The sequence below is a fragment of the Paractinoplanes lichenicola genome (genome assembly GCF_016785085.1).
Classification (GTDB): domain Bacteria; phylum Actinomycetota; class Actinomycetes; order Mycobacteriales; family Micromonosporaceae; genus Actinoplanes; species Actinoplanes lichenicola.
The window spans coordinates 725033-780295 of record NZ_JAENHO010000004.1 but is presented as its reverse complement, the minus strand read 5'-3'; the positions used below and the strand labels follow the sequence as shown (position 1 = coordinate 780295).

59 protein-coding genes and 1 pseudogene (2 of these 60 only partly in view) are annotated in these 55263 nt (G+C 69.2%); 23 read left to right on the top strand and 37 right to left on the bottom strand.

The window, feature by feature from the left end:
• The 3 genes in view from JKJ07_RS17240 to JKJ07_RS17230 are tightly spaced (at most 33 nt apart) and all read right to left on the bottom strand, a layout consistent with a single transcriptional unit that may run on beyond the window.
• On the bottom strand, window positions 1–259 hold the beginning of the coding sequence (locus JKJ07_RS17240) for an LmbU family transcriptional regulator (RefSeq protein WP_236029020.1). It extends 452 nt beyond the left edge of the window; the window shows 259 of its 711 coding nt (coding positions 1–259); it begins with the start codon at window positions 257–259; its stop codon lies beyond the left edge, outside the window.
• Window positions 260–282: 23 nt separating this feature from the next.
• The gene (locus JKJ07_RS17235) at window positions 283–933 is read right to left on the bottom strand and encodes an FMN-binding negative transcriptional regulator (RefSeq protein ID WP_236029019.1); all 651 of its coding nucleotides are present in this window, start codon (window positions 931–933) and stop codon (window positions 283–285) included.
• A gap of 33 nt (window positions 934–966) precedes the next feature.
• Window positions 967–1182, bottom strand: coding sequence for an MbtH family protein (locus tag JKJ07_RS17230; protein WP_202992558.1), 216 nt, complete (start codon window positions 1180–1182; stop codon window positions 967–969).
• Between the two features lie 399 nt (window positions 1183–1581).
• Here JKJ07_RS17230 and JKJ07_RS17225 point away from each other — a divergent pair, with 399 nt between their 5' ends.
• From JKJ07_RS17225 to JKJ07_RS17190, 8 genes are all read left to right on the top strand, one after another.
• On the top strand, window positions 1582–2535 hold the full coding sequence (locus JKJ07_RS17225; protein ID WP_202992557.1) for an ATP-binding cassette domain-containing protein: 954 nt from the start codon (window positions 1582–1584) through the stop codon (window positions 2533–2535).
• Window positions 2532–3293, top strand: coding sequence for an ABC transporter permease (locus tag JKJ07_RS17220; protein ID WP_202992556.1), 762 nt, complete (start codon window positions 2532–2534; stop codon window positions 3291–3293). The genes JKJ07_RS17225 and JKJ07_RS17220 overlap by 4 nt, the downstream gene beginning before the upstream one ends.
• 147 nt (window positions 3294–3440) lie before the next feature.
• Window positions 3441–4670: a 3-hydroxyacyl-CoA dehydrogenase family protein gene (locus JKJ07_RS17215; protein WP_202992555.1), complete on the top strand. Its 1230-nt coding sequence runs from the start codon at window positions 3441–3443 to the stop codon at window positions 4668–4670.
• Window positions 4667–6019 carry a crotonyl-CoA carboxylase/reductase gene (gene ccrA, locus JKJ07_RS17210; RefSeq protein ID WP_202992554.1) on the top strand — a complete coding sequence of 451 codons (1353 nt, stop codon included), beginning with the start codon at window positions 4667–4669 and terminating at the stop codon, window positions 6017–6019. The genes JKJ07_RS17215 and ccrA overlap by 4 nt, the downstream gene beginning before the upstream one ends.
• Window positions 6016–6795: a thioesterase II family protein gene (locus JKJ07_RS17205; protein WP_202992553.1), complete on the top strand. Its 780-nt coding sequence runs from the start codon at window positions 6016–6018 to the stop codon at window positions 6793–6795. Before ccrA ends, JKJ07_RS17205 begins: the two co-directional genes overlap by 4 nt.
• Before the next feature lie 114 nt (window positions 6796–6909).
• Window positions 6910–7863, top strand: coding sequence for an ABC transporter ATP-binding protein (locus JKJ07_RS17200; protein WP_202992552.1), 954 nt, complete (start codon window positions 6910–6912; stop codon window positions 7861–7863).
• The gene (locus tag JKJ07_RS17195; protein WP_236029016.1) at window positions 7863–9545 is read left to right on the top strand and encodes an ABC transporter permease; all 1683 of its coding nucleotides are present in this window, start codon (window positions 7863–7865) and stop codon (window positions 9543–9545) included. Before JKJ07_RS17200 ends, JKJ07_RS17195 begins: the two co-directional genes overlap by 1 nt.
• A gap of 148 nt (window positions 9546–9693) precedes the next feature.
• On the top strand, window positions 9694–11721 hold the full coding sequence (locus JKJ07_RS17190; RefSeq protein WP_202992551.1) for a S9 family peptidase: 2028 nt from the start codon (window positions 9694–9696) through the stop codon (window positions 11719–11721).
• Window positions 11722–11728: 7 nt separating this feature from the next.
• On the opposite strand, the gene JKJ07_RS17185 is transcribed toward JKJ07_RS17190, so the two are convergent.
• The 10 genes from JKJ07_RS17185 to JKJ07_RS17145 form a co-directional block, all read right to left on the bottom strand.
• Window positions 11729–12304 carry a GNAT family N-acetyltransferase gene (locus JKJ07_RS17185; protein ID WP_202992550.1) on the bottom strand — a complete coding sequence of 192 codons (576 nt, stop codon included), beginning with the start codon at window positions 12302–12304 and terminating at the stop codon, window positions 11729–11731.
• Window positions 12305–12312: 8 nt separating this feature from the next.
• The gene (locus JKJ07_RS17180) at window positions 12313–13554 is read right to left on the bottom strand and encodes an MFS transporter (RefSeq protein ID WP_236029270.1); all 1242 of its coding nucleotides are present in this window, start codon (window positions 13552–13554) and stop codon (window positions 12313–12315) included.
• A 5-nt stretch (window positions 13555–13559) separates the two neighbouring features.
• Entirely contained in the window at window positions 13560–14309 is a 750-nt protein-coding gene (locus tag JKJ07_RS17175) for a TfuA-like protein (RefSeq protein WP_202992548.1), read from the bottom strand.
• Window positions 14303–15544, bottom strand: coding sequence for a YcaO-like family protein (locus JKJ07_RS17170; protein ID WP_202992547.1), 1242 nt, complete (start codon window positions 15542–15544; stop codon window positions 14303–14305). Before JKJ07_RS17170 ends, JKJ07_RS17175 begins: the two co-directional genes overlap by 7 nt.
• The gene (locus tag JKJ07_RS17165) at window positions 15537–16829 is read right to left on the bottom strand and encodes a TfuA-like protein (protein WP_202992546.1); all 1293 of its coding nucleotides are present in this window, start codon (window positions 16827–16829) and stop codon (window positions 15537–15539) included. The genes JKJ07_RS17170 and JKJ07_RS17165 overlap by 8 nt, the downstream gene beginning before the upstream one ends.
• Window positions 16826–18013, bottom strand: a complete 1188-nt coding sequence (locus JKJ07_RS17160; protein ID WP_202992545.1) for a YcaO-like family protein — start codon at window positions 18011–18013, stop codon at window positions 16826–16828. Before JKJ07_RS17160 ends, JKJ07_RS17165 begins: the two co-directional genes overlap by 4 nt.
• The gene (locus JKJ07_RS17155) at window positions 18010–18750 is read right to left on the bottom strand and encodes a hypothetical protein (protein WP_202992544.1); all 741 of its coding nucleotides are present in this window, start codon (window positions 18748–18750) and stop codon (window positions 18010–18012) included. The genes JKJ07_RS17160 and JKJ07_RS17155 overlap by 4 nt, the downstream gene beginning before the upstream one ends.
• Window positions 18747–19640, bottom strand: a complete 894-nt coding sequence (locus JKJ07_RS17150; RefSeq protein ID WP_202992543.1) for a JmjC domain-containing protein — start codon at window positions 19638–19640, stop codon at window positions 18747–18749. The genes JKJ07_RS17155 and JKJ07_RS17150 overlap by 4 nt, the downstream gene beginning before the upstream one ends.
• 87 nt (window positions 19641–19727) lie before the next feature.
• Window positions 19728–19856, bottom strand: a complete 129-nt coding sequence (locus JKJ07_RS51140; protein ID WP_268919164.1) for a hypothetical protein — start codon at window positions 19854–19856, stop codon at window positions 19728–19730.
• Between the two features lie 134 nt (window positions 19857–19990).
• Window positions 19991–20395, bottom strand: coding sequence for an MFS transporter (locus tag JKJ07_RS17145; protein WP_202992542.1), 405 nt, complete (start codon window positions 20393–20395; stop codon window positions 19991–19993).
• A 92-nt stretch (window positions 20396–20487) separates the two neighbouring features.
• Between JKJ07_RS17145 and JKJ07_RS49915 the strand changes: the two genes are divergently transcribed.
• Window positions 20488–21075: an Lrp/AsnC family transcriptional regulator gene (locus JKJ07_RS49915; RefSeq protein ID WP_307834300.1), complete on the top strand. Its 588-nt coding sequence runs from the start codon at window positions 20488–20490 to the stop codon at window positions 21073–21075.
• A 17-nt stretch (window positions 21076–21092) separates the two neighbouring features.
• Here the strand turns inward: JKJ07_RS49915 and JKJ07_RS17135 are convergent, their stop codons facing one another.
• On the bottom strand, window positions 21093–22142 hold the full coding sequence (locus JKJ07_RS17135; protein WP_202992541.1) for an aldo/keto reductase: 1050 nt from the start codon (window positions 22140–22142) through the stop codon (window positions 21093–21095).
• Between the two features lie 28 nt (window positions 22143–22170).
• Window positions 22171–22299: a MerR family transcriptional regulator gene (locus JKJ07_RS51135; RefSeq protein WP_268919163.1), complete on the bottom strand. Its 129-nt coding sequence runs from the start codon at window positions 22297–22299 to the stop codon at window positions 22171–22173.
• Window positions 22300–22567: 268 nt separating this feature from the next.
• Here JKJ07_RS51135 and JKJ07_RS17130 point away from each other — a divergent pair, with 268 nt between their 5' ends.
• Together JKJ07_RS17130 and JKJ07_RS17125 are read left to right on the top strand one after the other, a co-directional pair.
• The gene (locus JKJ07_RS17130; protein WP_307834299.1) at window positions 22568–24523 is read left to right on the top strand and encodes a SpoIIE family protein phosphatase; all 1956 of its coding nucleotides are present in this window, start codon (window positions 22568–22570) and stop codon (window positions 24521–24523) included.
• Window positions 24524–24619: 96 nt separating this feature from the next.
• Window positions 24620–25588 (top strand): helix-turn-helix transcriptional regulator, encoded by a 969-nt coding sequence (locus JKJ07_RS17125; protein WP_202992539.1) that lies wholly within the window; start codon window positions 24620–24622, stop codon window positions 25586–25588.
• A 49-nt stretch (window positions 25589–25637) separates the two neighbouring features.
• On the opposite strand, the gene JKJ07_RS17120 is transcribed toward JKJ07_RS17125, so the two are convergent.
• The 3 genes from JKJ07_RS17120 to JKJ07_RS49910 all read right to left on the bottom strand — a co-directional run bounded on the left by JKJ07_RS17120 (window position 25638) and on the right by JKJ07_RS49910 (window position 27465).
• Entirely contained in the window at window positions 25638–26144 is a 507-nt protein-coding gene (locus JKJ07_RS17120) for an STAS domain-containing protein (RefSeq protein WP_202992538.1), read from the bottom strand.
• Window positions 26145–26311: 167 nt separating this feature from the next.
• Window positions 26312–26962 (bottom strand): hypothetical protein, encoded by a 651-nt coding sequence (locus JKJ07_RS17115; protein ID WP_202992537.1) that lies wholly within the window; start codon window positions 26960–26962, stop codon window positions 26312–26314.
• Window positions 26959–27465 (bottom strand): SigE family RNA polymerase sigma factor, encoded by a 507-nt coding sequence (locus JKJ07_RS49910; protein ID WP_307834298.1) that lies wholly within the window; start codon window positions 27463–27465, stop codon window positions 26959–26961. Before JKJ07_RS49910 ends, JKJ07_RS17115 begins: the two co-directional genes overlap by 4 nt.
• 40 nt (window positions 27466–27505) lie before the next feature.
• On the opposite strand from JKJ07_RS49910, the gene JKJ07_RS49905 reads away from it, so the two are divergent.
• Window positions 27506–28072 carry an RAD23 family protein gene (locus tag JKJ07_RS49905; protein ID WP_236029014.1) on the top strand — a complete coding sequence of 189 codons (567 nt, stop codon included), beginning with the start codon at window positions 27506–27508 and terminating at the stop codon, window positions 28070–28072.
• Here JKJ07_RS49905 and JKJ07_RS17105 read toward each other — a convergent pair.
• Both JKJ07_RS17105 and budC read right to left on the bottom strand, forming a co-directional pair.
• The gene (locus JKJ07_RS17105; RefSeq protein ID WP_202992536.1) at window positions 27991–29262 is read right to left on the bottom strand and encodes an ester cyclase; all 1272 of its coding nucleotides are present in this window, start codon (window positions 29260–29262) and stop codon (window positions 27991–27993) included. The two genes, JKJ07_RS49905 and JKJ07_RS17105, sit on opposite strands and share 82 nt — an antisense overlap.
• Before the next feature lie 19 nt (window positions 29263–29281).
• Window positions 29282–30058, bottom strand: a complete 777-nt coding sequence (budC, locus tag JKJ07_RS17100) for a meso-2,3-butanediol dehydrogenase (RefSeq protein WP_202992535.1) — start codon at window positions 30056–30058, stop codon at window positions 29282–29284.
• Window positions 30059–30157: 99 nt separating this feature from the next.
• Between budC and JKJ07_RS17095 the strand changes: the two genes are divergently transcribed.
• Window positions 30158–31138: a helix-turn-helix transcriptional regulator gene (locus JKJ07_RS17095; RefSeq protein ID WP_202992534.1), complete on the top strand. Its 981-nt coding sequence runs from the start codon at window positions 30158–30160 to the stop codon at window positions 31136–31138.
• Window positions 31139–31628: 490 nt separating this feature from the next.
• Window positions 31629–31778, top strand: coding sequence for a hypothetical protein (locus tag JKJ07_RS17090; RefSeq protein ID WP_202992533.1), 150 nt, complete (start codon window positions 31629–31631; stop codon window positions 31776–31778).
• A gap of 20 nt (window positions 31779–31798) precedes the next feature.
• On the opposite strand, the gene JKJ07_RS17085 is transcribed toward JKJ07_RS17090, so the two are convergent.
• Both JKJ07_RS17085 and JKJ07_RS17080 read right to left on the bottom strand, forming a co-directional pair.
• Entirely contained in the window at window positions 31799–32974 is a 1176-nt protein-coding gene (locus tag JKJ07_RS17085) for a zinc-dependent alcohol dehydrogenase (RefSeq protein WP_202992532.1), read from the bottom strand.
• The gene (locus tag JKJ07_RS17080) at window positions 32971–33513 is read right to left on the bottom strand and encodes an SRPBCC family protein (RefSeq protein WP_202992531.1); all 543 of its coding nucleotides are present in this window, start codon (window positions 33511–33513) and stop codon (window positions 32971–32973) included. The genes JKJ07_RS17085 and JKJ07_RS17080 overlap by 4 nt, the downstream gene beginning before the upstream one ends.
• Window positions 33514–33738: 225 nt before the next feature.
• Between JKJ07_RS17080 and JKJ07_RS17075 the strand changes: the two genes are divergently transcribed.
• A complete protein-coding gene (locus tag JKJ07_RS17075; protein ID WP_202992530.1) occupies window positions 33739–35148 on the top strand; it encodes an FUSC family protein in 1410 nt (469 codons plus the stop codon).
• Window positions 35149–35239: 91 nt separating this feature from the next.
• Here the strand turns inward: JKJ07_RS17075 and JKJ07_RS17070 are convergent, their stop codons facing one another.
• The 3 genes from JKJ07_RS17070 to JKJ07_RS17060 form a co-directional block, all read right to left on the bottom strand.
• Window positions 35240–36340, bottom strand: coding sequence for a DUF2267 domain-containing protein (locus JKJ07_RS17070; protein WP_202992529.1), 1101 nt, complete (start codon window positions 36338–36340; stop codon window positions 35240–35242).
• Between the two features lie 124 nt (window positions 36341–36464).
• Window positions 36465–36728 carry an alpha/beta fold hydrolase gene (locus tag JKJ07_RS17065; RefSeq protein ID WP_202992528.1) on the bottom strand — a complete coding sequence of 88 codons (264 nt, stop codon included), beginning with the start codon at window positions 36726–36728 and terminating at the stop codon, window positions 36465–36467.
• Entirely contained in the window at window positions 36728–37765 is a 1038-nt protein-coding gene (locus JKJ07_RS17060; RefSeq protein ID WP_202992527.1) for an SDR family NAD(P)-dependent oxidoreductase, read from the bottom strand. The genes JKJ07_RS17065 and JKJ07_RS17060 overlap by 1 nt, the downstream gene beginning before the upstream one ends.
• Here JKJ07_RS17060 and JKJ07_RS52250 point away from each other — a divergent pair.
• A pseudogene (locus JKJ07_RS52250) lies at window positions 37743–38102 on the top strand (hypothetical protein); the annotation flags it as partial. The gene JKJ07_RS17060 and the pseudogene JKJ07_RS52250 sit on opposite strands and share 23 nt — an antisense overlap.
• A gap of 330 nt (window positions 38103–38432) precedes the next feature.
• On the opposite strand, the gene JKJ07_RS17050 reads toward JKJ07_RS52250, so the two are convergent.
• On the bottom strand, window positions 38433–39359 hold the full coding sequence (locus tag JKJ07_RS17050) for a hypothetical protein (RefSeq protein WP_202992525.1): 927 nt from the start codon (window positions 39357–39359) through the stop codon (window positions 38433–38435).
• A 538-nt stretch (window positions 39360–39897) separates the two neighbouring features.
• Between JKJ07_RS17050 and JKJ07_RS17045 the strand changes: the two genes are divergently transcribed.
• Window positions 39898–40374: a hypothetical protein gene (locus tag JKJ07_RS17045; protein WP_202992524.1), complete on the top strand. Its 477-nt coding sequence runs from the start codon at window positions 39898–39900 to the stop codon at window positions 40372–40374.
• A complete protein-coding gene (locus JKJ07_RS17040) occupies window positions 40371–41441 on the top strand; it encodes a tyrosine-type recombinase/integrase (protein ID WP_307834297.1) in 1071 nt (356 codons plus the stop codon). The genes JKJ07_RS17045 and JKJ07_RS17040 overlap by 4 nt, the downstream gene beginning before the upstream one ends.
• A 142-nt stretch (window positions 41442–41583) precedes the next feature.
• Here the strand turns inward: JKJ07_RS17040 and JKJ07_RS17035 are convergent, their stop codons facing one another.
• Together JKJ07_RS17035 and JKJ07_RS17030 are read right to left on the bottom strand one after the other, a co-directional pair.
• Window positions 41584–41790, bottom strand: coding sequence for a hypothetical protein (locus JKJ07_RS17035; RefSeq protein ID WP_202992523.1), 207 nt, complete (start codon window positions 41788–41790; stop codon window positions 41584–41586).
• A 365-nt stretch (window positions 41791–42155) separates the two neighbouring features.
• Complete coding sequence (locus JKJ07_RS17030; RefSeq protein ID WP_202992522.1) at window positions 42156–42674, bottom strand: hypothetical protein; 519 nt, start codon at window positions 42672–42674, stop codon at window positions 42156–42158.
• A gap of 1 nt (window position 42675) precedes the next feature.
• On the opposite strand from JKJ07_RS17030, the gene JKJ07_RS17025 reads away from it, so the two are divergent.
• The gene (locus JKJ07_RS17025; protein ID WP_202992521.1) at window positions 42676–43941 is read left to right on the top strand and encodes a hypothetical protein; all 1266 of its coding nucleotides are present in this window, start codon (window positions 42676–42678) and stop codon (window positions 43939–43941) included.
• A 190-nt stretch (window positions 43942–44131) separates the two neighbouring features.
• Here the strand turns inward: JKJ07_RS17025 and JKJ07_RS17020 are convergent, their stop codons facing one another.
• On the bottom strand, window positions 44132–44356 hold the full coding sequence (locus tag JKJ07_RS17020; RefSeq protein ID WP_202992520.1) for a hypothetical protein: 225 nt from the start codon (window positions 44354–44356) through the stop codon (window positions 44132–44134).
• On the opposite strand from JKJ07_RS17020, the gene JKJ07_RS17015 reads away from it, so the two are divergent.
• Window positions 44355–44699: a hypothetical protein gene (locus JKJ07_RS17015; protein ID WP_202992519.1), complete on the top strand. Its 345-nt coding sequence runs from the start codon at window positions 44355–44357 to the stop codon at window positions 44697–44699. The two genes, JKJ07_RS17020 and JKJ07_RS17015, sit on opposite strands and share 2 nt — an antisense overlap.
• A 497-nt stretch (window positions 44700–45196) precedes the next feature.
• Complete coding sequence (locus JKJ07_RS17010; protein ID WP_202992518.1) at window positions 45197–45979, top strand: transposase family protein; 783 nt, start codon at window positions 45197–45199, stop codon at window positions 45977–45979.
• A 114-nt stretch (window positions 45980–46093) separates the two neighbouring features.
• On the opposite strand, the gene JKJ07_RS17005 is transcribed toward JKJ07_RS17010, so the two are convergent.
• Window positions 46094–47215 (bottom strand): FAD-dependent oxidoreductase, encoded by a 1122-nt coding sequence (locus JKJ07_RS17005; RefSeq protein WP_202992517.1) that lies wholly within the window; start codon window positions 47213–47215, stop codon window positions 46094–46096.
• A gap of 87 nt (window positions 47216–47302) precedes the next feature.
• Between JKJ07_RS17005 and JKJ07_RS17000 the strand changes: the two genes are divergently transcribed.
• The gene (locus tag JKJ07_RS17000) at window positions 47303–48034 is read left to right on the top strand and encodes a TetR/AcrR family transcriptional regulator (protein WP_202992516.1); all 732 of its coding nucleotides are present in this window, start codon (window positions 47303–47305) and stop codon (window positions 48032–48034) included.
• Between the two features lie 44 nt (window positions 48035–48078).
• Here JKJ07_RS17000 and JKJ07_RS16995 read toward each other — a convergent pair whose 3' ends face one another.
• From JKJ07_RS16995 to JKJ07_RS16985, 3 genes are all read right to left on the bottom strand, one after another.
• Window positions 48079–48531, bottom strand: a complete 453-nt coding sequence (locus JKJ07_RS16995) for a nuclear transport factor 2 family protein (RefSeq protein WP_202992515.1) — start codon at window positions 48529–48531, stop codon at window positions 48079–48081.
• 146 nt (window positions 48532–48677) lie between these two features.
• Window positions 48678–49775 carry an alpha/beta hydrolase gene (locus JKJ07_RS16990; RefSeq protein WP_202992514.1) on the bottom strand — a complete coding sequence of 366 codons (1098 nt, stop codon included), beginning with the start codon at window positions 49773–49775 and terminating at the stop codon, window positions 48678–48680.
• Window positions 49776–50079: 304 nt separating this feature from the next.
• Entirely contained in the window at window positions 50080–50682 is a 603-nt protein-coding gene (locus tag JKJ07_RS16985) for a TetR/AcrR family transcriptional regulator (RefSeq protein ID WP_202992513.1), read from the bottom strand.
• Window positions 50683–50712: 30 nt separating this feature from the next.
• Here JKJ07_RS16985 and JKJ07_RS16980 point away from each other — a divergent pair, with 30 nt between their 5' ends.
• Window positions 50713–51876, top strand: coding sequence for an FAD-dependent monooxygenase (locus JKJ07_RS16980; RefSeq protein ID WP_307834296.1), 1164 nt, complete (start codon window positions 50713–50715; stop codon window positions 51874–51876).
• Between the two features lie 236 nt (window positions 51877–52112).
• On the opposite strand, the gene JKJ07_RS16975 is transcribed toward JKJ07_RS16980, so the two are convergent.
• The 4 genes from JKJ07_RS16975 to JKJ07_RS16965 form a co-directional block, all read right to left on the bottom strand.
• Window positions 52113–53888, bottom strand: a complete 1776-nt coding sequence (locus JKJ07_RS16975) for a sensor histidine kinase (RefSeq protein WP_307834295.1) — start codon at window positions 53886–53888, stop codon at window positions 52113–52115.
• Window positions 53885–54055 carry a helix-turn-helix domain-containing protein gene (locus JKJ07_RS51755; protein ID WP_236029012.1) on the bottom strand — a complete coding sequence of 57 codons (171 nt, stop codon included), beginning with the start codon at window positions 54053–54055 and terminating at the stop codon, window positions 53885–53887. Before JKJ07_RS51755 ends, JKJ07_RS16975 begins: the two co-directional genes overlap by 4 nt.
• Window positions 54040–54465: a response regulator gene (locus JKJ07_RS16970; protein WP_236029011.1), complete on the bottom strand. Its 426-nt coding sequence runs from the start codon at window positions 54463–54465 to the stop codon at window positions 54040–54042. The genes JKJ07_RS51755 and JKJ07_RS16970 overlap by 16 nt, the downstream gene beginning before the upstream one ends.
• A gap of 529 nt (window positions 54466–54994) precedes the next feature.
• A protein-coding gene (locus tag JKJ07_RS16965; protein ID WP_202992512.1) for a hypothetical protein crosses the window boundary here: on the bottom strand, window positions 54995–55263 show its end. It continues 301 nt past the right edge of the window; only the last 269 of its 570 coding nucleotides appear in the window; the start codon falls outside the window, past its right edge; its stop codon occupies window positions 54995–54997.

The following is a 55263-nucleotide window of genomic DNA, read 5'->3' as shown; positions in this document are numbered from 1 at the left end:
CCTCCCGGTACCGCCGCCAGCCGTAGGCGGCCTCACCGAAGACCAGCCAGTCCGCGAGCCACCAGGCCGACGAGTTCGCCAGCTCGCGCAGGCTCGTCCCGAGCTGCTCCCAGGACCGCTCCGACAGATTCTGCGGAAAGAGCATCCCCGACTTCAACACCGTCGCCTGTTGCCCGGCAAACGACACGACGACGTCGTTCTGTGTGAAGCCGTCGTTGCCGCCAACCGCTTTCTTCTGATTGTGGTCGATGGCTCGCAAGGATGTCCCCCCGTCCGACCGCCTCATTTTGCTTCGGTCAGCCTGTTCATGTACTCCGCCACTCCCCGGTGCGCACCGTCCGCTTCCTGGAAATGGCGGCACACCCGCTCACGGGCATCGCTCTTCTGTTCCTGGCTGAGTTTGAAAATGGACTCGGCGCAGGTGACGGTGAAGCGGAACGCGCCGACCCCCGGCAGGATCCGGAGAAAGTGACCAATTGATTCGGCCTGGTCCCAGCCGCCGCCGAATTCGGCCTCCAGGGTCGCGGACGTGGCACTCACCACCGACAGCGTCTCGTCGTGGGAGTCGATCGGCTCGACCACCCCGCGCAGTTGCACAGCGGTGTAGTTCCAGGTCGGCGCCGCCGGGCCGAACTCGTAGTGGGCCGGCGAGACGTAGCCGTTCGGGCCGCTGAAGCTGAGCACCGCCGGCATCCCGGAACGCATCGCCTTCCACTGGGGGTTGGCCCGGTTCATGTGCCCGGCCAGCGTGGAGCCGATCAGGCCGGCCGGATCCGCGGCGGGCTGCCGGGGGTCGGTGATGATCGGCAGGTGGGTACCGAAGGGCCCGTCCTCGTCGCCGCCGTTGGTCATCAGCAACGCGAGCGGATGGCGCCGGATCAATTCCGAGATCCACCGGGCATCCGGCTCTCGATACATGGCAGGCACAAACATGGTGTTCCGCTCCTGAGGCTAGGTCCGGCGAGGTCAGCTCTGCGCCATGGCCTCCCGCAGGCTGCGCGGGCGCAGGTCGGTCCAGTTCTGTTCGACGTAGGCGAGGCACTCGGCCTTGACGTCGGCGCCGAAGACGACCCGCCAGCCGGCCGGCACCTCGGCGAAGGCCGGCCACAAGGAGTGCTGGTCCTCGTCGTTGACCACGACGTAGAAGCTGCCGTTCTCGTCGTCGAAGGGGTTCGTGCTCACGTGCCACCGTCCTTGAAACGTCAGGGAATGACTCGGCATTTGTTTTCGCCCGGCTGTTACATTTGCTGCCGACGAATTGGCTGAATGCCAGAGTACGGTTTGATCGCCCACGTGAGTCAAGGCGATGGCCCCCCTTTCCGCAGGCCGCACACCCCGACCCGATCGCCGGAAATACCCCGTCGCAAGATCGCTTTCCCGAACCCCTATCGCCCACCCCTGACCCCTATACCGACTCGGACAGCATCGACATATCACTGAAAACCAATACGCTCGTCACAACGCACCATGCTGAAGCCACCATCACCAGAGAGGACGGTGCCCGATCAGCGACAGTGCAGCAATCAATCGGATGTCAGAATCGGATCGGCTGCGATCCGAGTCCGCAAGGATGGTGGAGAAGTGAGCATGTCAGCGATTTCCGTCTCGGGCCTGCGCAAGACGTATGGCGACAAGGTAGTGCTGGACGGCATCGACTTCGATGTCCCGGCCGGATCGATCTTTTCCCTGCTCGGCCCGAACGGCGCGGGCAAGACCACGACCGTGAACGTGCTGACCACGCTGCTGCGGGCCGACGCCGGGTCGGTGCGGATCGGCGGGCACGACGTGGCGACCGCGACCAAGCGAGTGCGCTCGCTCATCGGCGTCACCGGTCAGTTCGCCGCGGTGGACGAGCTGCTGTCGGCCCGGGAGAACCTGCAATTGATGGCCGACCTGAAGCGCCTTCGCCCGAGCGACCGGGTGATCACGGGGCTCCTCGAGCGGTTCGATCTCGTGGAGTCGGCGGACAAGATGACCGCCACCTACTCCGGCGGCATGCGTCGCAAGCTCGACCTGGCGATGACGCTGGTCGGCAACCCCGAGATCATCTTCCTGGACGAGCCGACGACGGGTCTCGACCCGCGCAGCCGGCGCACGATGTGGAGCATCGTCCGCGAGCTGGTCGCCGAGGGCACCACGATCTTCCTGACCACCCAGTACCTCGAAGAGGCCGACCAGCTGGCCGACCGGATCGCGGTGCTCAATCAAGGCAAGCTGGTCGCGCAGGGCACCCCGGAGGAGCTCAAGCGCCAGGTGCCCGGCGCTCACCTGCAGCTGCGCATCGGCGGTCTGAGCGACCTTCAGCTGGCGGCGCGCCTGCTGCCCGGCTCCACCAGCGACGACGACGAGCTGACGCTGCGCGTGCCGCACGACGGCGAGCCGCGGTCGCTGCTGGCCCTGCTGAACCGGCTCGACGAGCACGGCATCGACCTTGTGGAATTCTCCGTCCACACTCCCGACCTGGACGACGTGTTCCTTTCCCTGACCGACCAGAACATCACCAACAACCTGCGAGAGGAGGCGATCGCACGATGAGCGCCGTCGCGACGTCACTGGGCGACTCGGTCGTCATGCTGCGCCGGAATCTCAAGCACACCCTGCGCAACCCGACCACGGTCTTCAACGCGATCCTGTTCCCGATCGTCATCATGCTGATTTTCGTCAAGGTGTTCGGCGGCGCGTTCGACGTCGGCTCGAGCTACATCGACTACGTGACGCCGGGCCTGCTGGTGATGGCGGTCGGCTACGGGCTGAGCGCCACCGCTGTCTCCGTGAACTCCGACATGACCACGGGCGTCATCAACCGGCTCAAGGTCATGGACGTGTCCCGGGGTTCGGTGCTGACCGGTCACGTCGTCGTGACTGCCCTGCGCTGCCTGTTCGCCTGCGCGGCCATCATCGGGGTGGCGTTCGCGCTGGGCTTCCGCCCCTCCGCCGGCGCTCTCGACTGGCTCGGCGTGGTCGGTCTCGTCTCGCTGCTCGGCTTCGCGGCCGCTTGGCTCACGGTCGCACTGGGCCTGGCCGCCAAGTCCGTCGAGACGGCCGGTATCGCCACCGTCCCGCTCATCATGCTGCCGTTCCTGAGCAGCGCGTTCGTGCCCGCCGAGTCGATGGGCTTCGGCCTTCGTCAGTTCGCTGAGTACCAGCCGTTCACGCCGATCATCGAGACGCTGCGCGACCTGCTCTTCGGCACTCCCTCGACCGGCACCGCGATCGTCGCCATCGCCTGGTGCGTCGGGCTGGCGGTCGTCGGCTACGTGTGGTCGGTCTCCACCTTCAACAAGCGGGCCTGACCTTCAGGTCCACAATCCCCCGCCGCCTCGGCTGCTTCCCCCGCAGCCGAGGCGGCGGACTCTTGTGCCCCGCTCTCCTCTGAACCCCTAGCTGAGCAGGGAAAAGAGGGGTTCCGGGTGCGCACCGACCGCACCTAGCGTGGTTTCATGCACCATCAAACGGCGACGATTCTCGTGGTGGAACACCTGAACCGCGCGGCCGCCCACCACGATGACGGCCACGTGACACGCGACGACGTCGACACCGCGATGCGGCTCGGCTGCGGTCTTCCGTACGGTCCCCTCGCCCACCTCGACGAGCTCGGCATCGACGTCGCACTCGCGATCCTCGACGACGCCGGCGTCCGTCCCGCATCGATCCTCACCCGGATGGCCCGTGACGGCCGGCTCGGCCGTCACGTGGGTCACGGCTTCTATGACTACAACTCCCCGCAGGGCGCCCGGCCGAACTCCGGCAAGCTCCAAGAATCGCGCCCGCTACGCCGCCTCGGCGTCGTCGGGTCGGGCACGATGGCCCGCGGGATCGCCCAGGTCGGTGCCGTGGCCGGACTGCAGACCACAATGGTGGCCCGGACCGGCGAGCGGGCCGCGCTGGCCCGCGAGCAGATCGGCCGCTCGCTCCGCTCCGCGGTCACGCGCGGCCGCCTCGGCGAGCCGGAACGGGCGGCGGCCGAGCAGCGGCTGACCGCTTCGGCCGGCTACGCCGCCCTGGCCGATTGCGATGTCGTGGTCGAGGCCGTCGCGGAGGACACGGACCTCAAACGCCAGGTCTTCGCCGCGCTGGGCGCGGTCTGCCGGCCCGGCGCGGTCCTCGCCACCACCACCTCGAGCCTGTCCGTGGCCGCCTGCGCGGCCCCGGCCGGCCGGCCCGCCGACGTGCTCGGACTGCACTTCTTCAACCCGGCGCCGGCGATGCGGCTGGTCGAGATCGCCGCCACCGCGACCACCGGGGCGGGCGCGGTGATAACCGCGCAGGCGCTGGTCCGGCGGCTGGGCAAGGTTTCGGTGCGCAGCGCCGACCGGTGTGGGTTCATCGTCAATTATCTGCTCTTCAGCTACCTCAACGACGCGGTCGCCGCGCTCGAGCGGGGCGAGGTCGTGGCCGAGGAGCTGGACACCGCCATCCGCACCACGTTCGGTTACCCGATGGGCCCGTTCGCCCTGCTCGACACGATCGGGCTGGATGTGTCGCTGGCCATCCTGCGCCGGTTGCACGCCGAGTTCGGCGAGTCGTGCTTCGCCCCCGCACCGATCCTGGCCGAGCTGGTTGCCGCGGGGCAACTGGGTCGCAAGACCGGTAGCGGCTTCCTCACCTTGGCTCCCCAGTTCCGTCCAGAGCAGCAGCTGCTGGCCGCCGTCCCAGGAGGTACCTCGTGAACGCAGATTTCGCCGAGGCGGTGGTCGCTGCGCCTGACACGGCGGCCGTCGCCGCGCTACCGGTCCCGGAGTACTACCGGGCAGCCGTGCTCCTCGAAGACGATCAGCACATGTTCGACGACATCCCGATCGCCGACCGGGAACCGGCCAAGGCTCTGCACCTGCAGGACGTGCCGACGCCGGAACCGGGGCCGGGTGAGGCGCTCATCGCCGTGATGGCCAGCGCCGTCAACTACAACACGGTGTGGAGTGCGCTGTTCTCGCCGGTGCCCACGTTCGCCTTCCTGCGCCGGTACGCCCGCACCGGCGGGCTCGCCGCCCGGCACGCGCAGCCCTACCACGTCATCGGCTCGGACCTGGCCGGCATCGTGCTGCGCACCGGGCCGGGTGTGCAGCGCTGGAAGGCGGGCGACCGCGTGGTCGCCCACTGCCTCTCGGTGGAGCTGCAGCACCCCGAAGGCCACGATGACAGCATGCTCGACCCGGAGCAGCGCATCTGGGGCTTCGAGACGAACTTCGGCGGCCTCGCGGACCTGGCGCTGGTGAAGGCGAACCAGCTGATGCCGAAGGCCGGTCACCTGACGTGGGAGGAGGCCGCCTCCCCCGGCCTGGTCAACTCGACCGTCTACCGGCAGCTGGTGTCGCATCACGGCGCGAGCATGCGCCTCGGCGACAACGTGCTCATCTGGGGCGCCGCCGGCGGGCTCGGCTCGTTCGCGGTCCAGTACGCGCTGGCCAGCGGCGCGAACCCGATCTGCGTGGTCTCCAGCGCCGAGAAGGCCGAGGTGTGCCGGCGGATGGGCGCCGAGGCGGTCATCGACCGTGGCGCCGAGGACTACCGGTTCTGGAGCGACGACACCACCCAGAACCCGGCCGAGTGGCGCCGGTTCGGCCAGCGCATCCGGGAACTCACCGGCGGCGAGGACCCGGACATCGTCTTCGAGCACCCCGGCCGCGAGACGTTCGGCGCGTCCGTATACGTGGCCCGTCGCGGCGGCACGATCATCACCTGCGCCTCCACCAGCGGCTTCGAGCACCAGTACGACAACCGTCACCTGTGGATGAACCTCAAGCGCATCGTCGGCACGCACTTCGCCAACTATCGCGAGGCCTGGCAGGCCAACCGGCTCATCGTCCGCGGCCGCATCCATCCGACACTGTCGGTCACCTATCCCCTCGACGATGTCGGCCGCGCCGTCGACGACCTGCACCACAACCGGCACCAGGGCAAGGTGGGCGTGCTCTGCCTGGCGCCGGGCGAGGGCGGCGGCGTCGAGAACCCGCAGCTGCGGGAGCAGCACCTGGACGCGATCAACCGGTTCCGGCCGCAGGCGGGGAGGTCGGCGTGAACGGGCCCGACAAGCGCTGGTTGCGCCGCTACCACCCCGATTCGGCGAACGACGTCACCCTGGTGTGCCTGCCGCACGCCGGTGGCTCGGCCAGCTTCTTCTATCCGGTCTCGGCGGCGCTCGCCGGCTCCGTCGACGTCGTCGCCGTGCAGTACCCCGGGCGTCAGGACCGCCACGACGAGCCACAGGTCGGCAGCATCGCCGAACTCGCCTCGGCGGTGGCCGAACAGGTGACCGCGCTCGGCCCGCGACCGATCGCGCTGTTCGGGCACAGCATGGGCGCGCTCGTCGGCTACGAAGTCGCACGCCTGCTCGAGCGCACCGTCAACCCGCCCGTCCATCTGTTCGCCTCCGGCCGCCGGGCTCCGTCCACGAGCCGGCCGGCGGCGCCGATGATCCACCGGCTCGACGACGACGGGCTCGTCGCGCACGTCCAGCGACTCGACGGTGACGCCGGCGTGACCGCCGCGCTGGAGGATCCCGACGTACGCGCCATGGCGTTGCCCGCGCTGCGCGCCGACTACCGGGCCGTGGAGACCTACTCGGCCACCGCGGGCCGGCCGCTGTTCTGCCCGATCACGGTGCTTACCGGCCGGGACGACCCGGTGGTCAGTGCCGCCGAGGCGGACGCGTGGCGGATGCACACGGTCGGCACCTTCGAGTGCCTGACGTTCCCGGGCCGGCACTTCTTCGTGGCCACCTACCGCGACGCGATCCTGTCCGCGATCGAAGACCGCCTGTGCCTGGTACCGACCGGATCGGCCGGGGCCCCGTAACTCTCTCGGCCGACCCCAGAATCGGGCGTTGCGGCCTTCCCGCCGCATCGGGGATGAATACGCTGATATGAGACCAGCACGGCCCCCCACCCCCCTCGCACCGGAAGGTGACCCATGAGCGAGAACCCCGTAGAGGTCGTCGACCTCCACAAATCATTCGGTTCCGTCAAGGCGCTCGACGGCCTCCGGCTGACCGTCCGTCCCGGAGAGGTCGCCGGGTTCCTCGGCCCCAACGGCGCCGGGAAGTCGACCACGATCCGGGTGCTGCTCGGGCTGCAGCGCGCCGACTCCGGCACCGCCCGGCTCTTCGGTGGCGACGCCTGGCGCGACGCCGTATCGCTGCACCGCCGGCTCGCCTACGTACCCGGTGACGTGAGCCTGTGGCCGAATCTGACCGGCGGCGAGACGATCGACTACCTGACCAGGCTGCACGACTCCGCGGACGGCCGGTCGGAGCGCAGCAGGCGCAAGGCCGAACTGCTCGAGCGCTTCGAGCTCGACCCGACCAAGAAGGCGCGGACGTACTCCAAAGGCAACCGGCAGAAGGTGGCGCTCGTTGCCGCCTTCCTGATCGACCCCGAGCTGTACATCTTCGACGAGCCCACCTCGGGGCTGGACCCGCTGATGGAGGCGGTCTTCACCGAGCAGGTCCAGCAGGTCAAGAACGCCGGCAAGGCGGTGCTGCTCTCCTCGCACATCCTCAGCGAGGTGGAGAAGCTCTGCGACACGGTCACCATCATCCGCGGGGGACGTACGGTCGAGTCCGGCACGCTGGCCGAACTGCGGCACCTGACCCGCACCGCGGTCAGTGTCGTGGTCACCCGGAACCCCGCGGCGATCGCCGGGCTCCCCGGGGTCCACGACGTCACCGTCTCCGAAGGCGAGGGTGTGTCCACAGTCGACCTGTCCGTCGACAACGCCCGGATGGGCTCCGTCCTGACCGCGCTGGCTGACCTGGACGTACGCGGGCTCACCGCGACGCCGCCGTCGCTGGAGGAGCTGTTCAGGCGTCACTACGGCGGCAACGCGGCCGCCGACGAGTCCCGTCGCCTCGAGGTGGTGTCCTGATGAGCGCGCCGACCCTGAACGCCACCCGGCCGGTCCCGGCCGGCCGCACCATCCCCACCGCGAAACCGGCCGGAACCGCCGCACTGGCCGGCACCGGGTATCTGCTGCGCTTCATGCTGCGGCGCAACCGGGTCCGGCTGATCGCCTGGACGGGTTCCCTGGCACTGTTCTGCGGCTACTACGTGGTCGCGATCGGGGCTGTCTATCCCAACGCCGCCGACCGGCAGAACCGCGCCGCCTCGATCGGCAACGCCGGTGGCACCCTGCTGGCCGGGCCCGGCTACGGGCTCGAGGATTACACCGTCGGCCGGATGTTCGCCAACGAGATGTCGCTGTGGCTGATGGTGCTGCTGGCGACGATGAACATCTTGCTGATCGCGCGCAACACCCGTGCCGAGGAGTCGAGCGGGCGTCTCGAAATGGTCCGCGCCCTGCCCGTCGGGCGCCACGCGGGCAGCGTGGCCGCGTTCCTGGTCGTGGTGATCGCCGATGCCGCCTTCGTGCTGTTCGGCAGCCTGCTGATGATCGGCTCCGGGAAGCTCGCCGCGACCGACACGGTCGTTCTGCTGACCGGTGTCATGCTGACCGGGCTGGTCCTCGCCGGCATCACGACGGTGACCGGCCACCTGACCGTGCACAGCCGCGCGGCCTCCGGTCTCGCCTTCGCCGTCCTCGGCGGGGCGGTCCTGATCCGCGGCATCGGCGACATCCAGCAGGTCCACGGCAGCTGGCTGTCCTGGCTCTCCCCGATCGCCTGGGCCCAGCAGACCAGGCCGTACGCCGAAGTGCGGCTCTGGCCGCTGGGCCTGAGCCTGGCGGCGATCGCGATCACCCTGGCCGTGGGCGCGGTGCTGGCCACCCGGCGTGACCTCGGCGGGGCCCTCCTGCGCGGGCGGATCGGACCGGCCGCCGCCGCGCCGTCGCTGGCCACGCCGTTCGCCCTGGTCTTCCGGCAGCAGCGGAGCGCCCTGGTGTGGTGGCTGGTGGGGTGCGTGGCGATGTTCGGTCCGGCCGGGCTGTTCCTCGGCACCGACTCCGGCGCCTCGTTGCAGGACATCGCCACGCAGAACGAGCTCACCTCGACGATCTTCGGCGACGACCCGATCGCCGCGTTCCTGGCCATCATGATGCTGCACAACGCACTCGCGGTGGCGATCTTCACCACCGCGGCGGTGCTGCGGATCAAGCCGGAGGAGGACGAGGGCCGCCTCGGCCTCGGCCTGTCCCGGTCGACGTCGAGGACCGCCTGGCTGCTCGCGCACCTGTCGGTGGCCGGGATCGGCGCGCTCGTGCTGCTCTTCCTCGGTGGCGCTCTGCCGCTCTGGGTGGGATCGTCGCTCTCCGGCGGCCACACCGCGCTGCCGACCCTGCTGGCCAGTGCCGGGGCTTTCGCCCTCGGCGTCGCCGTGCTGATCACCTTCACCACCGCGCTCTACGCCTGGGCTCCCCGGCTGAGTCCCCTCGCCTGGGTTTTGTGCGCGTTGGTGGTGGTGGAGCGGTTCTTCGGCACGGTGCTGCACCTGCCGGCCGCGGTCAAGGTCCTTTCGCCGTTCTGGTGGGTGGGCGACTATCCGAAGGCCGACCTCGACCCGGTCCACCTGATCGCCCTCGGCACGGTCTCGGCCGTGCTGGCGGCCGTGGCCGTCACCGGTTTCCGGCGGCGTGACCTCGCCGCGGGCTGAGCCGCGACGTTCCCCGCCGGCCCGGCTTCGCGCCGGCCCGGCTTCGCGCCGGGCCGGCGTCGTCGCCCCTGCCGCGCCGGACCGGCGTCGTCACCCCTCCCGCGCCCCGCCGGCGTCGTCACCCCTGCCGAACCGAGGAAGTGCTCCGATGGCTGATGTGCACACCACCAACACGAACGCGACGTTCGACATCGCGGACGCCGGTGTGCTCGCCCCGTTCTTCCGCTGGGACCGCGTCCAGGCGCTGCACGTCACGCCGGACGCCGGCACGATGCTGCTGGAGACCCTGGAGTGGCACGCCAGTTCGGCCAGTCTGCAGCCGGTGTTCTGGACCGGGTCGCCCGGCGCCGCGCTGACCCGGGTGCCGCGGCTACGGGCGAGGTCGGCCGCCCTGCTGCCGGACGGCGACATCCTGTGCCTGCGGGTTCCCACCACATCCCCGAGCCGGGATGCGGGCCACACCGGTTCCAGCTTGTGGCTGCGCAGCGCGCGAACCGGCACCCTCACCGAGGTCGCCTGGGCGCCCGGCGGCATCCGCTCCTACGCCTGCTCCCCCGACGGCACCACGCTGCTGTACGCGGCCCCCATGCACCAGCAGGCCGACAGTCTCGAGGAAGACCTGTTGCTGCGGCTGTCGCGCCGCGCGCTCGGTCAGAGCGCCGTGCTGTACGACGGCACCCGGGTCCGGCCCGACGACCCGGACGGCGGCAGCCTGCCCGTACGCCTGCTGGTCTGTCCCGTTCCGGAACCGGAGACGACAGCCGAACCGCCGGTGCTGCTGCCGCCCGCGCCGGCCGGGGTGTTCACCGGCGAATTCGCCGTCAGCGACGGCGGGCAGGTGTTGGTGGCCGGGACCATCGATGACGAGTCCGCCACCGCGACGACGTTCCGGCTTTTCGTGACCCGGCGAGCCGGCGACGGCTACGGCCCCTGGGAACCGGTCCCCGGACCGCCCGGGCACGACCTGTCCCAGCCGGCGCTGACGGCGGACGGCCGGCGCCTGGCGTGCCGGTCCACCCTGATCGCCTCCCCGGATGTGCCGCCCGATCGTGGCCTGTGGGTCGCCGACCTGGACGCCGGCTCGTCCGGCAGAACGATCGACATCGCGGGACTCTGGCCGGAGACCGTGACCTGGTCACCGGAGGGCGACCAGGTGTACCTCACGGCCGACCGGACCGGTCATCGGCCGATTTTCGCGGTGCATCCGGAGACCGGCGGGCTGCGGCGGCTCACCGGCGACGGTTACCACAGCGACGTGCACGTCGCCGGCGGCCACGTCTACGCGCTGCGCAGCCACGTCTGCTCGCCACCCGCACCGATCCGGGCCGACACCACCGGCGGCGGGCCCGAAGACCTGTGGTCCCCGGTTCCCGAGCTTCCGGTGGCCGGCCGCCTGCTGGACGTGCGTACCGAGGCCGCCGACGGCACCGAGATCCGCGGCTGGCTGTGCCTGCCGGACACCCCCGCGGACAGCCCGCTGCTGGTCTGGATCCACGGCGGCCCGCTGTTCAGCTGGAACGCCTGGTCGTGGCGCTGGAACCCGTGGCTGGCCACGGCACGCGGCTACGCGGTACTGCTACCCGATCCGGCACTGTCCACCGGGTACGGCCGTGACTTCGTGGCCCGCGGCTGGGGCAACTGGTCCGGAGCGCCCTACGACGACGTTCTGCGGCTCACCGAGCGGGCGGCGGCCGAGCCGGACGTGGACGGCGCCCTCGCCGCGGTGATGGGGCCCTCGTTCGGCGGATACCTGACGAATCTGATCGCCACCCGCACCCGCCGGTTCGGCGCCGTGGTCAGTCACGCCGGCATCTGGGACATCCGCCAGGTGGCCGGGTCGAGCGACGTCGCCTGGCGCTACCTGCGGGAATACGGGTCCCCGGCCGGCGCCGGCGCCCGGCACCGGGCCGAGAACGCCCGGCCGCACGCGGCCGACATCGACGTGCCGATCCTGATCACCCACGGCGGCGGCGACTGGTTCGTGCCGCTGTCGGACGCCATCACCTTCTGGAACGACCTGCGCCGCCTGGGAAAGGACGCCAAGTTCCTGTTCTTCCCCACCGAAGGGCACGGGATCGTCCGCCCGGGCAACGTGCAGCTCTGGTTCCAGACGGTGTTCGCCTTCCTGGACGCCGCGCTGCACGGCAAGCCCTGGGAGCGCCCGCCCGGGCTGTGAGCTGATCTCACTGACGCCGGGCCGGCGCGGACCTGCGGACGCCGTCGTCCCAGGGTGCCAGTCGCTGGAAGACGATGTCGTCGCGCCAGCGCCCGTCGACATACACGTGCCCGTACGAGACGCCGGTCCGGCGGAAACCGTTCTTCTCCAGGACCCGGCAGGACCCCGCGTTCTCCTCCCGGGCGTACGCGTCGATGCGGTGCAGTGCGAGATCGCCGAAGGCCAGGTCGAGGCACCGGGCGACGGCCGCGGTCGCGACCCCGCGCCCGGCGGCCCGCCGGCTGACCCAGTAGCCGAGGAAGGCGCTCTGCAACGGCCCGCGGAGGATGTTGTTCAGGCTCACCCGGCCGACAACCCCGCCCTCGTACAGGATCACCGCGGCCCACATCCGGCCGGCATCGGTCTCCCGCAGTGCGGCGGCCACCGAGTCACGCTGCCCGGCCGGGGTGAAGAACTCGTCCGGTCGGTCCGGGTCCCAGCGGCGCAGGAACTCGCGGTCCTCGGTGTAGAGCTCGGCGAGGGTGGGAGCGTCCTCGACGCTCACCACCCGGATCGAGACGGCTTGCGCCGCAGGCGATGTCACACCGTCCATCATGCCCGGTGCGCCGACACCAGTTCCTCGTGCCTGTCCGGCTCGCTGCCGGCCAGCCGCCGGTGCGCCGCCTCGACGGCCGGGCCGGTCGCCAGGCCCGCCAGCAGCAGAATCCCGGCCAGCACCAGCCATCCGGTCAGGCCCCAGCCCAGGACCAGGGCGGTGCAGAATACCGGGCCGAGCATGGACTGGCCCGCGATCGACATGTTGAACGCACCCAGGTACTCCGCCTGCGCGTGTTCCGGGGCGAGTCCCACGCCGATCGCCCAGCGGCTGGCCGCCTGCACCATCTCCCCGACGGTGAGCGCCAGAGCCCCGGCCAGCAGCAGCGCCACCGACAGCCAGGCCCGGTCGCCCGCGGCCAGCCCGATCAGCGCGCAGCTGACCGCGAGCGCCACCGAGGCCCGCCAGGCGGCGCCGGACCCGTCCCGCAGCGTTTCCACCCCTCGCGTCATCCGCACCTGGAAGAGCACCGTGACGATGGTGTTGCCGATCAGGATCACACCGACGATCGCGGGCGGCGCCGCGGTCCGCGAGAGCACCCACAGCGGCAGGACGACCATCAGCAGCGTGATGTGCAGTGACAGGACACCGGTGATCGCGGTGGCGGTCAGGAACGGCACGTTGCGCAGCGCCCGCAGCCGCTTGACCCCGGGCTTGGGCGGGATCGGGTCGGCGGCCGGCAGTCGCATCGCCACCACCGCGCCCACCAGGAACGACGCCGCGTTGATCAATACGAACGCGTATTTGGCCGTGGCCCCGTCGAAGGTGAGCAGCAGGGTGGACAGGCCGGAGCCGACCGAGAAACCGACGTTGAACATGGTCCGCAGGACCGCCCGCACGCCGACCCGGTTGCCTTGCCCGGTCGCCGAGGAGATCAGGGCCTCCCGGGCCGGGCTCTTGCCGAAGTCGACGAAGCCCATAAAGGTGACCAGCGCGAAGAACGAGAGGAACCCGTCGACGAACACGTAACCCGCGTAACCGGCCGCCTGGACCAGACTGAGCAGGATGAACACCCGCCGGTGGCCGAACCGGTCGGCGACCGGGCCCATGGTCCCCATCGCCACCAGGCCGGCGACTCCGGCCGCCGAGATGCCGACGCTGACCTCACCGGCGGACAGCCCGACGAAGTGCTTGAAGTAGATGACGTTACTGGCGAGGAAGACGCCGGTGCCGATCGAGTCGATCAAGGTCATCACGGCCAGCACGCGCTCCGGGCCGGGACGCCGCCAGGCGGGCATCTCGCTCACGACGGTCCACCTCCTGTGGTCGTGGGGAATCGTCCGACGCTCCGGAGGCCGGATGGAGTGACGTCCGGTACGTCGCATTGCCGTACCAGCAGGTCCAGCACCTCCAAGGCGTCGAGGCGCTTACGGTCCCAGTCATCGAGGCGGTCCTCCTCCAGCTGGGGCAGCAGGACGTCCGCGGCGGCCGGGCGCAGCACCCGCTGCCAGCTGCGCCCCAGGGCTGAGGGGTACCGGCCGCGATAGCCGATGCCGCGCGCGGCGGTCAGGGCGTCGTTCGCCGCCGCCTGCTCGAGAACACCGGTCCGGACCGACTCGCTGAGCAGCCATCGCACGTTCACCAGCGGCACGGTGACCGGCTGGCCGGTGCCGGCGTCGAACAGGAGGGCCACCTCGGCGTCCGAGTCGGTCGTACCGTCGAGGTAGCGCTGCACCACCCAGCCGTAGCCGGTCATGCCCAGCGACCAGCACTCGGCGGCGCGCAGGGCGCCCATCGACGAGGCCCCGATCATCCGGCCCCCGCCCGCGAGGTAGGCGCGGATCTCGGTGACCGACACCGCCATGCGTTGCCCGAACTCGCCGTCCAGCAGCAGCACGCAGGTTGCCTCCGGCACCTCGGCGGCCAGCTTTTCGAGGTCGCCACGGATGATCGGCGGACGGATCCGCACCGGCACACCGGCCTCGTCGGCCCGCCGCTCGAACGTCGCGAGGTCGGCCGGACGCAGGGAGGGCCCCGAGTACACGACTAGCACGGCACTTCCTCGCTTCCGGTGTCGCGAAGTTCCGAGGCCCGCAGCGCCCGGGTCATCCGGGCGCCGCACCGGCGGGGGTCCACGTGGGTGAACTCGATCCCCGGCACGACCGCCTTGACCACCGAGAACGGCGAGTCGGGCGGGCTGAGCTCGGCGGTCAGCAGCAGGTCCAGCCCGCCGTCGACGAGCCGGCGCCGCACCGCGTCGAGGTCGCCCGCGGTCGAGCCGGTGCTCAGGTCCGGGATGTCGGCGAACGACAGCACCGGCCGGGGAAACCGGCTCCAGGCGTCGAAGATGTCCTTCATCGCGGCGTACGAGCTGTGCCGCCGGTAAGCCTGAGTGTCCAGGTCCTCGCGGGAACCGCCGATCACCGCGAGTCTCGATTGGGCCGCCTCCGTCAGCGCCCGGTGCACCGCCACGACCGGGTCCAGGCTGCATCCGGCCCCGCCGTTGATCAGCATGGCGTCCTGGGCGTGCGTGTCCTCGGCGGTGACGTAGAACGAGTACAGCCCGAAGCCGCTGTCGTACGCGAAGACCGACACGTCGATCGCGGCCCGCCGGAACCGCTCCACCAGGGCTTGAGCCGAATCCGGGAGGGTGTCGACGTCGACGCGCCAGCCCATCCGCAGCACCTCGGCGAACGCGGTGCAGTCGTGCTCGACGACCTCGTAGAGCGCGTGCAGCAGCGCCTCTTCCCGGCTGTTGCCGGAGGCCAGGCCGATGGTGTTGGAGCGCAGCATGCCGTGGTGGTCCGGGAACGGGGTGAACACCGACACGGCCGGCACCGCGACCGTGACGTCCCGGTGCAGCTCACGCATCGGATACCAGGCGAGCTCGAGGTCCGGCCGCCACTGGTGACCCCGGCGCAGGACCAGCCGGCGTGGGTCGAGCACCGGACCGGTGCGGCGCAACCGCTCGTACGTCTCGGTCACCGTCGCCCGGCCCGCCGGTTCGCAGTAGGTCCGTTCGATCGCCTCGAGCGCCGCCGACACCCAGGCGGCTTGCGCCGTGGTGCCCTTTCCACTGGTCACTGTGTTCAAGCCGGGGGCGGCGGACGGGCGGACGCTGTGATAGACGGGGATGCCGACCACGTCCAGCTCGGTGACATCGGCGATCCGCGTGACGCCGCAGCGTTCCATCCAGGATCGCGCCAGCCGCGCCGTCTCCGGGAGGCTGCGCGCACGGTGGCCGCTCACGACGACGTCGCCCGCCTCGGCGGCGAGGGTCTCAGTCACGGCTGCTCCCCACCGGTACGGCACGGGTTCCGACCATGGCGCGGGCCGCGGCCACGAACGGCCGGGCCTGCCTGCGGAACTGGTCCACGCCGGCGAACCCGCGATCGAGGACCTCGTTCTCGAAGTCCGGACATGCCCACACTGCCGCGAACGCGTCGTCGACGACCTCGCCGGACAGCTGGGTGGCCGAGTACGACGCGACCGTTTCGTGCGCCCGTTCGTCGAGCCGTAGGGCCTTCGCGCACGTGCTGGCGAGCATCCGCAGCTCCTTCTCGGTGAACAGTTCGACGGGCAGGCGCAGGTGCACGAGACGACCGGGTCGCAGCCGGAACGACCGGACCAGCAGCCGGGCCGCCAGTTCGTCCCCGGAGAGGGTCCGCAGTTCGTCAGGCGTGCAGAACCGGGCCGGCAGCTCCCGCCGATCGTCCGGCGCGGCCGGCCACAGGTCGGCGCCGGCGGCGATCCGCCGCACGTGTTCGAGCTGCCGTCGCGGCCAGTCGGGCAGGAACAGCTGCGCGAACGTGAGCAGCTGCCCCTCGGTGACGACGTCGTCGTACGGCGTGAAATCCAGCCGCCACTGCGCCTCGTAGCTGCTCGCCGGCAGGTCGCGGAGGTCCGGAGCGGGGCCTGCCGGTGCGCCACCGACGAGGGCCCGGATCGCGGACGCCGCATCGTGCTGTTTGACGTCGCCGGGCTCCGCCCGGTTGAGGGCGTCCAGCAGCAGGTCCATCTCGGCTCGCAAGCCGCCGTCGTCGGCCAGGCGCCGCAGGAGTCCACGGCTGCGCGCGGTGAAGTGAGCCTGTTGGCAGAGGCCGACGAGCCGGTCACCGGCGGACCGGGACAGCGCACCGGTCGCGCACAGCCAGTCGGTGGCGGCCAGGATGCTGACGATGGTGACCGTGAACGGCCGGTAGCCCTCCTCGGCGGGTCCATGGGTCAGCGCCACGTCCGCGTCGGACTCCAGACGACCGGTGGCGTACCACTGGAAGACGGTCCCGAAGCCTCGCATGCCGTACTCGCCGAGTTCCACGGCCCGCAACGCGCCCATGCTGGCGGCGCCACTGATCCGGACGCCCTGCCGGAGCGCCGCGATGATCTCCTTGTGCCGGATCGGGGCGTGCTGCTGATAGAGGCCGTCGATGATGAGGATGTCCGTGCCGGCGTCCGGCCGCAGCCGGAAAAGGTCGCCGTGCCGGATCGGCGGATGCCAGACGACCGCGTCCTCGACCGCCGGTCCCAGCGCGGCCGGCCGCGACGGGCCGGCGAAGACGTGCAGGCGGGTCATGACGTCACCGTCCCGGGTCGCGGCAGCACTGCGCGCTGGAACTTCTGCCATACGTCGAAGCGCAGGCCCGGCGCCACCACCTTGCCGACCGCCAGGGGCTCGCCCGGCGGTGTCAGATCGACGTGCAGCACCGGATACCCGGTGTGGTCCTCGACCGTCCGCGCGAGCCGGACCAGCTGGGTCTCGAAGGAATCCGCCGGCGGTACGGAGGTCCGCGCGGTGACGGCCGGCCACGCTCGCAGCCGGCCGGCCGCGGTGACCGGAGGCTGTTCGACCCGGCGGCGGTCACGGTAGGCGGTCAGCTCGATGTCGTCCCGGCTGCCGGAGATGACGGTCAGCCGGCTCTGCGCCGCCTCGGTCAACGCCCGCGACAACGCGATGCCGGGCACGGTATGACAGCCGGAACCGCTGTAGAGATCGGGCATGTCGTCGCTCCACAGATAGACGACGAACACACTGGTGCCGGGAAGTTCGGAGACGTCGACGATCTCCAGCCAGCAGCCCGCCCGGAGCAGCCGGTCGATCAGCTCCGCGCACACCGGGTCGTCGACGGAGCGGGGATCCACGTGCCGGCGCTCGGCCTGGGGCAGCAGCGGCAGCCGTGCCACGCAGTGCCGCTCGATCACCTCGAACAGTCCGTGCACCGCGGCCTCCGCCGTGGTGTTGCCGCTCGCGAGACCGTTGCTGGAGCTCACGAACCGCTTCGGCGCCCACCTCTGCTCGGCGATCCCGTCCAGGCCGATCAGCGGTGTGGGCAGCCAGGTGGTGCCGCCGTCGAGCACCAGGCCGGCAGGCGCCCACTGCAGGGTGGTCGAGCCGGTCACCGTGGAGGGACGGGCCAGGGAGAGCGAGCTCAGGTCGTACGGCAGGTCGAGCCGGGCGGCCGGTGCGGTGAGCGTCTCGGCCGGCCGGTACCGCTCGGCGACGGCGACCTCGATCGACTCCGCCACGGCCGAGACCTTGGCCAGCAACGGCGTGATGCCCTTGCCCTGGCTCGTCGTCATGGTGGCGGCGCCCGGCCGGACCGCGGCGTAGACCGGGATACCGAGGTGGTCCAGCCCGGTGAGGTCGGCGACCCGGGTGATGCCGAAACGGGTCATCCGCGCAGCGATCAGGGCCCAGGTCTCCTCCGGGCGCCGGGCCCGGGTCGTACCGGGAAGCAGGTGTCCGATCGTCGTCGTCACGACCGGGTCACCTCGCCGGCCCGCGCCAGAAAGGCTGACAGGTCATCGTGAAGGCGCTCGGCGGTGTCCGGCTGCGGGGCCGCCCGCTCCGTCAGGAACCGCTCGATCAGATCCCGCGCGACCTCGGCCGGTGTGATCTCCCGAACCGTGATGGTCAGCAGTCCGGCACCGGCGGCGCCGGCGCGGACCGTGCAAGCGTGCGTGTGCGGAAGGTACAGCACCTGACCGGTTTCGAGCGGGGTGGCCGTCTCGGCGCAGAACGCGGGGCCGGTCAGTGTGACGAGGAACCGCTGGACGTCCGGATCCGCCGCCCAGGCGATCTCGGCACCGGCCGGGACGAGCGCGGCGGTCGCCCGGATCGTGCCGTCGAGGCCGGCCGTCACCGACCGGACCAGCTCCCGCAGCCCGGCGTGCCACTGATCGGGTGCGTGCAACAGGATCGTGGCGCCGGCGGCGTACCGCCCGAGCACCAGCTCGGCGTCGGCCATCCCGACGACCTTGTTGCCCACCACGTCGCGTACGCGGGTGACGTCCGAGACGGGGACCGGGTTGCCACGGTCGAGCACGGAGAAGTAGTGGTGGGTCAGCAACCCGCAGTCGACGACGTCGAGAAGGTCGCCGGCGGTCGGCAGGGTGGCCCGGCCGTCCGGCCGGTCGCCGAGGTGCGGCGCTCGCTTCCAGTACCGGTCGAAGAAGGTTGCCGGGTCGGCGAACGCACCGGTCGTGTGCGAGGTCATGATGGGCGCTCCTGTCCCGGCCGCCTGGCCCGCATGTCGGAGAGAGCTTCGGTCACCAGGTCGTCCCCGGTGCCCCGGCTCAGCTGCGCATGCAGGGAGGCGGCCACGGCACGGACCTTGTCCCCGCGGGTCAGTTCCTGGTGTGTGGCCCGCAGCCGAGCGAATCCGTCGGCGTCCTGCCACGACGTCCGGGCCGCCCGCGCCAGCGCCGCCGGCTTGGGCTCCTCGAGCGTGAAGGTCACGTGCAGGGACCAGCCCCCGACCGCGGTCGCGGCATGCGGATAGGCGTGCGGCAGATACAGCACGTCGCCCGGCTCCAGCACCTCGACCCGGGGCGGGGTGAGGGTGTCCACGTCCAGCCCGGCGTCCTCGCGCACCACCGGTCCCGGATCGTAGAGCCGCCATTCCTTGCGACCCTCCAGCTGCACGACCAGAACGTGCGAGGCGTCCCGGTGCGGCGGCATCCCGGTTCTGTCCTCGGGGGTCAGAAACACGAATGCCTTCGACGCGACCGGCAGCACCGACTCGATCCCCCGCTGCTGCTCGCGAGTGCGCCTGTGCCAGTCCTCGAGCTGATTCAGTTTGAGGGTGGCGCCTCGTGCGAGGTGTTCGCGGACCTTGCGCCCGTCGGCCAGACCGGTCACCTCCCGGCCCTGCACGACGCGGGTCTCGGTGATCTCGGTGAGCGGAGTCCGCCGGCCGTCGTGCACGAGACCGAAGTACGGCCATCGCAACAGACCGCAGTCCAGAGCCGCTTCTATTTCGGCACGGGTCACGAAATCGCGGACGTCGACCGCTTTACGGAGGATGACAATCTTCTGCTCGCCGAAGAAGGCGGGAATTCCACCCGAAGCATCGGCCAGGATCCGCAACGAATTGTCGAGTGGCATTCGCTTCTTCTCCGATTCACGAAATCGGGTCACTCCTCGGACCGAACCCGCCGTCGGGGCCGACGGCGGGTTCGGTCGCGGCGAGGATCAGGCCTCGTTGATGTTCTCAGCCACGGCCGGGCTGGGGGTCTGCACGTCGAGCTCGCCCTCGAGCTCGGCCTCGTCGAGCAGGAGCTCCTCGTCGGTGGCCGCGAAGATGCCGAGATCCTGTTCCATTCGTACCTCCCAGTTGTGTTGGTCATTCAGAAACTACAGGCACATTCACGGGCATCGACACCCCTAATAACGCCTCCCCTATTCGTGCCGATCGGTGCTTTGCTGCTGCGACTCCCATTTCTTCGCTCCGGTGATCAGTCGGCGTGGGCGGAGAGTTCCGCCGGCTCCGGGGCCTGCGCCGCGTCCGGTGCGGCGGTGTGCTTGCGGACCAGGACGAGTACCAGGAGCGCGGCAGCGAGGGCGGTTGCGGAGGCCACCAGCAGGGTCGCGTTCAGCCCGTCGGCGAACCCGGCCGGCGAGCCCTGCCCGTCGGCGATCCGGTCGGTGAAGATCGTTCCGAAGATCGCGACGCCGAACGCGAGCCCGAGCTGGCGGAACGTGTTGAGCGCCCCGCCGGCCATGCCGCTGCGCTCGCGCGGCACCTCGGCCAGCACCGCCGAGGCGTTGGCGGGCAGCACGCAGCCGACGCCGAGGCCGGCCACGATCAGCCCGGGAATCAGGATCGCGCCGGTGCTGTCCGCGCCGATCCGGGCCTGCAACAGGTTGCCGGCGGCGATCAGGAGCCGTACGGGTACCGGCCTCGGCCGACCGGGAGAGCCTGCTGCTGCAGAAGCTGCCCCGGACCCCGCGGGTGACCTCGGTCAGCGCGCATTGCGTGGTCCACCAGTTCGTCGGCGGGGCGGTCGGCCCGGACCTGCACGGCGACGCGCTGACCGCCGAGCAGGTCGCCGCGCTGACCCCGGGCCGGGCGAGTCAGGGTGGCGACCGGACGGCGGCACGCCTCACCCCCGGGGACACGCCGCTGCTGGAGGCGCTCGCCTCGGACGGGCGGCTCAGCTACGCGGAACTGGCCGCCGCCACCGGCTGGCCGGAGTCGACCGCCCGCCGCCGGGTACAGGAGCTGTTCGAGTCCGGGTCGCTCTACACCGACGTGGAGCTCAAACCGGAGCCGTACGGGTTCCGCGCGCTGGTTCTGCTCTGGCTGGCGGTGAGCCCGTCCCGGCTGGCGGCGGTCGGCGCGGCGCTTCGCGAGCACGAGGAGATCGCCTTCGCCGCCGCCACCACCGGGCCGACGAACCTGCAGGCCATCGTGATCTGCCGCCACATGCCGGAGTTCTACCGCTACCTGACCGAGAAGCTGGGCGCACTGGACGGTGTGGAGCGGATCGAGTCGGAACCGCTGCTACGAAACATCAAACAGCTCGGAACAGTACGCTGACACGCGGACAGGCTCGATCAGGTGCTCGGCGCCTCTTCACGGTCGGCGGAAATCCAGCCTTTCGTCGTGAAGGACAGGTTGCGGTCGCCGTGCACGAGCTCGGCGGCCTCGTCCAGCCGGGACCTCTGCTCCGCGTCGAGCCGTACCCGCAGGGCCTCAGCGTTCTCGGTGACCCGATGCGGCGAACGCGTTCCCGGGATCGGCACGACAGGCAGACCGTACGCCTCGCCTTGCGCCCACAGCCAGGCCAGCGCGACCTGCGCCGGCGTCGCCCCGATCTCGCGCCCGATGGCTCGTACGAGGTCGACGACCGGCTGATTGGCGGCGAAATGCTCGACGAAGCGTGGTTCGTCGCGCAGCATGCTGCCGGCGATGCGCTCCGGCGTCATCGCGCCGGTCAGGAATCCACGACCGAGCGGACTGTACGGGACGAAGCCCGCCCCCACCTCGCGGGCCGCCGGCACGACGCGCGCCTCGACGTCGCGGGACCACAGGCTCCACTCGCTCTGCACCGCGGCAATCGGATGAACCACGGCCGCGGCGCGCAGCTCGGTGGCGGTCACCTCCGACAGGCCCAGATGCCTGACCTTGCCCTCGGCCACGAGTTCGGCCATCGCCCCGACAGTCTCCTCGATCGGGATGTCCAGCTGGCGGCGGTGCAAGTAATACAGGTCGATGACGTCGATGCCGAGCCGTCGCAGTGAAGCCTCGCAGGCGCTGCGCACATACGCACGGTCACCCCGAGTAGCGGAGCCACCCGCACCGCCGACTTCGCCGGTGATGCCGAACTTCGTGGCGAGTTGCACCTCGTCGCGCCGATCGGCGAGGAGTTGCGCGATCAGCTCCTCGTTGGTGCCCGCGGGCCCGTCGACACCGTCGCGGGGCTCGCCGTAGACGTCAGCGGTGTCGATGAAGGTGACCCCCTGGTCGACCGCGTGGTGCAGGGTGCGCAACGCCTCACCCGGGTCGCTGTCACCGTAGACGTCGCTGAGCGCCATGCCGCCGAAGCCGATCCGGCTGACGGTCAGGCCATCGCCGAGCCTGACGGTGGGTACGGCTTCGGTCATCAGGAACTCCTCTGCTGAGCCAGAATTCTCAGGTGTTTCTCCAGCAGCGCGAGGCGTCGCCCGTGCGTGGTCGCCCCCGCGGCGTCATGGCGATGAAGTCCTTGGCCCCGCGCACCGGCATGCCCGTACGCCTCAGCCGGATGACAAGCTCGATCATCCGGACCACCGCTTCGTCGTAGCATCGGGAGCCGTTCGCGTCCCGGGCACTCTCGGGACGAGGCGTTCGCTCTCGCATCACCGTAACGTGTACTCGGAGCCGGGATGCCTTCTCGCGCCGGGCCTGCAAATCATCGCCGGCACGAACAAGGTGACTCTTACGATGGGGTCCATTCAGGTGTGGGTTCTCGTCGGAAGGGAATCCCCTTAGGGTGGTGTCAATGTCGCCTAGTGACAGCGATCCTTTTCGCCGGGCCGGAGATGTGGCGGTGGTGCGGCGGCTGTTCGAACAGCTGCCGTTGATGGTTTGCGCGCTCGAAGGCCCGGAGCTGCGGTTCGTGGCTGCGACCAGCGCGTATCGCGCTTACGCGGGCCGGCCGGACATCACGGGTACGCCGTTCTGGGAGGCCTTCCCGGAGACGTTGGGCCAGCGGGTGGCCGAGTTGTTCGAGCGGGTGATCGCCTCGGGCCGGGCGGAGTCGCTGCGGGAATGGCGTTTTCAGTTCGACCTGCCGGACAGCGGTGGCGAGACGGAGGTGTTCGTCGATCTGAACCTCTGGCCCCTGCGCGGCGCCGATGACCAGGTCACCGGGGTCATAGCCCAGGTGATCGACGTGACGACTCGGGTACGAGAGCAGCAACGGGTGGCCGAGGCTGAGAAGCGGTTCGAGCAGGCTCGCGACGTCATCGACGCCTTACAGCGTCAGCTGCTGCCGAACGGGCTTCCCGTGTTACCGGAGATTCAGATCGCCGCCAGTTATCTGCTGGCCGATGCCGATGCCGCCGCCGGCGGTGACTGGTTTGACGCGGTCCCCCTTGCCGGCGGCAAGGTGGCGCTCGTCGTCGGTGACGTGGTCGGACACGGGGTGTCCGCGACGGCGGCGATGGGACAGCTGCGGGCGGTGCTGCACGATCGGCTCGATGAGACCGGCGATGTGCTGACCGCGATCGCCGCCGCTGACCGGATGGCCCGGCGGGTCGCCGACGCCCAAGCCGCGACGGTGTGCATTACGGTGCTGGACCCGGCGAGCGGAGCACTGACCTATTGTTCGGCCGGGCACCCGCCACCGTTGATTGCCGGTCCGAACGGCGCCCGCTTCGTACCGCCGTCGGGGCAGGGGCCGCTGGGTACCGGTGCCGCTTATTCGGTCAGGACCGACCAGCTGGCCCCGGAGGAAACGGTGTTGCTCTACACCGACGGCATCATCGAGCGGCCCGGGCGGACACCGGCCGAGGCAACCGTGGAGTTGTCCCAGGTGGTCGCCGGGGCGGTCGCTGGGCCGATCTTCTCCGGCGACGACCGTCCCCTGGTCGATCGGCTGTGTGCGCAGACGATGGAGCGGCTGGTCCGCGAGACCGGCCACAGCGACGACATCACCCTGATGGCGGCGCAACGACGGCTCCCCGTGCCGACACTGAAGTTGACCGGGCCGGACGGCCCGGCGTGGCTGAGGGTCGCCCGAACCGCGGTGGACGCCTGGGTGACTCTGCACAATGCCGGCGAGCAGGACCGGATCGCGCTGCTCCACGCCGCGGGGGAAGTGGTCACCAACTCCACCGAACATGCCCGGCCGGATGACGGCGGCACCGCCGTGACCATCACCGCTGAGCTACTCGACAACGGCGAGGCCCGCCTGGTGATCGCCGACAACGGCCGTTGGCAGGAACGGCCTCGCCCGGGCGACAAACGGTTCCGGCGCGATCACGGATTCGGTCTGGCTATGGCGGCGGCATTCGCCGACCGCCTCGATGTCGACCGCCGCCCGGACGGGACCACAGTCACCGTCCGGCGCCGGTTGTCACGCTCGGCGCAACTGCTCAGACCGGCGCAGATCAACTTCGGAGCATCGCCGGCGTCTCGCGAGCCGGAAGAGTTGCTCATTGTGGATCAACCCGACGCGCCGAGCAGCCGCATCGCGCTCATCGGCCCGATCGACGTCGACACCATCCAAGACCTGGGACCGGAGCTGGACCGTTACACCCTCGGCGGCACCCACGACCTGGTCGTCGACCTCTCCCGGGTGACCCACCTGGCCAGCGCGGGCGTCGCCGAGTTGTATCGCACCGCCGCCGACGGGAACGGCCGTCACTACCCGTTGACGTTGTACGCACCCGCCGGCAGCACCGCCCACCACGTCCTGAGCCTTGTCGATCTGCCCCACACCACCACCGACCCCCACCCGGAGACAAGCCGCTCGGGGCACGGCCCTGACTCCATGCCCTAGCCATTTCAACCTTGACCTGGCCCTTAGCAAGTCACATGATGCTCGCATCGACCCTGAACCGGGCTCATTCCGTGACGCCCCGGGAAGAGGCTCCTCATGGACGCCAACACGCCGCACCGCTCGCAGTTCAGCACTACCGACCCGGACGAAGCTCAAGACTTCATCAACCGGATGTACGCGGCCCGTCCGCCGAAGGCCGGCCGTCTGGACAAGACCTCGCCGGTCGCCATCTCGCAGGTCAGTGCGGGCGGGCTGAGTTACGTCGACTTCACCATGCCGCCCGACCTCACTTTGCACCTGGACGGCACCGACGACCTGGCCGTGACGACGCTGCTCGCCGGGGCCACCCACGCCGAGCTCGGCCCGAACATCGAACGCTACCGCCCCGGCGATTCGTTCCTGGGCAGCTTCCCCCAGGGTGATTACCTCGTCCGCTGCTACGACTTCCGGGCCGGCATCCTGACCGTCCCCGCATCGGCGCTCGACCAGGTCACCGCGAGCCTGCCTGACCAGCCCCGGCGCCCGCTGCGGTTCGCTTCCCTGCGGCCGGTCTCACCGGCGGCCGCCGCACAATGGCAACGCGCCGCTCAGTACACCCGCACCCTGCTCGAGGACGACCTGAGCGCCGCCAGCCCGTTGATCATAGGTAGCGCCGCCCGGCTGCTGGCCGCCACTGCCCTGGCAGTGTTCCCCAACAGCGTGCTCGCCGATCCGACTATCGCCGACAGCCGCGACGCACACCCGGAAACGCTGCGCCGCGCGGTCGCGTTCATCGACGAGAACGCCCATCGCGATATCAGCGTCGCGGACATCGCCGGCGCCGCCTTTGTCACCGCCCGGGCCGTCCAGCTCGCCTTCCGACGGCACCTGAACATGACCCCGCTCGACCATCTGCGCCACGTCCGGCTCGCCCGCGCCCACGCCGACCTGCTCGCCGCCGACCCGGCCACCACCACCGTCGGACAGATCGCCGCCCGCTGGGGCTTCCCCAGCCACAGCCGATTCACCGCCGCCTACCAGCGCACCTACGGCGTCACCCCGTCAACCACCCTGCGTCAGCGCTGACGGTGGACCGGCGCAGCCGGGCGCGAGATAGGGCGGTGACAGCGGCTGTTCAATCTCCCGGAAGCCGTCCGTGGTCCGATCGTTGTCGGCGAAGCATTTCCGCTCGCAAGGCGCGAGACCGCGCCACGGTGTCGTGGGCGGCGGCGTTGATCTCGGAAGTCACAGCGAACAACTCAGCCAGCGACGCCGACCGGCGCCGCGCACTCTGCACCGGCACCCGCACCGGGTGCTCGCCTGGACGCGCCGGCCAGAGAATGTCGAGCACGTGCCGGACCATGCCGTCGGCGTGGATCACGCGTACCTGACCGCCTCGGGATCGGGCCGCGTTGTGATAGTCGATGAGCACGCGTGCCGCCGCCGCGTCGAGCAACGTCGCGTCCGCCATGTCGATCTCCACTGCCGCCGTGCTGCCGGGTGCGACCGCGTTGAGCGCGGCCGCTAACCGGGAACAACAGTCGCGGTCCAGATCGCCGACAGCGATGAAACGTGGCACACCGTCAGATCCGCTGTCCCAGTGACACCAGCGGCCGGCGAAGCCCTCGGGAGCCGCGGTCACAGCTTGACTTTCGTCGCGCTCAAGCACGTGCCGATACCCCACAGAGCGAAACGGGTCGCTCGCCTCTATCCCGAAAGCGAACGGCAGCCGCAGCGTGCCACCGCAGTCAGCCGGATGGTGAAGCCGTGGGCGTGGTCGATCAGCTCGCCTTCGTGGGGAGAGCGAGGTCAGCCGTGGCCCTGCCGTGCGGTGGGCAGGGCGTGGATACCGGCACCGAGCTCGATGATGCCGTCGATGGTCCAGCCGCGGGCGTCCCAGATCTGAATGACCATATCCACGTCGTTGGGCTGCTCCACGTACAGGTATTTCACGTTCTCGGCGCCGTCGGCGATGATGCCTGGCCGGTCACCGACCCGGACCGCGGTGCCCGACGGCTCGCTGCGGGTGTCGACCGGCTCCAGCATCACCGCGATCTTGCCGGCCCAGGAATGCGGGTCCTGATCGCGGGCGCCGATGGGGGCGATGACCAGGTCCAAAGCGTCGTTGCCCTGGATCTCCCAGCCCGCCGGCACCTTGTCGACGGTAAAACCCTCGGGCTGTTGGCCCCGGTACGCGACGAGCTCGATCCGGGCGACGTCGGAAGTACGCGGCGCCGCTTTGACTGGGGCGGTCGGCGCGGCGGCGGGCGGCGACATCGTGCCGTAGACGATCACCGCACTGGCTGCCGTGATCGCGAACACGCCGGTGGCTGCGCCCTGCAGGGTACGGCGGCGCCGCAGCGTCCGGCGGCCCCGGGCACGGTCGGCCGCGACTTGATCGTCGGTCACCGGCCTCTCCGGGCCGGCCAGCCGGTCGAGACGGTCGAGGAGACTGGTCATCGGGCAACTCCTGTCGCAGGCAGTTCGGCGAGGATGTCGTCGGGTCCAAGGAGGATGCGCATGCGCTCCAGCGCACGGGCGGTCTGTTTCTTCACCGTGCCCACGGAGCAGCCGAGGGCGTCAGCGGTGTCGCCGATGTCGAGGTCGTAGAAGTAGCGGAAGACCAGCGTGGCGCGCATTTTGGGCGGCAGGCTGCGCAGCGCGGCACACAATTCGTCGTCGACGCCCTCGCCGGCCGGGGCATCGCGGGCGCGGTCGGGCGGGTCGGCCGTCGACCACTCGTGCCGGCGCCACCAGCGGCGGCGCTCGTCGGTCAGCGCGTTGACCAGCGTCCGGCGCAGGTAAGCCTCGGGGCTGTCGGCCGCACGGAAAGACGGCCACGCCACACACAGCTTGGTCAGCACGGACTGCACGAGATCCTCGGCGAGATGCGCGTCACCCGCAGTCAGCAGCGTGGCCGTACGAACCAGACCGGGCCGCCGCCGCCCCGTGACCGCTGTCACCGCGGTACGTGCACCGAGGCGCCGGCGCTGGGCGGCCCCCGTGCTGGCTGCCGCGTCGGTCGCCACCGTCGCCGCCGCAGTGCTGGCCTTCGGTTTAGGACACGACCTGGCTGCGGAGGGCCGCCCGGAAGCAGGTGATCTCCTCGCCCCGACGCCCTCCAGCGGCGCTCCGTCCCCGGCCACACCGACGCGCCCAGCCACACCGGACGGCTCGCCCACAACGGACCGCCCAGCCACAGCCAACCCGGCGGGCGCCGGGGTGACGGCCGAGTCGTTGCCGTCCGCCAAGGCCCGGCTGTGCGCCAACGCCGACATCGAGGTCTCGATCAGCGCCCAGAACGAGAACCCCACCGCGATCGGCACCCAGCGCGGGCTCATCTCGGTCGCCAACCAGTCCGGCACGCCGTGCCGGGTCGACGGCCGGGCCTTCGTCGCGACGACAACTGTTGATGGCGTGCTCGTCGAGTGCCCGGGGCGCTTGTCGCGCCCCTCTTGCCGGGCCGACAAGAGGGGCGATCTTCCTGTTCAGTTCGACAGCTGGTTGCGTAAGGAGTCGATGTCCCACACGTTGGACATCTGGACGAATTTGCCGTCACGGACCTTGTAGACCGTGATTTCGTGCAACTCGATCGGCTTGCCGTTCGGGGCCACCCCGAGCCATTCCTTCACCGGGGTGCCGCGGAGGATGGCGTGAGTGCCGATGATGTCACCACCGATGACAAGGTCCTTGACCTCCCACCGGAGGTCAAGAATGGCGTCCGTGAGGCTCTCGAAGTTGGCGATCGCCTGCTCACGCGTCACGGTCTCACCGTGGTACAGGACGGTGTCGTCAATGAACTCTCCCACGCGGTCCCATTGGTGCGCGTTGATCACTTCGACGTAGCGGCTGTAAAAATTCTGGACGTCGAAATTCGGCATGATCTGACCTGCTCCTTCTGGTGTTTCGATCGGTTCGGACGTTGATGTACTGCTCCTGCGCCGACCGCCGGCTGACAGTGTGAGGTCGCCGGTCGGTATCAGCGGGGACACCCCGGCTGGGACGAGATGCCTTTGTCCTCGCCGTCGCCGTACAAGAGAGCCGTACAAGAGAGCTGCGAGGGTGCCGGCCCGGCTCAGCACGTCGAGCTGGGCCGGGTTGTAGAGCTCGGTCAGGGCGTCGATCAGCGTCTGCCGGGCCGTGTCTCGGCTCCGGGTCAGGTGGGCCGCCGGATCGGTCAGCCAGGGGTAGTCGACGAGGTGCTGGGTGAGGATCGGCGCCAATTGCTCGGCCAGACGTCGGCGGGCCGGTTCGTCGGCGTCGGCCGGCAGCTCCTCGATCTCCCGGCTGACCGAGTCGGCGCTGGTCTCGGCCATCCGGCGCAGGTCTTTCATCGCGTCCTCGTCGAGCATTCGGCCGCAGACGTGCAGGAGCGCGGAATCCTGCGCGGAAAGGCGGGACGCCACCGACTCGAAGCCCATCGGGGCGTCGGCCGAAGCCTCGTCTCGCAGGATGGTGGCGATGGCCGACCGGTTCTGCTGCAGGCGTTCGATGTCGGCCGCCATGGCGACGTCGACCTGTAGCAGCACCTCCGGGGCGAGCCGTCCGTCCGCCTGCAGTTCACCGATCCGCGAGACCGGCACTCCCAACTCCACGAGCCGCCGGATCCGCAACAGACAGATGAGATGCCGGACGCCGTACTGCTTGTACCCGTTCGGCCGGCGCTCGGGCTCATCGAGCCGGCCGACCCGGTGGTAGTACCGGACGGTGTTGTCCGTCGTGCCGGCCAGCTCGGCCAGTTCGTGGGTGCTCCAAGCCATGTCCGCCCCTCCCGGCCGGTCAGCGGGTCGGATCGGCCTGCCCGTTGGAGGCGGTGAGACCGCCGTCGACCGGCACTTGGGCGCCGTTGACGTAGCTCGCCTCCGGACCGGCGAGGAAGGCCACGACGGCGGCCACCTCGGCCGGGTTGCCGGGCCGGGCCATCGGCACCCGGTCGTCGAAGCGGGCCCGTAGTGGGGTGCCATCGGCCAGCACGGTGCGGATGAAGTCGCTGCTGAACGTGGTGCCGGGGTGGACGGCATTGACCCGGATCTCGTGGCCGTGGTCGAGGGCCATGGCATTGGTCAGGTTGGTCACCGCGCCCTTGGAGGCGTCGTAGGCGGCCTGGTGCCAGTCGGCCCGGATGCCGCTGATGGAGCCGATGTTGACGATGTTGCCGCGGACGGCCCGCAGGTGCGGCAGGGCGGCGCGAGAGGCGAAGTACACCCCGTCGACGTTGACGCTCATCATGGCCCGGTAGCCGGCCTCGTCGAGGTTTTCGACAGTGCCCGGCAGGGCCATCCCCGCGCAGTTGACCAGCACGTCCAGCCGACCGAAACGCTCGGCGACCGCGTCCAGCACGGCGGCGATGCCTGCCGGTTGGGACACGTCGCCGGTCCACGGGTGCATGGCGGCGCCGGCCGGGCCGTCGGCCACGGCGCTGCGCAGAGTCTGCTCGGTCCGGCCGAGAAACACCGTGGTGTAGCCGTCAGCGGCGAACCGGTGAGCGATCGGTGCGCCGAGCCCGCCGCCGGCGCCGGTGATGACAGCGACCCGACCATTACTCTGGATGCTCACGATGTCGGAGCCTAAAAAAACGGCAGGCGCCGGTCTTGGACGTCGGCGTCACCCGGCCGGGACATCGGCGACAGATTCGAGGCGCAACCGGAGAACGCGATGAGTGGCAAGACAGCAGGCGCCTGGCAGCTGAAAGCAAGGGGCAACCGCGAGAAGTTCGCCGAAGTCGAGCGCCAGTGGAACACCCTGACCGGCGACAGCTTCCCGATGCCCGCCTTCAGCGCCGACTCGACGGCTCGTTTCGACCTGAAGTTCCGCGCCACCCGAGTCGGTGACGTGGCCTTCACCAGCGCCGAAACCGCCACCCCGGTCCGCACGGCCGGCACCACGGCCCTGTACGAGGACCATGTCCGCCTCTGGCTCGTGCACCGCGGCGTCTGGGCCCTCGGCGGCACCCGGGGTGACACCGAACTGACCGTTCCGGCCGGGCGGTTCGCCTTGCGGCACGTCGGGCGACTGGTGCACTACGCCACGCCCCCGCACTCGTCAGCCCAGGTCTTCGTCCTGCCCGCCGCCGTGTTCGGCTCTCAGTTGCGCGACCGCACGGTCACCGGCGACCTCGGCTCGGCCGAGATCCGGCTGCTGGTGGCCCATGCGCGGGCGGTTCACGAGACGGTGCCGGAGCTGGGAGCGGCCGGGATCGATGCCGTCCGCTCCACGCTCCTCGAGCTGACCCGGGCGGTGGCCGCACGTACCGTCAGCACCACCGACTCGACGCTGGCGCCCGTGCTCGCCCGGGCCGCCCGTGATCTCGCCGACCGCCTGCTCACCGAGCCCGGGCTGTCGTCGGCGCGGCTGGCCCGCGAGTTGGGCGTCTCCGTCCGTACGCTGCAAAGGGCCTTCGCGGCCGAAGGCCGGTCGCTGACCGCGCACATTCGCGACCGTCGTCTGCACGAGGCGCGCGCCGCTCTGACCGGCGGCCGTCGCAGTGTCTCCGAGGTCGCGGCCCACTGGCAGTTCACCGACGGCAGTCACCTGACCCGGCTCTTCAAGCGTCGCTACGGCATGACACCCAGCGAATACATCCGCGACAACGCCGCCCGATCCGAGGACTCCCGCAACCGAAGCCCGAGCCTCTGACGAGCTGGTCGATACAACTGCCGTTGTCGCGTACTCGCCGGCAAACCGGACAGGCAAATGCTGCACTACCGCAACGGCCGCTACGCCGACCGGCGCCGCTGCGACCACCTCTGGCAACGCATCGGCATACACCTGCCCTGGGTCACCATCCAGAAGATCAACGACCGTTCGATACGCCACACCACTCTGGCCTGGTCGAACGGCACCTCACCGCCACGATCGCCCGTGCTTTCGCCGGACACACCGGCGGCACTAGCGCGACCTATGTCAAGCCACCCTGCAAGAAACTCGCGCGGGTGGTGGCCGCGCTGAACGGCGAGCCGCAATGGGATCCATCCCGGTACTGTCGCCGATACAGGCTGGAGTTCCCGCAGGGTCGGCAGGGCGGCTTTGTACTTGCGCGCCGACCGGGCCACCAGGGCGCCGGTAGCGTGGATGATGCATCGTACTGGCCGGGGATAACATCGCGGCGATCGCTGGATCCCCGGCCATGAACGAGACCATCGCCGAACGCCTGCGCCCCGGCGCCCAGGAGACCCAGCGGTGCGCCCTGGACATCACCGTCGCACCGCTCACCTTCGCCGACTGGGCCCAGGGCGCCGCCGTGGCCGGCATCCAGCACGTACTCGGCGCCCCCTGATCGTCACCGGCCCGTATCCGTCAGGGCTTCAGGACGACCTTCTCGCAGTTGTCCTGCTTGTTCTTGAACATGTCGAAGCCGCGTTCGGCCTCGTCGAGGGGCAGGGTGTGAGTGATGATCCGGGTCGGGTCGAGCTCGCCGCGTTCGATGCGCTGCAGCAGCGGCTTCATGTAGCGCTGGACGTGGCATTGGCCGGTGCGCAGGGTCAGCGACCGGTTCATCCAGGCTCCGGCCGGGAATTTGTCCAGCAGGCCGCCGTAGACGCCGATCACCGAAACCACCCCGCCGCTGCGGCACGACAGGATCGCCTGGCGCAGCGCGTGCGGGCGCTCGGTCTCCGACCGTACAGCCTGCTTGACCCGGTCGTACGCGGCGATGTGCGCGCTGCCGTGGGTGGCTTCCAGGCCGACCGCGTCGATGCACTTGTCCGGTCCCCGCCCACCGGTCAGTTCGAGCAGCCTCGAGCGCACGTCTACATCGTCGAAGTTCACCGGGATGTGCCCGGCCTGTTCGGCCATCTGCAGCCGGTACGGCTCCTTGTCGATCGCGATGACCTTCGCCGCGCCGAGCACCCGGGCACTGTCCATGGCGAACTGGCCGACCGGGCCGGCGCCCCACACCGCCACCACATCGCTGGGCTGGATGTCACACATCTCGGCACCCATATAGCCGGTGGGTAAGATGTCGGACAGGAACAGCACCTGCTCGTCGGTCAGTTCCGACTCGATCTTCAGCGGGCCGACGTCGGCGAACGGCACCCGCGCGTACTGCGCCTGACCGCCCGCGAAACCGCCGGTCAGATGCGAGTAGCCGAAGATCCCGGCGACCGGGTGGCCGAACATCTTCTCCGCGATCCCCGCATTGGGATTGGTGTTCTCACAACACGAGTACAGCTCGGCGGCGCAGGCGGCACACGCCCCGCAGGCAATCGGGAACGGCACGACCACCCGGTCGCCGACCCGCAGCTTGTCGCCGGGCACCCCCGACCCGACCTCGATCACCTCGCCCATGAACTCGTGGCCCAGGACATCACCGTCCTGCATCGTCGGCACGTACCCGTCCACCAGGTGCAGGTCCGAGCCGCAGATCGCGGTAGAGGTGATCCGTACGATCGCGTCCCGGTGGTTGAGGATCTTCGGGTCCGGTACGTCGCGGACCTCGACCTTGTTGCGTCCCGACCAGGTGTTCGCCCTCATGCCTGCGCTCCCTTCGCGAGCTCGGCGTCCGACAGTGGTTGCGCCGGACGCTGCGGGAACTCCTTGCGGGCTCGCTTGCCCCACGGAGCGCCGTCGGAACGGACCACCTCGCCGGTCTCCAGCACCTGCTTGAACCGGCGCAGGTCGTCGTCCAGCTGCTGATGCGGCTCCTCACCGAAATACTTCGCGACCGCCTTGCCCAGTGAGCCGCCCGGGATCTCGTACACCAACGAGACGTACACCTCGGTGCTCGCCCCGTCGGGGGCCGGGACGAAGGACACCGTGCCGGCGTTGGGCACGTCGGCGTCGCCGGTCGAGCGCCACGCGATCCTCTCCCCCGGGGTCTCTTCGGTGATCTCCGCGTCCCATTCGACGTCTTTGCCGAACGGTGCGGCGGCCGACCAGTGACTCGTCCGGTCACCAGCGGCGCGAACCTCTTCCAGGTGCGCCATGAACGTCGGCAGGTTCTCCAGGTCACGCCAGAACGCGTACACCTCCGATGCGGGTTTGCGGACGGTCGTCGTTGCCGTCAGATCCATGTCTCCTCCTAGCGGCCGGAGCCGCGTCGTCGCAGCCTCCGTATCGATGAAGCCCGGTCCCACCGGCGGAACGCAGGACGAAGGGCCGCGTGCGGCGCACCGCCTACCCGCCGCGATATCGCCTAAACCGGCATTCGACCGCTACGGTGAAATTCGGCCGCCCGCCCGGCGGCCATCCCGACAGCACCTGCCAGACGAGGCCACGACGGCCGACGAGGAGGAGCGATGCGGCTGATCACCTTTCTGCGCCGCCCGTGGGAGGCTGCGCTGGCCCGGTGGGGCCGCATTCCCGGGATTCGCACCGCTAAGGTCACGTTGGCCGCCGTACTGGCCTATGCAGCCGCCGATCTGCTCGACACCACCCCGTCACCGATCCTCGCGCCGCTGACCGCGATCCTGGTGGTGCAGGTGACCGTGTTCCAGACTGTTACCGAAGGGCTCCAGCGTGTCCTGAGTGTGCTGGCCGGCGTCCTGGTCGCGGTCGGGCTCGCCACCGCCGCGGGGTTGAGCTGGTGGAGCCTGGGGGTCGTGGTGGCCGCGAGTCTCGTACTGGGGCAGCTTCTCCGTCTGGGGCCGCACACTCTGGAGGTACCGATCAGCGCGATGCTCATCCTCGCGGTTGGCGGCGGCGCAGCGCCGCAGGCAGCGACCGGCCGGGTGTACGAAACGCTCATCGGCACGGCGACCGGCATCGCGGTGAACTTCGCTATCGTGCCCCCGGTACATGTGGAATCGGCGGGTTCGGCGGTGGCCGGCCTGGCCACCCGGCTCGGTGAGTTCCTGCGCTCGCTGGCTACGCAACTGCGCACCGAATGGTCGCGCCAGGCCGCCGAGGACTGGCTCACGGCAGCCCGAGGTCTGAGCGCAACGGTCCTGGAGGCCGACCATTCGCTGGTCCGGGCCGAGCGCAGTGCCGTGCTCAACCCTCGCGGCGGCGAGGTCCGGGTGGCGCAGCCGCGCCTGCGTACGGCCCTCACCGCGATCGAGTACTGCACCATCGTCGTGCGGACCCTGTGTCGCGAAATCTTCGACCGGACGTTCTATCTGCCGCCGGAACTCGAGGCGGACGCCTACTCCGCACCCGCCCGCCTCGCCCTCGCCGACGTGCTGGACGCCGCCGCAGCAGCCTTCGACGGCGTAGCTGCCGTCGCCCGGGGCGCTGAGGCTGTGGATACCAGTCGCGCCCGGGTGCTCGCCCAGCTCGATGAGCTGTACCAGCGGCGGCAGCTCCTGAGCCGGCTCCTGCTGGTGGACCCGCAAGCCGACGCGGCCGCCTGGCAGCAACACGGCGCCCTGCTCACGGCGGTCGACCGGCTGCGGGTCGAGATCGAAGCGGCGGTCCGCCCGGCCGCACAGCCGTGGCGCCCACCATCGCTGACCGCCGGGCCGCGGCGTGTGGCCCAGCGCGTTGCGGAGCAGACTTTCCCGCGGATCACCGGCCGTTCACGCCAGGCGGTCCGCCGGATGATCGACGCCGCGGCGGACAATTTGGCCAACCCCGATCCTCGTACGGCCCGCCCCGGTCGGCGGGCGGGCCGCGACGGCCCGCCGGGTGAGCAGGCGGCCGCCCCGGCTTCTCCGGCCGGGGAGGACACGGCGACGCCTCCTCGGCAACGAGGCGCCATCGAGCCGTGACCTCGGCGGACCAGGCCATGAGGGCCCGCTGCCGATCTCAACGACGTGGTGCCCGCCTCCGCATCGACGCCACCGCCGGGCCGGCGGCCGGTCAACGATCCTTCCGGTCCTGATAGCCGTCTGGTTCGGGGTGGTACCCGTAGGCGGCGGCCCGCACGGTTTCCTCGTCCTCCAGCCCGGAGCCGATCGCTCCACCCACCGTGGCCATCGAGCTGATGATCCAGCCAAGTGTCAGATAGTCGGTGGCACGGACCGGGCGTTGCAGGGTTTGCTCCAGCACAGATGTGTCGATCAGCAGTGCCGCGGCAAGCACCGTTCCGGCGAAGAGCACCAGGTAGGACACAGCGGTGGCCAGACCGAGGGTCAAAGTGGTGCCGACGTTGAACAGCCGGGCCAGCTCGACCGGCGTCCGCCGGTCCGGTTTCTCCCACAGATCATGAGCGACGATCAGCCACGTCACCAAGGCGACCAGGCTGAGAATCATGATAGTCGTCAGACGGACCGCGCCGAGCGCATCGCCCATCTGCCAGATGGTCTGGGTGGTCAGTGCGAACGCGGCCGTTCCGAACGCACCGACCAGCAACTTGGACAGGCCGAGCAGCGCCCGCCCAGGACGGTTGGCCCGGACCATTCCGGTCAGCAGCCGGACCCGGCCGCTGAGCCGCGAGCCGACGTAGCGCCGCTCGCCGGCATCGCCGTCATCGACGGCCCGGTGGATGGCCGCGACCCGGTTCGCCGACCCGTGACCGGCTGACGACATCGGCTGATCGCCGGTATCACGCAGTAGCCGCCCGACCAGATCGGGAACCACCGCACGGACCGCTTGCAGCTGGCGCCAGCCGAGCGCGGGAAGCGACACCATCGCGACCCGGCGCCGGGCGGAGGCCTGCGCGACCAGAGGCACCCCGTCACTGTGCAGCGGCAGATCCGTCAGGCAGACCGCCACGTCCCACCGGTCGTCGGCTCGCCTTTGCACAAGATCGTCCAGCAAGGCCTCGGCTCCCCCGTCGCGCCGTGGTGCGACCTCACCCCAGCCGTCGCGGACAATCCATCGCACGTCGGCATCCACCCGCTCGGCGAGCCGATCGGCCAGCTCGCCCGAGAGCCGTGCGACGACCTCAGCCGGGTGGTCCGGTGGGGTAGCGACCAGTCCGACAACTATTTCCGGGCGGTGTTGTTCGCCGACAGTCATAGGCCGCTCCTCACCGAGGTGGTCCGGGGCGGCCCGCTTTCCCTGTTTACCGCAACTTATGTCCGCGCGGAGTGCGCGATCCCTCAGTTGATGGCGACCACCGCCGCCGGTCCCGCGGAGGTCCTCAGGAACGGAAGAACTCCAGCATTTCGGCGTTCACCAGGTCGGCGTGGGTGGTCGGCATGCCACGAGGCAGACCCTCGTACGTCTTCAGAATGCCGTTGGGCAGCAGCTTGACCGCCAGCGGGGCGGCCGCCTCGTACGGCACGATCCGATCGTCGCGGCTGTGCATGAGCAGAACCGGGATGTCGATCTTTGGCAGATCCGCGGTGAAGTCGGTCTGCGAGAAGGCGACGATCCCGTCGTAGCCGGCCTTGGCGCCACCCATCATGCCTTGGCGCCACCAGTTGCGGATGTTGGCCTCGACCGGCTCGGTGTCCGGCCGGTCGTAGCCGTAGAAAGGTCCGGACGCGATGTCGAGGTAGAACTGCGACCGGTTGTTCTGCAACTGGGCCCGGAAGTCGTCGAAGACCTGCTTGGGCCGGCCGTTCGGGTTGGCCTCGGTGCGCACCATGAGCGGCGGGATGGCGCTGATGAGTACGGCTTTGACCGCACGGCTCGTGCCGTGCCGGGCGAGGTAGCGAGCCCGGCCAGCCGGGCGGCGTATTCGGTGCGCAGGGCGTCGAGTCCGTTGGTGCCGAACAGCACCCGGAGCGGCGGGTTCGGGGTGTCGGCCAGCGCGAGGAGCGCCTGCGCGGTCGCGGACGGGTCGCCGGGCACGAACCCCGAAGCGGCCGCGCCGGCGTACAAGGCTTCGCGAGCATGTGCGTACGCCGGATCCGGTGTCACCTGCGGTGAGGCGGTGGCCAGCTCGGTCGGGAACATGATCGGCTTGATCAGGGTGACGTGGACGCCGTAGGCGGCGACCTCGGCCGCCAGGGACTGGCTCATTGCTTCCAGCGCCCACTTGGAGGCCTGGTAGAGGCCCAGCGCGGGGTAGGCGACCAGCCCGCCGATCGAGGAGACCTGCAGGATCCGGCCGGCGCGGCGTTCGCGCATGCCGGGCAGGACGGCCCGGGTGGTCCACAGCGCGCCGAAGTAGTTGACGTCCATCTGCGCGCGGGCCTGCTCGGCGGTGACCTCTTCGACCGCGCCGGTGAGCATGTGCCCGGCGTTGTTGACGAGGATGTCGATGCGGCCGAAGCGTTGTTCGGCAGTATGCACCGCGGCGTCGACGGCGGCTTGGTCGGTCACGTCGAGTGCCAGCGGCAGCAGCCGGTCGCCGTAGCGGCCGGCCAGCGGTTGCAGCGCGGCCACGTCGCGGGCGGTGGCGGCGACCCGGTCGCCGTGCTTGAGGATCGCTTCGGTCCAGATCGCGCCGAGCCCGCGGGTGGCGCCGGTGATGAACCACGTACGAGAAGTCATGCCGACCAGCGTCGGCGGTCCCGGGCCCGGTAGGCAGAGTGAAGTTCTCTCTGCCTACCGGAGGCCACCAGGCGCAGACTTCTCGTCGTGGACACCCAGCAGCTCGCCCAGTTCCTCCGCGTCCGGCGTCAGGCCCTCAGCCCGGCCGACGTCGGCCTGGCCGCAGCCGGACGACTACCACGGCCTCGACGCCTACAAGGCGTTCTCCGCCGCGGCCGGCGCCGACGCTTTCACCGGCATGCACTTGGAGGTGCTGCGATTGCTCGCCCAGGACGACCTTGTCTACGCCCTGTTCACCAACAGCGGTACCAACGTCGGTGACTTCATGGGCAGCCCCGCCACCGGCAAGTACGGCACGGCACGGTGCTGTTCCGCATCCGCGACGGCCGCATCGCCGAGGCCACCTTCGTCGAAGACATCCTCGACATGCTCACCCAGCTCGGCGTCTTCCCCCAGCCGGCCTGACCCCTGATCGATCAACGCGACACCGACTTCCTCGCGGCCCAACACGTCTCCGCACTCCACACCCCGACCGACCACACCGTCCGGCGCTACGCGCTGACCGGACTCCTCGTCTGCGGGCTGGTCATAGTGTGCAACCCCGGCCGACTCAGAAAATCCCCACCACATCCATCCCTGAGAGGCACGAGCTCGACCGCTAGCCGGGTCAGGGCTCGAACCTCCTCGCGCGGCGGCGCACGAGCAGTACTGCGCCGGCGCCGATCGCCAGGAGAGCCAGCCCGAAGCCGGCCGTCACGGGCCCATCGGCGCCGGTGACCGGCAGCCCGCCACCGCCACCGCCGCCGCCACCGGCCGGGGGAGCGGGACTTGCGGGTGCCGGCTTGCGCGGGTTGTTCTCACAGCCGAGCCCTCGTACGCCGGTGAACGCGGCGCCGGCGGGTCCGTCCAGGCCCCACGGGTCGTTCCGGTAGTCGGGGAGGGTCACCCGGTATTTGACGGTGTCGCAGCTGGGATTATGGGCGCCACGGAAGTCGGCGCACAGATCCGTCCGGGTGCCCGTGTAGAGGTACGCCTCGCAGTGCCGTTCATCCCCCGGTGCGGGCGGCGTGGTCGGCGCCGTCGAGGGTTCCGCGGCTCGTACATCGATGGTTGCCGTGTTGTTCTCGGGGTTGGGGTCGGACACGGAGCTGGAAGCCGCGGTGATCGTGAACGAGCCGACCGGCCCTTGCTCGCCCGGCCGGGCGTCCAGGTTGAACGGCATGGTCTGAAAGTGGCTGAAGCCGACCGGGAGGCTGAGCGTTTCGGTGCACACCAGTTTGTCGTCGCTCAGTACGCAGTCCGGCAACTGCACCGGGAGAACAGTGACCTTGCGGTCGTTCAGACCGCTGAAGTCGAAGACGATGGTCCAGGAACGGGGGACGTCGGACGGGCCGTTGTTGACCACCCTGAGCTCGAGGCGCCGAAACAGCTCACCGGTCATCGCCGTCGTGGCCGACACCTTCACCTCCAGGTCGGCCACGGCTTCGTCGGCGTACGCCGGGCGACTCGTGGCGACCAGGGCGGCGGCGGATGCGAATATGGCGGAGGCGCCCAGAACGGCCCAGGCAGTGGCGCGCCGGAATTGCAGATCCATGTCTCCCCCGGAGCATCGAAGCGTGGCACCAGCGGGCGTACCGTATCGGAGCAGCCTCGCGATCGCCATCCCCGTCGAAGGTGTGACTCCTGACCAGACGTCAGCGCGTCTTCGTCGATGCCGTCGCGATCGGATGTACGTGGTTAAGGCCGGTTCCCCGTGCATCGGCATGTGGCCGAGTGCTCGGACCATTCCATGACCTTCGTCGGGGCGGCGTGCTCATCCATCCATCGTGAGACCGGGCCGGCCAGCGTCATCTGATCCTGGCGGCCGACTAACTGGATGACCTGCACCGACTACCCCCCGTACCGGCCGCGGCGCGAGCTCGCATTCCTGTGCAACGCGCGATACAGAAAACCCCCACCAGAATCATCCCCTGCAATGAATCTGGTGGGGGTTAACGTGTCCGGGGACTTAGTAGTCCTTCTATAGCATCCGTACCCATTTCGGACTTATGGCAATCATACCTGCTCCAGCCCGCTGCGGTAGCCGGCCTGCTACCAGCCACTCGTAAGAGTTTCGGTCGGCGGTGGCTCTCATGAGGTCGGTGCCGCTGCCCCCGCTCGTACCGAAACTGACCCTGCCCGACCGCCAAGGCGAACGCCGCGTGCCGGCCCGGCGGCCGCGACGTCAGTCGGCGCTGCCGCTCCCGGCTGTGCCCATCCTGCCGCGCCGGGACGTGGTGTTCGGGATGTGCTGGATGGACCAAGCCGGTCGCGTGACCGATCGGAGGCTTATGGACAGCCTCGGCTGGACACCGGGCATCCGGGTCGGATTCACCATCCACGAACAACTCATCGTGGTGACCGCCGACAAGGACGGCGTCCGCGGGCTCGACGACCGCCGCCAGGTACGGCTCCCGGTCAACGTCCGCCGCGCCTGCCGGCTCTACAACCGCGAACGCCTCCTGCTCGCCGCCCTACCCGACCGGCAACGGCTGATCATCCACCCACCCGCCGCCCTCGGCCAGCTCACCGCCACCGCCCACCTCGCCGCTGTCGGTGGTGAACTGTGACCGCCACCAACTCCAAGCCGGAAGTCCTGCAGGCCGCACGGCTGCTGCTGCAGCAGATGGGCGTCTCCCCCGCCGACCTGCTCACCGCGCCCGCCAACACCGGGTCGGGCATGCCGTCGTTCCGCGACTACGTCCCCGTCGTCATGGCCGCCGTCTCACCAGCCTCCCAGCGCATGTATGGCACCTACCTGAACAAGGCCATCGACCTGTGGGGCGACCGCGGCATCGACCAAATCCTGCCCTCCGAAATCGAAGCCGCCATGCGCCACGTCCAAGCCCACGCGCTCAAGCGCCGCAATAGCCGTGGCGGGCGCAGCGCCTCCGAACACTTCATCGCCGGCCTCCGCTCCCTATACAAGCGGGCTGTCGCCGACGGGCTGATCGCCGAAGGCGACAACCCCGCCCGCAAAGTCGCCAAACCACGCCGGCTGGCCAGTACCCGCACCGCCCTGCCCTACGAACGGCTCAGCGAACTGATCGAAACCGCCAGCGTCACCGGCAACGACCCCGAACTCGACACCTTGATCCTGCGCTTCCACATCGAAACCGCCTGCCGCCGCGGCGGCCTCCTCGGCCTACGCCCCAAAGACCTCGACGTGGAGCAGTGCCTCGTGCTGTTGCGGGAGAAAGGCGACACGTTCCGGTGGCAGCCGATCTCCCCCACCCTCATGGCGTTCCTCCAGCTGCACATCGACGAACGCGGCCCGCTCGAGGACGAACCGTTGCTGCGCTACCGCAACGGACGAGCGGTCGGCCGACGCCGCTACAACTACCTGTTCGAACGCCTTGGCAAAACCCTGCCCTGGCTGGGCACGCAGCAGGTGTCGGCGCACTGGCTACGCCACACCACCCTCACCTGGGGTCGAATGCGTCTACGGCTACGCCGTCGCCCTCGCCTACGCCGGACACGCCGAAACACCCAACGACGCCGGCACCACCGCCCGCTATGTCAAAGCCACCCTCGCCGAAGTCGCCACCGCCCTGGCCGGGCTCACCGGCGAACACCACCCGCTCGCCGACACCGATTCACCGTTGGAGGTTGCCAGGCAGGCGCTGCAGGCGGCTGAAGGGGAGGAGGATGACGATGAGTAGAGCCCAGCCCCGCTGTCTCTACTGCGGATGCCTGGACCGGCTCGATCGCGTCGCCGCAGTCGTCCGTGCCGGGCGTTCATCGGCGCTGATGCACGGGGAAGTGACCGGCCGATACGGCTACCCGATTCCCATTGATGCGCAGGTGACGAGGACCAGTTCATTGGCTCGTGCGTTGGCGCCGCCGCAACGCCCGCGGCCGGTAACCGGCTCGGTCATGGCTTTCGCCACGGCGGGTGCGCTTACGCTGACCACGTTGAGGATGGCTCTGACGGGGTCCGGTTCGGCGAGCACTGGAGTTGCCATGATCGTCTTTGCCGTGCTCACGGCGTGCAGTGTCGCAAACCTGCGGGCACGTATCCGTCACATGCGGCAGGCGGAGCCGGCTCTCGAGCGTGCGACGCGCCTGTGGCAGCAGTCCTGGTATTGCCATCGGTGCGCGATCGTCAGCGTTCACACGTTGGACGGATCAACACTCCAGCAGCCATATAGTCTCTCAGCGTCATTGATAGAGCTGTCACGCGGTGCGAATGGCTGGCCCGGAGCCGTTGAAGCTCGATCGGGCTAACACCTGTAGAACCGCACGGCAAGCGCGATATCAGCAACACGGTTGCAGATCGTCTGCGGCGGGACGGGGAAATCCGCTCCGCCGCAGATTGCGTGTGCCGCGTCATCGTTCAGGTGTCGGTTGACTATATTCTCGGGCAACGCCTGCCGGCCCGGCGGAGCTGGCGCATTCGACCGGAGATCTCGCGGGAGTCAACATCGCCATCGATTGGGATCACCTCACACAACCCGAGTTCGATCGCATTGTCGAAACCCTGATCGACCGGCTCTACAGCGTTCCCGGTGTTGAGGTCCGGGCCTACGACGGGCGCGGTGGTGACGGCGGGCGTGACGTCGTCGTGCGGAGGGGTTCTCGGCTGCGGATCTTTCAGCTGAAGTATTTCCGTGACGGGTTCGGGAGTGAGCAGCGCTCGCGTCGTCGGCAGATCACCAAGTCTTTCACCGCCGCGATGAAGCATGATCCCATTGAGTGGATCTTGGTGATTCCCACCAACCCCACTCCGGGAGAAGAGCAGTTCGTCATGGAGTTGGGTAGTGATCGGCCAGGTCTGAAGGTGACGATCATGGGCCGTCAGCAGCTCGACAGCCGGCTCTCGCGGTACCCCGACCTTGCTGAGTATCTGGTCCGAGATTCGCTGTTGCATCATGCTCTACGGTCAGGAGAAGGCGCTCCTCACAGGCGGCTTGTCCGACCTCACCGAGCGAACGCGTGCACTGGCTCGGGTTGCCGACACTCTCGATCCCGATTGGGGCATCGAAACCGCCGCGCACGACGGCTTGATCCTGCATACCATCGTCCCGAAGCACGAGCGGGCAGCTGAGGTCTCACCGATCAGCTTCTCGTTCCAGGGTGCGTTCGGAGCTGAGCACGCTGACATCAGGCGGTCGTTCGATCAGATCGTTCGATTCGGCAGCAACGACACAGTGGTGTTGCCACCCGAGATCACCCAACGACTCACGTTCACCGGCCCTGACTGGCTCGCCCCGCAGGGCCCGTACGAGCTGACCCTGAAGCCGATAGATTTGTCGGACCGGATCGGCACCGAGGCCAAGCTGCATATGCTGGACAGCGATGGTCATCGGCGTTCGTCCTATCAGGCAGGCGTGTCGTATGCCGGGGCCGGCTCTTCCGGCTACTCGATAGATCTCCAAATCCAGAACGACACGAAGCTCAGGCTGAAGGTCGGAGACGACGGCGTGACCCTTCAGGCCGACTTTTCCCTACACGCATGGACGCCGCAGCAGGCTTTGCAAACCATTGGCCTGCACCGAAACCTCCTCGAGTTCAGCAGCTGCGAGCTGGAGATCGGTGGACAAGTCATGAGCTTGCTCCGCCCGGACCTTCCGGTTCCGGACCAGGCAACGATGGAAGCTTTGGCAGACATCGAACTTCTGGCCGACGACCTGGACATTGTGCAACGTCATGCGCGAACCTTCTTCCCCATCCCTGAGAGAATCTCGATCACCGAACGCATCGACATCCGGCTCGCCCGACTACTGGTCGAGGGACACTGCGTGCAATATCGAGGCGCACGCGAGTTCACCGCAACCATGAATGGACGCTACGACCCGACTCTCAAAGCTCTGCTCAGCGAGGAGACGGTGTCCATGCGGGTAGACGCGGACACCGACATCTTCATCGGAGCGAACCGGGTATCCCTCGGCCGCCTGCTGTTCTTCCACACGCAGACGCAGATCGAGAACCGCCACGAGCTCCAAGCTGCCCTCGAGGCCGGACGCGGCAACGGCACGAAAGCCAAGTTCGCACCCAAAGACCGAGAGCGATTCAACGCGGTCATGCTGACAGCACGCCCAGGAAGAAACGAGGAGCCGCTCGTTCCCACACCGTGGGGACTTCCAGGAATCGATGGACCAGCAGCACTAAAGTCGCCAGGAAAGTCACGAACCTAAGACCCTGCGGACCGCACGGACACTGCCTCCGCGCGGTCTGCGACGCGATCCTGACCCCACATGCCTGGACCCGACTGGCACTGCGAGCGCAGTATGGTGCGGATCCACTCATCCAGCGTGCATGGAGGGCGGCACAATGCGGAAGTCGGCCGGGTTCCGGCGAGGCGTCGAGTGATTGTAAGCAGAGTGCCTACGGCGAGGTCTCGATCTTTCCGCCGCGACCGCGGAGGACATCATGGAGCGCCTGGTACGCGATGCGGCGACTCGGCTCCGCGTCAAGGAAGCCACGGTTATCCGGTCGTATCTTGACGCCATCGATGTCGGCCCGATCGCTGACGATCTTGTGCAAGCCGATGGAGATCACAGGCAAATGATCGCGGATGCCTCGCCGGCCGTGGTCGACCTCGTCGAGCATGGGGCGATTGGTTGCCTCATTAGCCCAGGCTGCTCGGTGCGTCAGCCTCAATCACGAACAGCTCGCGGCCAGCCAAGACGGCAAATGGCGTGCCGTCGGCGTGCTCGACGACGCAAGCAATGCACTGACGCTCATCGGCGAGGCCCTCGAACGGCACCACACCGGACCCCAAGAAGTCGCGATCCTGCTGAACGACGAATGCACCATGCTCGCGCGACGCGCCTTGACCAAGACGCTCAGAAGCCTCCGCTCAAGGAACTGGACGTTCGGTCACGAACCCGAGCTCGACACAGCAGTTGCCGAACGGATGGAGACCGACCTGACACTGCTGCCAGAACGATAGATCCAACCGCTCGAGCGAGAACACAATCGACGGCGCGGCGATGCCGCTTGCCTTATGCCGAGAGCCGCGGCGAGCTGTTCGATGCGGACGATTTGGGGTCCCCATCGTCGTGCCAGGCTCTGCCCCTACCCACAACCGAGGTGATCCAGCTCGCGGCTGTCTCGAGTAGCGGCCAGTCCTCCCCTCGATGGCTCCTCGACCCCTGGCAGCGGTGAGTGCCCGAAGCTTGAGGCCTCCGACACGATGACGTCGTGACCTCGCCCATGTGCTCGGGTGTGAGCGCGCCGCGGTCAAACTCCACGACAACGAAACGGTGGCCGGCTACCTCACCCAGTGGCTCGAGACCAAGTCACACCGACCCTCAAGCCGCACACTGAGCCATTTTCATCGTGACGGGGCAGGTCACGGCCGCGCCGGAGTCTGATGTGGACATCAGGCGAGGCTCCCGGTAAGACAGCAGTCGACCAAGATCCGATGCCCCAACCGGGAGCCTCGCTGTGCTGTCTTACCCTGCCGCGATTCCGTTGTCCACTCGCAGCCTGAACCACCTCGCCGGCCTCATCCGAGCCCACCGCCAGCAGTGCAGGTCCCGTTGGCGGCGCCTCGACCCCGGCCGGCAAGCCCTGCTCGCTCTGGCCCACCTGCGTAACGGCGACACCCTGACCCGCCTGGCCAGCGGTTTCGAGATCGGCGTAACGACTGCCTGGCGTTACGTCCGCGAAGCCATCAATCTGCTCGCGGCCACCGCCGACGACCTCGAGGCGGCGATGGCCAGAATCCGGCTGCTCGCCTACGTGATCCTCGACGGCACCCTGATCCCGATCGACCGGGTCGCCGACCAGAAGCCCTACTACTCCGGCAAACACCGCCGGCACGGGGTGAACGTGCAGGTCATAGCCGATGCGGCAGGCCGGCTCATCTGGGCATCGGCAGCCTTGCCCGGCGCTATCCACGACCTGACTGCCGCCCGCACCCACGCCATCATCCAGGCTTTGACCAGCGCGAACGTGATGACGTTCGCCGACAAGGCCCACCAAGGAGCCCGCGGCAGCATCCGGACCCCGTTCAAACGGCACCGCTACCGGCCGAAACTGTCCGCCTGGCAGAAGAAGGTCAACCGGGCACACGCTCGGATCCGTGCCATCGGCGAACGCGCCAACGCCACCCTCAAGACCTGGAAACTCCTGACGAAACTCCGCTGCAGCCCCCACCGGGCGACCGCGATCGTGCAGGCCATCCTCGCCCTGCACCACATCGAGAACCCGGCCTACTCAGGATGAAAATGGCTCACTGTCAACCGCTACACCGCCTACCTCCACAATGACTTTATCCCCGCGTTCGGCGCCATAGCCTTGGACGGCTCGCCCACCAACATGTCGCCCGCGGATAAGGCGTCAGCCGCGCTGGAAGAGGCTGACGAGGCCTTGGGGGGCGTGGGCGCCGAAAATGAGGTCGATCGTCTTGTGGGCGGCGATCGCGGCGGCTTCGCTGCGCGGGAACATGGCTTTCTCGTACGCGGCTAGGGCGGTTTCGAGGTCGTCGGGGTGGGCGGCGATGGACTGGCCGAGTTCGGCGCCGTCGAGCATGGCCAGGTTCGCGCCGTCGCCGCCGGGGAGGCTGACGTGTGCCGCGTCACCGAGCAGTGTCACGCCGGGGATCCGGTCCCACCGGTGATCGTTGGGGAGCTTGTAGACGCTGCGCAGCACGGCATTGGTCTCACCATCGGTAATCAGCGAAGTCAGCTCTGGGGCCCATCCGTCGAACTCGGCGGCGATCCGTTTCTTGGCGCCCAGGGCGTCGGCGAAGTCGATGTCGGCGAACCACTCGACCGGCCGGAAAAAGACGACGTACGTATGGATGACGCCGTTCGCTTCCCGATGGGCCAGAAAACCTTGGCCGGGGATCAGGGCCTTCATCGCGCCACCGCCGACCGTTCTGGCTGCCTCGGGGTGGTGGTCGTCCACGTCGTGCAGATAGAGATCGACGTAGCTCATGCCCGCGTAAACCGGCTTGGCCTCGGAGACCAGTGGGCGGATCTTGGACCACGTTCCGTCGGCGCCCACCACCAGGTTGGAGACGGCGGTTGTGCCGTCTGCGAACGCCAGTTCGTGACGGCCTGACCCCGCTGGGGTCGCCGACTGAAGCTTCTTGCTCCATTGCACGGTCCCGGTCGGCAGCGACTCGAGCAAGATGCGCCGGATGTCCCCACGTAGCGCCTCCGGCCGGGTCATCGAACCGTCGTCGGGGAGTTCGACCAGCACTTCGCCGTGCTGATCGAGAATCCGTTGCGCGCCACCACCCCGATGGATGATCGCACGGTACTCGTCGGTCAGCCCGGCGATCTCGAGAGCAAGCTGACCGCTGTGCTGGTGCAGGTCCAGTTGTCCACCTTGGGTGCGGGCATCGGCGGAGGCTTCGCTGTCGTAGACGACAACCGGGACGCCGTGGAGGTGCAGCACTCGGGCGAGGGTGAGGCCACCGAGGCCCGCGCCGATGACTGTTACCGAGGTCGTCATGACAATCCTTCCTGACGAACTTAGTTCGTTAGAACGAACTAAGTTCTACTAAACGAACTAAGTTCGTGTCAACGTATAATGATCGACATGGCAGTCGACCCCTCCCGGCCTCGCGCGGCCCGGCTGGCCCGCTTCGACGCCGGTCTCGCCGGCTCGGCACCCCGGCGAGCGCCTATCACCGTCGAGCGGATCACGCAGGCCGCGTTGCAGGTTGTCTCCGCCGATGGGTACGACGCGTTGACTATCCGCAGCGTGGCCAAGGTGCTCGGCACCGGCCCGTCCTCGCTCTACGCCCACATCGTCAACAAGGCCGACATCGACGATCTGCTGGTCGGATGGGTGTGCTCGCGGATCGCGCTGCCCCGGTCCGACCCTGTGCGATGGCGGGAGCAGCTGAGGGACGTGTACGTCCAGCTCCGCGATCTTTACCTGGGATATCCGGGTATCTCCCGGGCCGCGCTGGCCATCGTTCCGACTCACGTGGAGACTCTGCGGGTCAGTGAGGGGCTCTTCGCGATCGCTCTAGCCTCGGGCGCCGCACCCCGGACTGCGGCCTGGGTCATCGACGGGCTCTCGCTCTATGTCGCCGGCTACGCGCTGGAGTCGGCGCTGGTCGAGCGTCGGCGCCGCGACTCCGAAGCCACCTGGATTCTGTCTCGCGACGAACTGGTGAGCCGCCTCGAGGCCCTCCCCTCAGACACATTCCCCCAGACGACCCGGTACGCGGCGGAACTGACCTCGGGTACCGGTCACGAACGCTTCGACTTCACACTCGAACTGTTCATGGACAACCTCGCGCGATCGAGCGACCGACCGTAGCTTCGTACCCGAAGGTGCGCCGCCGATCGGAGCCGAGGTTTCGGCTAGCTGATGATCGGCGCGGCGAGAGCTTCCTCTACGCCATGGGCGGCGATGATCTTCAGAGCGGCGTCGACCAACTGCGAGTCCTCATTGGCGTCGATGGAGACGACCTTGAACCAGCGCATCTCGATGACGTGTACGCCGTGCTGGTCGTACGGTGACCCGTCGGGCATGTCCTGCGTCGCCGTCCATCGGATGATGAGGGTGGTGCGGCCCGGCCAACCCTTGACCCAGACGTCAGTGACGGTCAGACGCAGCGTCGGCGTGACCCGGCCCACCCGCTCAAGCCAGCGGCGAAGCCCGTCGCGGTCGTGACGTTCACCGCCTAGCGCATGAGCACCACCGAAGCGGTGGTGAATGGTGGGCGCGCAATTCTTCAGTAACGGTTCGTAGTTGTGATCGGAAACCAGCTGGAAGTTTCGCACGGCAATGCGCTTGACAATAGCGTGATACATAAGAATCCCCTATGACGCGGGCTTAAGTGGTTCTCGTATCCGAGGGTTGATTGACGTCGCGTTCGCCGTTCGTCCATGCGGTAGGCGTCCACAAGCGGATCGCCGCTGAAGTCGACAGTTGGGCGCCCGAACGATTTCGGTCGGCCTCAGCGGAACGTCTCGGTCTGCGTGCTGACGCCACCGACCGGGGTCTTGCCGGTCAGCACGGGCAGACCGCGCCGATCGCCCTTCAGGGCGTACGCGTAGAAGGCTCGCAGATACGTGACCGCGAGGTTCTGCTGGGCGGCCGCGGTGGGCCGGCCCTTCGCCTCTGGGCACTCGGTGTCGTCGCCGTCCGCCGGGCCCGGTCCCTTCGTCCACTCGGTGTTGAAGTAGTTGTGATTGGCCTTGGCCACCTTGACAAGGAAGCCACCGACACCGTGGTGGGCCTTGGCGTTGCGGTAGAAGGCCTGGTCACTGTCTCCGAAACAGGCCGCGGACAGCACGGCCACCTGCGCCTTGGTGACCGTGGTGTCGAACATATTGCTGTTGGGGGAGGCAACCGCGACGACACCCCGGATCGACACCCCGGCCGGCAACTCCCGTCGGTTGGCGTCGGCCGCCTGGTAGTAGACGCCCTCGCCGCCGACCGAGTGGCCCATAGTCCCCACCCGGCTCAGGTCGAGCCGACCGCGGAAGTCGACGTCGGACTTGCGTCCGGTGGCCGGGTCGCTGAACTTGCCCGCGAGCGGCCCGGCGCCGGTGGTCGTGAGCTTCTGCAGCATCGCGAGGTGCTTGTTGATCAGGTGGGCCCGCTGAGGTGCGACACCCATGTTGTAGTTGAGGCCGTTGGCGGTTGGCGCAACGACCACGAAGCCGTCCTGGGCCAGGGCACGCGCGAGGTAGTCGTAGCCGCGGTTGTTCGGGTACGGCTTGACCCCGGGCGGACAGGGCCAGGTCCAGTCGTCCTCGTCCGCGGTGTGACAGGAGATGTTCTGACCGTGTAGTAGCACCACCACGGGCAGCTTGCCGCTCATTCTCGTCGGGTAGTGCACAACGGCGCGCAGTTCGGAGTTGCCATCCCAGTCCGGCTTGTCGGTGAAGGCTCTGTCACCCAGGTTGTACTCGACGACTCCCACTGACGCCGAGACCAAGGCCGGCGGCGTCGTGGTCGCGCCGGCGGTGTCACTCCGATTCGCCATTGAAAAAACAGCGACGGTCACCACGACGAGCACTGCCGCGCCCAGGAACGTACGTCGTCTCACGAGGTCTCCCGATCGGTTCATTGAGATGATCAAGAACAGACCATAGGAGCCAGTTGTATGAAATTCGTCAGGTTCTGCCGACGGCCCCCGTGACCGGAGTGATACGTACTTACGCTGCGGCGCCGTCAGAGTGCCCAGCTTGGCCGCGTCCAGGCTGCCCGAGCACGACCATCTCGGAAGCTGGCAACATTCCGGTCAACGCCGCAAGCCCGGTGGTCATCCACAGCCCGCTCGCCGATGAGTTGCGGAGGGGGCGATGGAACTGCTTGCGGAACTGCCCATGGGCGTCGAGGCGCACACGCACTCAGCCGCGTTCCTCTCGTGAATGACGCGTCGTACTGGTCGCCCTCAGGCCCGCCAGCACGACGTCGGCGGTGCGTTCCGCCTCGGCCCGGCCGTAGGCGACACCGTGCATGTGCGCCAGGTGGGCCGGCCCGGCCACCAGGTGCGCGAAGAACAACGGATCCACGGCCTGCAACTCGTCCCGATCCGTCGCCCGCTCGAGCCGGGTGCGCACAGTTTCCAGCCGGCGGTCGAGCACCCTGCGAACGGTGCGCTTAACCGCCTCGCTCTCGCTGTTCGACACGGCGTTCTCGAGCGCGCGCCCGACCGGCTCGGCGAGTTCGGCTGCCTGACCGAGCAGGAACTCCACCAGGTCGGCGCGCAGGTCGCCGGTGTCGGGGAACGGCACCTGCCGCGCCGCGTACTGGGCCAGCGCCTCGACGACCAGTTCGTCGCGGTCCGGCCAGTTGCGGTACACGCTGGCCCGGTGCACGCCGGCCCGCTCGGCCACCTCCTCGTACCGGAACCCGGCCACGCCCTCCCGCGCGACCAGGTCGACAGTCGCCGCAAGGATCTGCGCGCGCACCCGGGCCGTACGTCCACCAGGCCTGCTCTTCTCAGCCATCAAGGTTGATTCTCTCAAATCTCCGGTGAAGTGGCGACGCGCCTTAAAGCGACGTACTGTCGCCTTAAGCAATCCCAAGGAGGGAACACCATGAAGATCCTCGTCTCCGGCGCCGGCATGGCCGGCCTGTCCGCCGCCACCAACCTCGTTACCCGTGGCCACGACGTCACGATCGTCGAGCGCTCCTCGCACTTCCGGGTCAACGGCTCGCCGATCGACGTACGCGGCGACGCCATCGACATCACCGCGAAGATGGGACTGCTCGACAAAATCCGTGAGCACCGGCTGCACATGACCGATCAGACCGTCTTCGTCGACGCCGACGGCAACGCCGTCGCGCCGCTGCCTGTCGCGGAGTTCGACGACTCCGGCGACGACATCGAGATCGCCCGCGAGGACCTGGCCAACCTGCTAGCCGAAGCTCTACCAGCGGAAACGACAGTCGTCTTCAACGACTCCATCGGGACGCTCACCGAAGACGGCACCGGCGTCGAGGTGCGTTTCGTGTCCGGCCGCACCGAACGCTTCGATCTGATCGTCGGCGCGGACGGGCTGCACTCCACCACCCGGCGGCTGGTCTTCGGACCGGAGAAGCAGTTCGTGGAGCACCTCGGCGTCTACGTCGCGATCGCCGACCTGCCCGCCGAAGCCGGCCGAGCCGACCTGCCGAACCCGACCTACAACTACCCCGGCCGCATGGCCAGCATCATGCGCTATCACGACCGAGCTCTGGCGGTCTTCGAGTTCCGCTCGGACTGGGTCGACTACGACTACCACGACCTCGACGCGCAGAAGAAGATCCTCACCGATGCGTACGCTGGGCACGGCCAGTGGCGCGTACCGGAACTGATCGCCGCCGCGAACGCCGACCCCGAGCTGTACTTCGACTCCTGCAGCCAGGTCCACATGCCTACCTGGCACACCGGCCGCGTCGTGCTCGTCGGTGACGCCGCCCACGCCGCGTCGGGCCTGTCCGGCCGCGGCACCACACTGGCTCTGCTCGGCACCTGGTTCCTCGCCGAAGAACTGCGGGAGGACGACCTCGCCGCCGGCTTCGCCCGCTACGAGGAACGCCAGCGTCCGTACGTGCGTACCGGACAGGCGGCCGCCGCCGGCGGTGCCGACCTGGTGACTCCCGCGACCCAGGAAGCAATCGATGCCCGCAACGAGCGAATCCGCGCGGCCATGAGCTGACACTCACGGGGAGAAGTGTGACTTCGCGGGATCGAGCGGCGGCACGTACCGCCGCGTAGGTCTACGACAACATTCTCATTTTTGCCACCGTCGTACCTCTGATCGGCGACGATCTGCGTCACGGCCACGCCGCTCTGCTCGGCGTGGCCGCGTCCGCCTTTCTCGCGCACATTCTCGCCGACATGGTGGGCCACATGGTCAAGGTCGCGGTCGGTCACTGAGCACCGCGAGCCTTGCTACCGGTCCGGCAGCCGCACCGTGAAGAGGCTGCCCTCGCCGGGGGTGCTGTCCACCTCGATCGTGCCGCCGTGCGCCTCCACCAGCTTGCGGGTGATGGCCAGACCCAGACCGCTGCCGCCGGTGGCGCGGCTGCGGGATTCGTCGGCGCGCCAGAAGCGGTCAAAAATACGGGGCAGGTGCTCGGCCGGGATACCCACCCCGGTGTCGCGTACGGTGATCGTTGTGCCCTCCGCACCGACCGTCACCGCGCCACCGGCCGGGGTGTAGCGGATCGCGTTCGACACCAGATTGCCGACCACCTGACGCAGCCGGACCGCGTCGGCCCACACTATCGGCGTGCCGTGCACCTTGACCGCCAGCGTGACTTCGGCTGCGTGTGCCACCCCGCGGTGGCTTTCCACCACCTGACCGACCAGGTCCCGTACGTCGGTCGGCGCCGGATGTATCCGCAGGGTGCCGGCGTCGGCCGCGGCCAGGTCGCCCAGGTCGTCGATGATGTGCTGCAGCTGCGTGGCCTCCTCGTGCAGCAGTGTGACCAGCTGCGCATCGGTGGGCGCGAGGTCGTCCTGGGCCGCCTCCAGCCAGCTGCGGATGTTTGTCAGCGGAGTGCGCAGCTCGTGCGCCACATCGCTGACCATGGCCCGGCGCTGCGCCTCGGCCCGGTCGCGGCGTTCGGCCGAGGCATCCAGCGCGCGGGCCAGGTGGCCGATCTCGTCGCGGCCGGTCGAGGCGATCGGGGCCTGCCGGTCGGCCGCCTCGGTGAGCGCGCGCAGTGGCCGGACCAGGCGGCGGCCGACCAGCACGGTGATCAGGATGGTGGCCAGCAGCACAGCGCCGGTCGTGCCGACGATCCGGATCGTGTTCTCCCGGCTCAGCGTGAACGTGGTGCGATCGACGCCCGAGCTCGGGCCGGTCAGAAACAGCAGGGCGGGCGGGGCGACGTACGGCCGCAGTTGGTTGCGGCGCGACTGCTCCAGGCACGACTTGAGGCGCGCGACGGTGGAAGAATCCAGTCCGCGCACCCGCTCCAGCGGCAGATAGACCACGTCATGGGATCGCCCAAGGGAGATCGAGAAGTCCGGCCCGATCCGCAGGAGGGCCTCTGGGGGCCATTCAGCACAGCGGGCGGTAGACGCGGCAAGCGTATCGAGCGCCTTCCGCTCGGCTGGAGTGACGATTGCGCCGGCCGCCAGGCATGTGTAAGCGGCGCTGCTGAGCTCGGCTGTCGTGGTCACCACGGGCCGGCCGCCCGGGTCGTCCGTGACCTTCCCCTCCGCCCCGGCTCGGCGCAGGCAGCCCACCTGTGCCGCGGCCACGTCGCGGAGTTTGGCCCGGTCGGAGTCGGTGAGCCGGTAGGGACCGACCGCCCGCGAGTCGATACGCTCGGTGCCACCGGTCAGCCCGATGTCGAGGTTGAGCGGGTCGACCACGGCCGACGGGCGGGCGGTGCGCAGCGAGGGCCCGGGCGACGACTCGGCGATAATCCGCAGGTCGTCGGTGGTCAGCGTGATCCGCCGGTCCAGCTTCGCGGCCCGCGCGCTGATCAACGGCGCCGCGCCGGACCAGTCCGGGTGGGTGGCCGCGTAGCCAACCAGCATCTCGTAGACGCCCTTGTCGTCAGTGAGTGAGCGGCTCTGCTCCGCGACGATCGCCCGGGTCGCGGTGCGGGTGGCCAGCCAGGCGGTCGCCGCGATGGCCGCGACCGCGATCGCGATCGAGGTGAGCAGCAGCCGGGTCACCAGGCTGTGCCGCAGCGGCACCCTGCTGCTCACCCGACGGCCGTCATCTTGTAACCGACGCCGTACACGGTCACCAGGTGAGCCGGGCGCTGCGCGGGAATGAAGAACCGTCCCGGCTGCTCGGACATTGCGGCCAGGAACGCGAACTCGCCGGGCGTGCACTCGATCGGCTCGCCGTCGACGGTCACCGTGTGCCGCACGGGATCCAGCTCGACCTGGCCGACCGTGCGGGCCGCCGAAGCGGTCCGGGGGCCCGGCGCAGCAGCATGCGGATGCGGGCCTCCAGCTCGCGTAGGCTGAACGGCTTGGTCAGGTAGTCGTCGGCGTCCAGGTCGAGCCTCAGCAACAGGTCGTTCTCGGCGGCGCGGGCGGTGAGCATCAGCACCAGCACGTCGGACTCCTGGCGCAGCGGCCGGCACAAGTCCAGACCGTCCAGCCCCAGCATCATCACGTCGAGCAGCAGCAGGTCGGGGTGCAGCCGACGGGCCTCGCTCAGCGCGGACCGGCCGTCGTGCACCACGACAGCCTCGTGCCCGTCGGCGACCAGATTGCGTTGCAGCACCTCGGCCTGACGAGATTCGTCCTCGGCGACCAGGACATGAGCACACATGGCGGCGACTATAAGTCGCGAAAACCGGCTCGGTGGCGTCTTGGGGTCACACCTGACAAATTCCTGATGATCTTCGGCCGCCCTCGTCCGTATGCCAGTGAAGTCTGACGCCCCCACCGATGTGGTCCCCGGCGGTTGCGGCCCCCGCCCGCACCCCGGCGGCGTGTCGGAATGTGGCTGGCCGCGGGTGTGATCGTGGCGGTGGCCGCCGCCGCGGCATACTCCTGACGATCCGGCATGCCGACGGCCGCGAAGCGGCTACGGCGCGCCCCGGCCGCTGGCCGGCCATTCGGTGGGCTGCCAGCCCGGCCCGGGCGAGCGCGTCACCGTGACGACGACAACCGGGACGACAGGCCGCCGGTGGTGCCCGCCCCAGCCGGCGGTGTCCGGCGTGGCCGGCGTCGGTTGTGCTGGACGGCGTCTATCCCTGCGCACGGGCGGCGCGCCCAATCCCGATACAGGCCCTGGCCGCAAACTAGAAAGGCGGCGGCCGGGCACTTGCTGCCCGGCCGCCGCCCCCTCTTAAAGATCACTTCATCGCGGCGGCAACCTCGCGCTCGCACTCCGGCGACTTCTCCATGCCCAGCGAGATCGAGCGGGAGTCGTTCTGGTCGCCGCCGAAGGCCCAGCCGAGGCCGTTCTCGGACACCTCGACGTACTCGACGCCCTTCTCCTTGAGGCACTTCACGACGGCGACCGCGAAGTCCTTGGCCTCCGGGTTGGCCGGGTCCCTCTCCCACGGCGGCAGCGGGTAGTACTGCGTCTCGCAGATCTTGTTCGCGGCCCTGAACGTGTCGG

What these genes read in the sequence shown, in the direction of transcription:
- JKJ07_RS17235 (WP_236029019.1), bottom strand. Translation starts at nt 933, where the DNA reads ATGTTTGTGCCTGCCATGTATCGAGAGCCGGATGCCCGGTGGATCTCG.
- JKJ07_RS17220 (WP_202992556.1), top strand. Translation starts at nt 2,532, where the DNA reads ATGAGCGCCGTCGCGACGTCACTGGGCGACTCGGTCGTCATGCTGCGC.
- JKJ07_RS17215 (WP_202992555.1), top strand. Translation starts at nt 3,441, where the DNA reads ATGCACCATCAAACGGCGACGATTCTCGTGGTGGAACACCTGAACCGC.
- JKJ07_RS17200 (WP_202992552.1), top strand. Translation starts at nt 6,910, where the DNA reads ATGAGCGAGAACCCCGTAGAGGTCGTCGACCTCCACAAATCATTCGGT.
- JKJ07_RS17195 (WP_236029016.1), top strand. Translation starts at nt 7,863, where the DNA reads ATGAGCGCGCCGACCCTGAACGCCACCCGGCCGGTCCCGGCCGGCCGC.
- JKJ07_RS17190 (WP_202992551.1), top strand. Translation starts at nt 9,694, where the DNA reads ATGGCTGATGTGCACACCACCAACACGAACGCGACGTTCGACATCGCG.
- JKJ07_RS17180 (WP_236029270.1), bottom strand. Translation starts at nt 13,554, where the DNA reads ATGCCCGCCTGGCGGCGTCCCGGCCCGGAGCGCGTGCTGGCCGTGATG.
- JKJ07_RS17165 (WP_202992546.1), bottom strand. Translation starts at nt 16,829, where the DNA reads ATGACCCGCCTGCACGTCTTCGCCGGCCCGTCGCGGCCGGCCGCGCTG.
- JKJ07_RS17155 (WP_202992544.1), bottom strand. Translation starts at nt 18,750, where the DNA reads ATGACCTCGCACACGACCGGTGCGTTCGCCGACCCGGCAACCTTCTTC.
- JKJ07_RS17150 (WP_202992543.1), bottom strand. Translation starts at nt 19,640, where the DNA reads ATGCCACTCGACAATTCGTTGCGGATCCTGGCCGATGCTTCGGGTGGA.
- JKJ07_RS51140 (WP_268919164.1), bottom strand. Translation starts at nt 19,856, where the DNA reads ATGGAACAGGATCTCGGCATCTTCGCGGCCACCGACGAGGAGCTCCTG.
- JKJ07_RS17135 (WP_202992541.1), bottom strand. Translation starts at nt 22,142, where the DNA reads ATGACCGAAGCCGTACCCACCGTCAGGCTCGGCGATGGCCTGACCGTC.
- JKJ07_RS51135 (WP_268919163.1), bottom strand. Translation starts at nt 22,299, where the DNA reads ATGATCGAGCTTGTCATCCGGCTGAGGCGTACGGGCATGCCGGTGCGC.
- JKJ07_RS17125 (WP_202992539.1), top strand. Translation starts at nt 24,620, where the DNA reads ATGGACGCCAACACGCCGCACCGCTCGCAGTTCAGCACTACCGACCCG.
- JKJ07_RS17115 (WP_202992537.1), bottom strand. Translation starts at nt 26,962, where the DNA reads ATGACCAGTCTCCTCGACCGTCTCGACCGGCTGGCCGGCCCGGAGAGG.
- JKJ07_RS17105 (WP_202992536.1), bottom strand. Translation starts at nt 29,262, where the DNA reads ATGGCTTGGAGCACCCACGAACTGGCCGAGCTGGCCGGCACGACGGAC.
- JKJ07_RS17095 (WP_202992534.1), top strand. Translation starts at nt 30,158, where the DNA reads ATGAGTGGCAAGACAGCAGGCGCCTGGCAGCTGAAAGCAAGGGGCAAC.
- JKJ07_RS17090 (WP_202992533.1), top strand. Translation starts at nt 31,629, where the DNA reads ATGAACGAGACCATCGCCGAACGCCTGCGCCCCGGCGCCCAGGAGACC.
- JKJ07_RS17085 (WP_202992532.1), bottom strand. Translation starts at nt 32,974, where the DNA reads ATGAGGGCGAACACCTGGTCGGGACGCAACAAGGTCGAGGTCCGCGAC.
- JKJ07_RS17080 (WP_202992531.1), bottom strand. Translation starts at nt 33,513, where the DNA reads ATGGATCTGACGGCAACGACGACCGTCCGCAAACCCGCATCGGAGGTG.
- JKJ07_RS17075 (WP_202992530.1), top strand. Translation starts at nt 33,739, where the DNA reads ATGCGGCTGATCACCTTTCTGCGCCGCCCGTGGGAGGCTGCGCTGGCC.
- JKJ07_RS17070 (WP_202992529.1), bottom strand. Translation starts at nt 36,340, where the DNA reads ATGACTGTCGGCGAACAACACCGCCCGGAAATAGTTGTCGGACTGGTC.
- JKJ07_RS17065 (WP_202992528.1), bottom strand. Translation starts at nt 36,728, where the DNA reads ATGGGTGGCGCCAAGGCCGGCTACGACGGGATCGTCGCCTTCTCGCAG.
- JKJ07_RS17060 (WP_202992527.1), bottom strand. Translation starts at nt 37,765, where the DNA reads ATGACTTCTCGTACGTGGTTCATCACCGGCGCCACCCGCGGGCTCGGC.
- JKJ07_RS17050 (WP_202992525.1), bottom strand. Translation starts at nt 39,359, where the DNA reads ATGGATCTGCAATTCCGGCGCGCCACTGCCTGGGCCGTTCTGGGCGCC.
- JKJ07_RS17045 (WP_202992524.1), top strand. Translation starts at nt 39,898, where the DNA reads ATGAGGTCGGTGCCGCTGCCCCCGCTCGTACCGAAACTGACCCTGCCC.
- JKJ07_RS17030 (WP_202992522.1), bottom strand. Translation starts at nt 42,674, where the DNA reads ATGCAACAGCGAATCTCGGACCAGATACTCAGCAAGGTCGGGGTACCG.
- JKJ07_RS17025 (WP_202992521.1), top strand. Translation starts at nt 42,676, where the DNA reads ATGCTCTACGGTCAGGAGAAGGCGCTCCTCACAGGCGGCTTGTCCGAC.
- JKJ07_RS17015 (WP_202992519.1), top strand. Translation starts at nt 44,355, where the DNA reads ATGGGGCGATTGGTTGCCTCATTAGCCCAGGCTGCTCGGTGCGTCAGC.
- JKJ07_RS17020 (WP_202992520.1), bottom strand. Translation starts at nt 44,356, where the DNA reads ATGCTCGACGAGGTCGACCACGGCCGGCGAGGCATCCGCGATCATTTG.
- JKJ07_RS17005 (WP_202992517.1), bottom strand. Translation starts at nt 47,215, where the DNA reads ATGACGACCTCGGTAACAGTCATCGGCGCGGGCCTCGGTGGCCTCACC.
- JKJ07_RS17000 (WP_202992516.1), top strand. Translation starts at nt 47,303, where the DNA reads ATGGCAGTCGACCCCTCCCGGCCTCGCGCGGCCCGGCTGGCCCGCTTC.
- JKJ07_RS16995 (WP_202992515.1), bottom strand. Translation starts at nt 48,531, where the DNA reads ATGTATCACGCTATTGTCAAGCGCATTGCCGTGCGAAACTTCCAGCTG.
- JKJ07_RS16985 (WP_202992513.1), bottom strand. Translation starts at nt 50,682, where the DNA reads ATGGCTGAGAAGAGCAGGCCTGGTGGACGTACGGCCCGGGTGCGCGCG.
- JKJ07_RS16970 (WP_236029011.1), bottom strand. Translation starts at nt 54,465, where the DNA reads ATGTGTGCTCATGTCCTGGTCGCCGAGGACGAATCTCGTCAGGCCGAG.